The following is a 56,472-nucleotide window of genomic DNA, read 5'->3' on the forward strand; positions in this document are numbered from 1 at the left end:
GATGAGTGGATCGACCACAAAGCTATCTGTACTTAGCGCGCACAAACCTGCCTCAAACACCCCTGCGTCCTCACCATCTGCACTCAAAAACTCCTGTAAATAGGGCTTAAACACCTTTTCAATGAGCTCTAAACTCTCTTTACCTCCATTCCCACAACTCAAAGCGACATGTTGCATGCGCACCTCCTCTCTTGATTTTTTAGATATTCCACCTGCCCATAAGCGATCGCTCCATCTCCAAAGGGCAATTTTTTGGGGAAAAAGACCCCCTTCCCCAAAAGCCTATGAATTTCCTCACACAAAAGCGCGTTGGCAAACACCCCACCCCCCACAAGCAAGGGCGCGTGGTGGCGCGTGTGCAACTCTAAAGCCAAGTGGGCTAAGGCGTTATGGAATTTGCGCGCGCTTAGAGCTTCTTGTCCTTTTAAAATATCTGTTTGTAACTCTGTAAGCAGAGCGTGATAGCTGATATGATCGTGCTTTAATTCGAGTGGATAGCGCGCATTACTCTCTAGCGAGCGCGCCAAACTCTCTAATTGCACAGCACTTTGGGCTTCATAAGTGTTAAGCCCCCCCACTCCACAAAAACACGCCAACGCATCAAAAAGCCGTCCTAGCGAGGTGGTTAATCGGGTTTGTAGATGCGCATCTAACATTTGATTAATAATTTTTGGGTGTGGCATAGGGACACGCTCTAAAAGGGCTTGCAAATTGTGCGCACGCGCTAGGGCATAGGCGCAATAAGAACTATCCTTAAGGGCTTTGGGGGTGGCTAAAATCTCAAAGGGTTCTAAGCTATAGATTCTGCGCACATCCCAAAAACCCTTATAGCATGCCTCATAAACTTCACAGCCCCATAAGCACCCCTGCAAACCCAACCCAAAGCCATCAGCAATCCAGCTAATCACCCTCTGCCCTGCTTTAGGGGGGTGTGTGAGCGTGTATTCCCCTAAGAGAGCGTGAAAATGCGCCTCATGGTGTTGCACTTGGCTAAGTTGCACGCCCCACTCTAAGGCTTTTTCTTCTCCTAGTTGGCTAGAGATATAGCCTGGGTGCAGGTCAATAGCGCAGGCTTGGGGCGTACCTCTTAGATGGTGGTAGAAGTTTAGAGCGTGTTGGTAGTGCTCAATATGCTCCACACTCTCCAGAGCGCCCATTTCCGGGCTTATAAGACTAAAATCTTGGGCAAAACATACAGAAGCCTTGCTTTGTGCCCCAAAACCACAGAGTAAAGCCGTGTCTGCGTTAGGCAGACTCAAAGGGGCTAACCCCCGCCCCAAGCGCACCACCCCAACACGCCCCCCACTTACACGCACGACACTATCTTCTATAGGGTGGACAATCGCGCGGGCATGATCTAAAATGCCCTCTAGGGCGAGTGTGCGCACCTGCTCTAAAGTATGGAAAATGGGCGCGCCCTTATAGTTCGCACTGGTGAAAATGAGAGGGCGATCTAGGGCTTGCAAAAGCAAATGGTGTAAGGGTGTGTAGGGCAAACACAACCCCAAAGTGTCTAAGTTTGGGGCAATGAGGGGATTTAGGGGGGCTTTAGCGCGTGCAATTAAAATAGGCGCGCTGCTGGCTTGTAGGATTTGTTCCTCTAGGGGGTTGAGATAAACTAGATCGCGCGCCATGTCCAAATCGCGCGCCATCACACTTAAAGGCTTAAAGGGGCGTGTTTTGATCTCTCTTATGCGCTGTATGACTTTAGAATCGCACGCATCGCCTACCAGCGCAAACCCTCCGATTCCCTTGATCGCCACCACACCCCCTGCGCGCAAAACTTCTATGCAGGCTTGTAGGGGGGCGGTGGTGTTGATCCCTGTGGGGGTATGGAAACTTAGCTTAATAGCACACTTGGGGCAGGAGAGCCCTTGAGCAAAGAAACGCCGACTCTGTGGGTCGTGGTAATCGCGCACGCATTCTGGACACATCTCAAAGGCACGCATGGAAGTATGCGCGCGATCAAAGGGGAGATTTTCTAGCATGCTAAAGCGCGGGCCACAATGCGCGCAGGTGGTGAAGGCATAGCCATAAAAACGGCTAGTTGGATCATAAGTATCCTGCAAACACGGCACACAAGTGGCCTTGTCTAGGGGTAGGGGGTCTGTGCTGTGGGGTGCGCTTAGACTAGGTTGGATAGCAAAAGGGGGCGCGTTTATATCTATATCTTGGGTGGTGAGTTCTAAAATTTGGGCTTGTGGGGGGAGTTTGGCGTGCAGTTGGGCTAAAAAGGCGGATTCTAGGGATTTTTCTAGGACAATTTCCACCGCTCCGCCCACATTGCGCACAAACCCGCGCGCGCCCAGCTGCGTAGCGATTTGATACACAAGGGGTCTAAAACCCACCCCCTGCACCTGCCCACGCACCCAAATTTGGCGCATTAATAAAGTTGCATGGTCGCGCAGTGCAAACTTCCATGTTGGCGGATCAAAAAGGAACAATCCACACCCACGACCTCTATTTGGGTATGTTTTTCTAGAGTTTTTAAAATATGGGCATCTAGGGGATCGTCATAGGTTGGTACAAAGAGTACGCGTTGCCCCCCGCTATTGGCAAACAAAAAGTTGGCGTAAGTGGCGGGCAGGCGTTGGTTTTGGTAGTATTTGGGACTGGGCAGAGGTAAGGGGATGAGTTTATAGTTTTTGTTCTCCAGAGTTCTAAAACTCTGCAGAGTTTGCTCCATTTCTTTAAGAGGCTCATAGTGGGGATCGTAGGGGTCAGTGCAGGTTACATAGGCGATGCTCTCTTTGTCTAAAAAGCGTGCAAGAGTGTCAATATGCCCATCTGTGTCATCTCCAACTAAGGGCGGGGTGTCGATCCATAAAATGCGTGAAAGGCTGAGTTCTTGTTTGATCCTAGCGATGGATTTTTCTGGATCTGGGTTGCGATTAGAGTTGAGCAAGCTATAGCGGTTGGCTAAAAGTGTACCTGCACCATCTCCTTCTAAACTCCCCCCCTCTAAAACCACATCTACAAAGCGCAAGGGGTGGCGCAAAAGCCCCTTTTGGGCGAGTTTCATGCTAATGGCGTTGTCTAGCTTGCTTTGATATTTATTCCCCCATGCGTTAAAGACAAAGCTTAAGTAAAAATGCACCCCGGCAGTCTCCACGCATAAAGGTCCAAAATCGCGCGCCCAAGTGTCATTAGTGTCTAGTAGCACCACCTCAACATTATTGAGGCGAGTCAATTTGTCCAGTCCCCCGCTATCGCTGGTGTGCACACAGACTAAAACGCGCTGGTAGCCCGCTAAGGTGTTGATGATCTGTGTAAAACACTCTCGCGCCTCGTGCAAATACGCGCCCCAGTCGCTGGAGGCATGCGGAAATGCCATTAAAATCGCGCTCTGCTCTTCCCATTCTGCTTTAAATCGTGCCATTTTCACCCTTGTAGTATAATGGGGCGCATTATACACTAAAGATAAGAGATGCTTTTAAGTATTGAAAGTAGTTGTGATGATAGTTCGCTCGCTCTCACGCGCCTAGAGGACGCTAAGTTACTCTGGCATGCCAAGATTTCTCAAGAGATAGAGCATAGCGCGCATGGGGGTGTCGTGCCTGAGTTGGCCTCACGCTTGCACGCCCAAAACCTACCCCTCTTGCTCCAAAGAGCTAAAGAGTTTTTAGCCCAAGAGAATCCAAACCCCTTTGCTCGGCTTAAGGCTATCGCTCTTACCACGCGCCCGGGGCTGGCTATTACCCTTTTAGAGGGCTTGATGATGGGCAAGGCTCTAGCACTCAGTCTAAATCTGCCTCTTATTAGCATAGATCATCTCAAAGGGCATCTTTACTCTCTTTTTATCAATCAAGCTACCCCGCGCTTTCCTCTCAGTGTGTTGCTGGTTTCTGGGGGGCATACTCTTATCATAGAAGCGCGCGCGCCAACAGACATGCGCATTATTGCCCAAAGCTTGGACGATAGCTTAGGAGAGAGTTTTGATAAAGTGGCGCGCATGCTAGGCTTGGGCTATCCGGGCGGTCCTGTGGTAGAAAAGTTGGCGCGTTTATGCCCTGCAGGCGAAGAATATCCCTTCCCCCTACCTCTCAAGCAAAAAAGCGCGCTGGCTTTTAGTTTTTCAGGGCTAAAAAACGCCGTGCGTTTGGCCGTGTCCAAAGAACAGCCCTTGAGCCAAACAATGCAGGCGCGTATCTGTGCGGGATTTCAAAAGATCGCTTGCACGCATTTACTGCACAAACTGCGCGCCTATTTGCAAAATACCTCGATACGCCATTTAGGTTTGGTGGGGGGAGTGAGCGCGAATGTCTATATCCGCACACAATTGAAAAATTTATGCGCAGAATTTGGTATAGAACTGCTTTTAGCTCCCCTAGAGTTTTGCGCGGACAATGCAGCAATGATTGGGCGTGCTGGGGTTGTGAGTTACCATAATGCAGAGTTTAGTAATCTCCATACTTTGGATATTAACGCTCAAACTGAGATTATCCGTACTTAAAATTTTTTTCATTATACTTTCATAGCTGTAAAGGCTGTAAAGGCTGTAAAGGCTGTAAAGGCTGTAAAGGCTGTAAAGGCTGTAAAGGCTGTAAAGGCTGTAAAGGCTGTAAAATACACACACATTGGAGTTGCATGAGGATAACTTTGCAAGTGCGTGCCTTTTTTTATATGTTCGTCTTGATGGGTGCGTTTGTGTTTTCCATTTTTATACTGATCAAGCGGGATTATTCTCACCTAACAGAACTGCAAGGCCGTGCAGTTGCAAAAAGTATCAACGCTTCTATCATTAACACAATTGTGCAAGCTATCACTGTAGGAACAACTGAAGCTATTCACAAAGCCATTGATGATAGTAACAAGCTCCCGGGGGTTAAAATGAAATTCTACCCAAGCAAGGGAGATATTCAGCTCTTTGGACTCAATGAGTCGTTCACTACAGACCCTGATATTGTGAAATATTTTGACAACCCTAGCACTCCACAAGAAGTAAGCGTGAGAGATGGCAAAGATGGGGAACAGCATGTACGCGTCTTGCAACCTTTAGTAGGAGATAAGAGTTGTGTTGCTTGCCACACTAATAACAAGGTGGGGGATATGATTGGAGTGATGCAAGTTAAGCTCTCCTTAGGAGAGATTCATCGCAACGCAGACACGCTGAGCACTAAAACCCTCACTTGGATGTTAGCCATTTCTACAGGTATCATCATCCTCATCGCATCCGTGGTGCACATAGATGTCATTCGTCCTTTAAATAATTTGAAAGACACGGCGCAAGACTTAGTCTCTTCCAAAGAAGCCGATCTCACTAAAACACTTACCATTCGATCTAAAGATGAAATCGGAGTCGCATGTGGTCTTATCAATCAATTTATCGCCAAAATTGGGGCAATTGTCAAAATTGGTAAGAGTATTGTGGAGGAAAATAACCAAATAGGTACAGCCCTTAAGAGCTCCACCATTACCCTTAATGAGGCAGCTGATCGAGAGCTCAAATCAGTAGAAAATCTTAAAGACATCAACCATCAAGTAAGCGAAAATTTGCAGTTAGCCAAAGGGAATTTGGGAGATACCATTGAAAACTTAGATCAAACCGGAGTGATCTTGGGGGCGTTTGTAGGCAAAATCCAAAATTCAGTGGATATGATTTTAGCCTCTGCACAAAACCAACAAGAGATCGCCACTGAATCCGGCACTTTAATCAGCCACGCCAATGAAATTAAGGGCGTGCTCACCATTATTGGCGACATTGCCAATCAAACGAACTTACTTGCCTTGAACGCCGCCATAGAGGCCGCGCGCGCGGGCGAACATGGGCGCGGGTTTGCGGTGGTCGCTGATGAAGTGCGCAACTTGGCGAGCAAAACACAAAAATCCTTAGGGGATATTACCGCGATGGTGAATATGGTTACTCAGAGTATTGAGAGCATGGGGACGCGCATTCAAAGCGTAGCCACTCAGTCGCAAGAAGTCTCTGAGAAAACTTCATTATTGATCAAAGATGCGCAAAACGCCACACAAAACCTCAACAACACCAAAAATAAATCTCAAGAAACCCGCGATCAGACTGATATTGTCGTAGCCAAAATGGAAGAGCTCAACCAAATTACCTTAGACTTCCTCAATATCTTTAATGAAGTCAGAGGAGTACGCGAGCAGTTAGAGGCGCATAGCTTAAAGCTAGTAACTAAAAATCAGGAATTGGAAAGTGAGTTTGGAAAATTCAAAGTCTAGGGCGTATTGGAGTATAATAAGCCCAAAAAAGGGATTTTCATGGAAGTGGATATTGTGGTCGTGGGAGGAGGGCACGCGGGCTTAGAGGCCGCTCTTGTGGGGGCAAAGATGGGGGCGCGTGTGCACATGCTCACCCTCTTAGTGGACAACATCGCGCTAGCTAGTTGCAATCCGGCCATTGGAGGGCTGGGCAAGGGACACTTAGTTAAAGAAATAGACGCGTTGGGGGGGGTTATGGGGTTTTTGAGCGATAAAAGCGCGTTGCAATGTAGAATCTTAAACGCTTCTAAAGGGCCTGCTGTGCGGGGCACGCGCGCCCAAATTGACATGGACACTTACCGCATAGAGGCGCGCAATCTTGCCTTACAAACTCCTAATTTGAGCATTTCTCAAGAAATGGCAGACACGCTTTTATTAGAGGGGGGGGCTGTAGTGGGGGTACAAACTAATATTGGCAAAAAATACTACGCCAAGAAAGTTATTTTGACCACCGGCACTTTTTTACAAGGTTTGGTTCACATTGGCACGCACCAAAGTCAGAATGGGCGTTTTGGAGAGAGTGCCTCTGTGAAACTCTCTAAGCATTTAAGCGCGTTGGGGCTGGAAGTAGGCAGACTTAAGACGGGCACTTGTCCTAGATTGGCGGGCTCTAGCATTGATTTTAGTGCTTTAGAGCCCCATTATGGCGACCCTATACCGCCTCAATTTAGCCATGGAACCCACAATTTTAACCCCATCCAACTTCCCTGTTATCTCACCTATACCAACCCCAACACCCATGCCATTATAGAAGCTAATTTAGACAAAGCCCCCATGTTTAGCGGGCAGATTGAAAGCGTGGGCCCACGCTATTGCCCTAGCATTGAGGACAAGATTTGCCGTTTCAAAGACAAAGAACGCCACCAGCTTTTTTTAGAGCCCCAAACCCGCTCTGCTAGCGAATACTATGTCAATGGCTTGAGCACTTCTCTGCCCTTTGAAATTCAAGAACAGGTGATTTGCTCCATCAAGGGACTAGAAAACGCGCAGATCACGCGCTATGGCTACGCCATTGAGTACGACTTTATCCAACCCACAGAATTACACCACACTTTAGAGACCAAAAAAATCCCTAATCTCTATTTAGCCGGACAAATCAATGGCACGACCGGCTATGAAGAGGCGGCCGCTCAAGGGTTGATGGCAGGCATTAATGCCGTGTGTGCGCTCAGAGGCCAAAAAAGCTTCATTCTCGCGCGCAATGAAGCCTATATTGGGGTGATGATTGACGATCTGGTGTGCAAGGGCACGCAAGAGCCCTACCGCATGTTCACCGCGCGCGCAGAATACCGCTTGTTGTTGCGCGAGGACAACGCACGCTTAAGACTGGGCGCGCACGCGCACGCTTTGGGCTTAATGAGCGCGTCAGAGTATCAAGAGCTCCAAAGTCAGCAAGATCAAATTAGTCAAGCCATGCACACTCTCCAGCACACCACGATCACACCTAATAAGCAGACTTTAGCGCAACTCCATGCCCTCAACCTTGCCCCTATCCACGATAAATGCAATGGAGTCTTTTTGGCCGGGCGCGATGATTTTAGCTTAGAAAACTTGCGCGCCTTTTTTGCATGTTTGCAGGACTTGGATAGCGTGGCGTTAGAGCAAGTTAAGATCGCCTGCAAATACCATAGCTATATTGAAAAGCAGAGCGAATCGATTGCCAAAATGCAGAGCATGTGGGGGGTTAAAATCCCTCCCGATTTTAACTTTGAACATATCCGCGGACTAGGTTTAGAAGCCATTGAAAAGCTTAGCAAACACCGCCCTCAAACCTTGCTGGAGGCTTCTTATATTAGCGGAATCACCCCGGCTAATCTGGAGGTGTTGCAACTTTATTTACATCTGCATGCAAAGGCAAAGGGGGTGCTCCCATGAATGTTGTAGAGCTCACCCAAAAACTCCTCACTTACCCAACCATCACCCCCAAAGAAGAGGGGATTTTTGAGTGTGTCTGCACCTTTTTGGGCGATTTTAAAATGCTACGCGCCGATTGCTATGGGGTGAGTAATGTCTTTTTTTACAAACGCTTTGGCGATCCTACCCTTGAACCCCTGCATTTTTGCTTTGGGGGACATATTGATGTCGTACCTGCTGGAAAAGGTTGGAAACATGATCCCTTTGGGGGCGTGATAAAGGATAATATGTTATATGGGCGGGGCGCACAAGATATGAAGGGGGGCGTGGGGGCGTTTTTAAGCGCGTTGCGTGCAGTTTGCGACCAGTTGACAGATAACCCCCCTCCACTGTTGCTCTCAGTTTTGCTCACCAGTGATGAGGAGGGCGAAGCGCGCTTTGGAACTAAATACATGTTAGAAGTTTTGCAAGAAAAAAACCTTTTGCCTCATTATGCTCTTGTGGCTGAACCCACATGTATGCAGGCATTAGGAGATAGTGTTAAGATTGGGAGGCGTGGCTCTATTGGAGGGAAGATCATCGTGCAGGGCATTCCCGGGCATGTCGCCTATCCTAAAACCTGTCTTAACCCTATTAATCTTATTGCCGATAAGCTTAATCTCATCGCGGATGCGCATTTGGATAAGGCTAGTGCCTATTTTGAGCCTTCTAGGCTGGTGATCACCTCCTTAAAGAGCGTGTCAGAAGCTAGCAACATGACCCCTCAAACCCTAGAAATCTGCTTTAATGTGCGCCATTCCCCCCAAGTTGCCCTAGAGGATGTGGCCCATTTTTTAGATGTGGTTTTAGAGAAAGTCCCCTGCAATATCGCTCTCAAACAAAATTCTCTCCCCTTTTTAAGCGCGCAAGATAGCCCCTTAGTGGCGCATATTCAAAGCGCGATCGCCCAAATTTTAAAGCGCACCCCTTGCTTAAACACGCAGGGAGGCACGAGCGATGCGCGTTTTTTTGCCGCTTGCGGGGTGGAGGTGGTGGAATTTGGCTTGCTCAATAGCCATATCCATTCCCTAGATGAATGCGTCTGCTTGCAGGATTTGCAACAATTACAAGGGGTCTTTGTGGCGTTATTACAACTCATCATTAAGGAAGCCTATGGCAAATAAACATGTAGTTTTTAGTTCAGATAAAATTGGAGAGGGAGATTTGGGTGCGCAAGTTCTAGTGGGCTTTTTGAAGAGTCTAGCAGAAGTGCCTACAGACTTGCTCCCCAAACAAGTGATTTTTTTAAATCGAGGAGTGCTCTTGAGCACACACAACCCCCACCTAGAAAACCCCCAAGCCTTGCAGGCTTTAGAAAATTTGCAAAAACTAGGGGTAGAAATTCTTTCTTGTCAAACTTGCGTAGAACATTTTGAGGGCAGAATCGCGCTGGGGCGTCTTACCAACGCCCGTGAGGCACTACAATCTCTATTGGGCAGTCAAGATACGCTGATCTTTTGAGCTATTGATCTGAATCGCTCTTAGGGTAGCAGAAGCGATACCCCCTACGGCGCACGGTTTCCACCGTGGAAATCCCTAAAGGTTTGTCCATTTTTTGGCGAATCTGATTGATCGCCACTTCGATCACATTGGGCGTTACCAGTTCTGGTTCTTCCCAAATCGCATCTAGCAACTGCTCTTTAGAGACGATTTGATCACGATGACGGGCTAGGTGGGTGAGTACTTCAAAGGGTTTGCCCTTCACCTCAATTTCTTTACCCTTGTAGATGATCTTCTCTTCATCAGGGTTGATGACTAAGTCCTCAATCTCTATGATGCTAGAGCCCCAAAAGCGCAAACGCGCCTCAATCCTAGCGGCCAGCACGCCAAAATCAAAGGGCTTGACAATAAAGTCATCCACGCCCTCTTTAAAGGCTTTAATCTCTTGCTCACTAGAAGCCTTATTGGTAAGCATAATACTCACAATGGTAGGATGTTTAGATTTAGCATAGGGGATGAGATTTAACCCACTCCCATCACTGAGCTCTAGACCGACTAAGATGAGATCGTAGTTGCGGATACTGATATAGTACTCCCCATCCTCCAAATTCTCAGCCGTGTCTACCTGGAAACCTTTTTCGCCCAAATAAACACTGATTTGTTTGCTCAAGTGAGCATCGTGTTCCACTAATAAAATGCGCATCACAATCCTTTGTCGTCAAACTTAAAGAATTATAACATATTTTGCACAATCAGATTTCGATGTACAACAGCTTAAATAACATATAGAAACACGGGAATTGGCTAAAATACATGATCGATTCGCAGGAGTTTTTAAATGCATTACTGGACACAGGAGAGTGTCCAATTAGCTGACCAGCTAGACTATTTGGATCGACTTTTTAAAATTTACCCCATTTCGTCCAATACGAGGCACTCGCTAGTTCCCCGTGTGCTTGAGGAAATTAGCTATGCTTATGCTAACTTGAATCCGAGCAGTTATTGCAAATTTTATTGCAACAAGAAATTTTTCCTCTCAAAAATTCTTGTGCCATTTATTTAAAGCGGGACCTCTCAGCACTTGGTCGTAACCTTAAAATGATCGCGAGGTGATGGCAAAACTCTTAAGAGAATATCAAAATCAAATCGGTTTAATCTACATCGATCCACCCTATAACACATGTCAAAACTTTACTTACTCTGAAGAACGCACCGCCACTATCAGTAAAAGTGTCCATGATCATTTAGTCTATTGCAATCATTTATCCCTAGAAGGTTATTTAGAATTTATGCATGAAAGACTTTTCTTAATCTGGCAACTACTAAGTTCACAAGGCTCCTTATATGTACACACAGATATAAAAACTGGACCTTATTTGCGCCTGCTTTGGATAAAGACTTTGGCAGAGATAATTTTTTAAATGAGATAAGTCGAGTCAAATCTAACCTCAAAAATTTCAAGTGTAAAGCTTATGGTAATGTGAAATACATCATCTACTTTTACGCTAAAAAGAGAGGATGCAATATTTTTAACCACATTAAAGAGCCTATAAAAACATTACCTGCAAGATTTAATAAGGTGGACACGCAAGACAGACATTATACTACCATTCCCTGCTATGCCCCTGGAGAAACAAAAAATGGGGCTACGGGGAATTATGGCGAGGCAAACTCCCTCCAAAAGGGTAGCATTGGCGCGTCTCCCAAATGTATTAGAGGAGTTAGATCGGCAAGGACTTATTGAATGGTCAAAAAATAACAATCCGCGCATTAAAAAATACGCTCAAGACTATCAAGGCAATAAAATCCAAAATATTTGGTCTTATTTCAAAGATTCCCAACGGCCTATCTATCCCACGCAAAAAATACAGACATGCTAGATATGATTGTGTGGCAATATTCTTTAAAAGTTCCATTGTCATGGACTGCTTTTGTGGTTCAGACGGTTTTCTACAGGCAGGCTTAACTAATGGTCGCCAAGTAATTGGTATCGATGCCTCAAAGGTGGCAATTAAGTTAGCTCTAAATACTATTGATGAATCTTACTAAAAACACGCCTACCAACGATAGCCTAAGGAGGCAGAAAAAATACGCAGTTGGCCAATATCATTAGATTGGTAATAACTTCTGCGGTTACTCTTAAAGGTAAAAGTCCCTCCCCAACCAATATCAAACCCTCTAAAATTATATTTTGCTCCAAAGGCGATCGTGTAGCCATTAGAGTCGGGAATACCGATGGCATCCTGAGGGCTAGGGGCTTGATCGTAACTCAATGCGCCCATTAGGCGTAAGTTTCTGCCCATGTAAGTTGTGCCAATTCTAAAAGTGTTGGTATCCCTCCAACCTGCTCCCATGTTCATCACACTATTAAAATCCGCGAGCCCTACCATCTTTTTAAGCGTAGAGGAGCTCAAAAACTGCACGGTGCCTCCGATGCCTTGATAGCTGGCATTAGCAAAGTCTGGAGTTACTAAGAATTTATTTCCTTGAGACCAAAAGGTGCGTTCATACACACCCTCTACGCGTAAATGGTGTTTGAAAAACTCATGGGCATAGGCGATATTAATCACTTGGGGCAAAGAAACATTAATATTCAAACTACCCTTAGTGAGCACATTGCCTAGGCTAGGCCCTAGCTTGGTTAAAGCAGTCAAGCTACCCTTCATGTTAAAAGTCGCGCTACTATTATAAACTATGGAAAACATGCCGCTATTAAAAACGCGCATGCTTGCAGCAATCTTATAACCCCCGCTCCACGCGCTCCCGTTACTCTGTTGTACTACCTGAGAAGTGCCATAGAGATCAGAGATGGCCTCTTGCAACCCACTATTTTTCATCACCATTTTAAGTTGGTTATAGAAAACCTGACATTGTGGCGAGTTTTGATCCATGTCAGCCTTGCAGTTAGCAGCTGCGGTGTCGCCAATGCTGGCAAGTTGTGCGCGCATGCTTGAGGGCACTTGTTGGCTAAAAACACTATTGGGCAAACCCAAAATTTGATCTCCAGTAAGCACAGAAGCTCCGTGCAAAGGGACATAAACGGTGTTATTAAAACTCCCTGTTGCATACAATCCTCGCGCGCTCACTCCTACAGAAAAGCGGTTATTCAGTGTGTAGCTCATGCTAGGGGCAAGCTCCACCATCATAATAAATACATTTCGCAAAAACTCTCCGCCCAAGCCATTCCATTTCATGCCCAGTCCAGAGGGAGCGGTAAAACTTCCTCCAAAAGTGAAGCCATTGTGCGTACGGGTCTTATAAAAAAACTTAGGGAGCACAAAATTAGTTGTGCCTGTCCAACCACGCACCACCTGATTGTTTGGAAAAGAGGCCACCGTGGTAACTTTTTGGTTGGTAAGATTTTGCAGATTTTGGACAAGATTCATCACCGTCTTTAATCCACCAGTAATTAGAGTTTTGCCTATGTCTGAGGCCAAGCTTCCCAAACCCAAAGCTTGGACAATGGCAAGCATATTTTCTTTGGATTTGTCAATTTTGAGGCTTGTGATGGAATAGAGACCTTGATTGGTACTAGGTACCATAAATTGAAAAGCGGGGATATTGATAACCGTGCTAGTAACTTCAAACTCGCTTTGATTCTCACCCCAATCGTTGTTAAAACCCATATTAGCAGGGTTATAGTAGCTCGCATCTGCCCCACGCGCCCCAGCAATATAAGCAGAACCTAGAGCGGTGCCATTTAAACTTTGTTCAGAAACTTTAAATCCATTAGCTCCTACAGCTATAGGCAGACAAGCGTAAAAAAATTTGAGCCAAAGACGCATCGTTCAAGGGTGGTATTGCTCGATCACCACCGCAATATTTGCACTCATATTTTGAAACAAAATTTTACCCGGTTTGCGTTCGTAATAAATTACCTGCCCATTTTGCACAAAGCGTTGAATAAGATCTCCATTGGGCTCAATGCGCTTGCCAACCCCTTTAAAAATATCGCGCCCTAAGACAATATCATCAAAAAGGTTAGCGTAACTTACACTACCAAACATATCTTTAGCGGCTGTCCATTTAGGGCTACAAGTACCAGAAAAACAAAGATAAGCTTTTTTAATAGTGATAGTGCCTATCTTCTTACTCAATTTATATAAGGTAAGCTGGACATTGCCTTCTAGGTCATGCCCAATGGTCCCATAATCATAAAAGCGGAAAACGGGAGTATAAATGTAAATGAGCTTGAATTGCTCTAAGGCCTTTTTACGCGCTTCTGCTTCTTGAGCTTTGCGTTGTTGCTCTTGTTCTTGCTTAGAAAGTTTTTTAGGTTTAGAAACCTTTTCGTGCTTAGAAACCTTTTTAGGCTTGGGTGCTTTATGTCCACAAGCAACAAAAAAGAGCCCCAAAATTAGGGCTATGAAGAAAGTTTTAGAAAAAATAGCCATACCCTAGCGTTGCGCAAAAACACTTATAGCGATCTAGCCCCGCCCTGCATTGAACACGCTATACCAAATGCGGCCATCTAATTTAAGCTCCATGCTTACCTGACATAAACCATCTTTATAGATCGTTTCTGTGATTTCCGCATTGCGAATCAAGGCATTTACTTTGGTTTTAATCACAGAGTTTTGCAAAATCATGTCCTTCACCGTGTCAGTGGCGTTCACTCTGATTCCATACATTTTCTCGCCCAACTGGCGGTAGCCATCCACAATAGCCGCGCGTTTAGCTAAGGCCAGAGCTTGGGAGGGTGAGATAGTGGACTCGGGTGCAACCCCCATGCCTACTGCGCTCAACTCAATGACATTGGTAGGAGTGAGAATAGGAGTATTGGGCACCATTGCTGGAGTAGCCGCACTATTAGAGATTCCACTCTGCGCTGAGTTATCAAAGCGGGGTTCTGGGGTGGGTGTAGCAGGGGCAGGTGCCACAGGAGCAGAATTGGTCATCCCCCTAGGTGAAAAACCTTGTGGCATAGGAGGGCGACTGGTGCTATTAAAAGTGGTAGGAGGGTAAATAGGGGCCTGCAAACCTGTAGCAGAGGGAGGAATAAGTTGCGCCGTTCCCGCTCGCTTAAATCCGCACCCAGCTATCACAAACACTAGGCTCATACATAGCAGGGGGGCAAAACGCCAAGTCTGACCCACACGCACCTTTTGCTTCATCTCTCACCTTTATTTAAATGATTTGATCTTCTATTATAACATAAAAACATCATGAAAACTTGATTGACCATGATTTGGATCGCGTGTAGGGCCTATTTTTTGGCCAAATTTTTTAACACCCATGTGCTGTAAGTTCCCCAAAAAATATACAGCAATGTGAAAACTCCTAGTAGTCCCTGATACCACAGCAAAGGAAGTACGGATAAAAAATCTACACTCCCCTTAGTAAATCCAAGTAGAATGAGCATTTGCGCCCCATAGGGAATCAGCCCTTGAAAGATACAAGAAAAAATGTCCAAGATCACCGCGCTCTCACGCCGGTCTACACTAAATTTTACGCTAATTCTCTTGGTGATCTCGCCTACAATCACAATGGCCACCGTGTTGTTTGCTACAGCTAAATCTACCACACTCACCAAACCTGCAATCCCAATTTTCGCGCTTTTAGGCCCCACGATGAGTTTTTCAATCTTGGAGATAACCCATGCTACCCCCCCCTCACGCGTTACCATAAAAGCAATCCCTCCGGTCAATAAGGAGAGCAAAAAAATCTCCTGCATACCCGAAAAGCCGTTATAAATTTCCTTGCCAAAACCTAACAGCGTGAAATGACCATAATACAGCCCAATCGCTCCAGAGAGTAAAATCCCCACAAAGAGGACCAAAAACACATTTAATCCTAACAAAGCCAAGAGCAATACAAATAGGTAGGGCAAAGTTTTAACAAACTGAAAATCATGGGCATGTAGTGGCACGACACTTTCTGGTCGCCCATAGATCAAGAGCAACACAATTGTAATCACACTTGCGGGCAAGGCAATGTAGAGGTTGATTTTAAACTTATCTTTCATGGCTACATCTTGGGTGCGTGTGCTAGCAATCGTGGTGTCCGAGATAATAGAAAGATTATCTCCAAACATTGCCCCCCCCATCACGGCAGCCAGAGCTAGTGCCATAGAAAGCCCGCTTTGTTCAGCCAAACCTACGGCAATGGGCCCTAGAGCAACAATTGCGCCCACGCTTGTACCAATCGCTGTGGAAATGAAAGAAGCGATCACAAACAAGCCTGCCGCTAGATATTCCTCAGGAATGTAGGTCAACCCTAAATTCACCGTGGAATCCACTCCTCCCATACTTTTGCTCACAACCGCAAAGGCTCCGGCTAAAAGATAGATTACGCACATGGTCATGATATTTTTATCCCCACAACCAGCCAAAAAATCATCAAACTTTTGATTGAGATCGCTTTTAAAAAGTAAAAATGCGCTAGCCACTCCCACGCTAGCAGCCACTGGCCCGGGGAGTTGGTAAAAACCCATTTTTACCCCGACTAACTCTAAGTAAATCCCCGTGCCTAAATAAACAATGATAAAAACAAAGAAAGGAACAAGCCCTAATGCGCTAGGCTGGGCGTGGTAAGTCTCCTGCTTAAACTTCTGCATGTGTGTCCTTTGTGTGCGGAATGGGTATGAGAAAAAAGGCTACCCACACACATCAGATCGCTAAGATGTAGGGAAAAACGCCTAGCTCTCTGTGTCGCAACAAAAGACCCCATGAAAAACCCTTTTTAAATCTCAAACTCTGACTTAATACTAGCAAGCGCATTTTTAAAAAGTCAAGGTTTTGCATTATAGCACAAAACTATATGAAGAAAACAATAGTGTACATTGCCAAAAAGCAGATGAGAGAAAAGACATCGCCATTAGCTGGCGATTTTAGTGGATACCTAAGAAAATCTTACCAAGATACAGATTTATTGCTACCCAGTTTAGAAATAGGGAATTCCCGACTCCACACTTCTAAACCATTTTTAATGCTCGCTAAAGAGAGAATAAAAATATAGTCAATGCGTTGTTTGCTAGAACTAACTCGCGCATTTCTTTGAATAACTTTCCCACTTAAAGAGAGATCGGGTGCGCGCAAAGTACCCTTTTCTTGAGTAGTTTCTTGATTAAATTCCTCATTGTTACGCAACTGGCGCGCTCTATTGATCATTGCATCCTCACTACCTCCACTCCCAGCAATTGCCTTTGTAACATAAAACTTGCCATGTACCTGATCTTTGAGAGTCTGGAGAACTAACTGACTGAGCTGTTGCGTATCAAAATGTTGCATGGTGTCATTCAATATGTCTGAAACTGCGATCACCTTAGGGCCTTTGATATTTTGAACATCTGGGCTCTGCAACATGGAGGCTACGGCGGTTTTTGCAGCTGCTTCGATGTCGTGATAATCCAGGCCTGTTGTTGCGTATTTAGCCTGATCTTGGGGAGCGATATAGCTTACACTATTGCCCCCACATCCTGCCAATACCAAAGCACCCACCACACAGGTAGCCCAAATTTTTTTATTTGTGATTTGACAAATCGCCATCTTCTTTCGCCTTTTGTTTGATTTGTTCTTTGTGATCTTCTTGAGTTAGAGGTTTGCGCTTTTGAACAATAGTGGAAGTCTCCAACGCCTGAGCGTCCATCTGCACTAAAACATAGGCTCTTTCTTGCGCTATCCACTCAGCTTTTAACTGCGTCCCTTGAAGCTCCACACTTGCCTGCAAAGGGTCTTTTTTATGTTTTAGAAGTATAAAATCCGCTAACTTGGAGCGCGCCTGCGTGGTCGCAAGGCTTAAGGCATCCTCACTAGATCCCTCTAAAATCTCAGCCATGCCACAAGCTAAAATGGCATCTTGATGGACAACCACAGGGCTATCACACTGAGCAACCCATTTAGGAGCGCCACCAGCACAGCCCCAAAGACACAGCCCTAAAACCCCCCATACCTTTTTGAGCATTATTTCTTAGGTTTCAATCCTAATTCAGCGCGGATTTTATAAACAATATCTTGATCTAGGCCGACCAAAACCCACACTTTATCCTTGCCCACCCAGCGAGCGACTTGTTTTGAGGCAGTGAGTACGCGATCCACTTTTTCGCCAATACTAACGCTACTGCTCTTATTCAAAGAGCCACCCTCCCTAGAGGTTTGCGCTTGCACATCTTTAGTTAATTCTGTCTTAAGGTTAGCAGCCAAATTAGCTCTTGCTTGGGTTGCAGCCTGCTCAGTAGCATAGCTTACATCGCCATTCAAAATATCATCTTCGCCTCTCCCCAAAAATAACGAACTATATTCCTTACTGCCCATCTTGACTTTGCCAAGATCGCCATTAACCCAATCAGGCGCACCCTTAGTCTGAGCGAGATATTCCTTATTCTCCTTGCTCACACCCGATTTAGGTTCGCCACACCCAACAACAACCAAAGCTGTCGCGATACCACCCGCCACCAAAGCCCATTTAAGTTTTTGAGAAACCATCTTAACTCCTTATTAAAGATTAAAGTCTAGCATGTCTGATTAAATCTAGCTCTTAAACCTACACTCTAAAAGGGTTCTCTACCACCTTTTTACGATCCACTACATAGGGAATCAAAGCCATGTGTCGCGCGCGTTTGATGGCCACTTCTACCCGCTCTTGCCACTTTTTACTATTACCAGTCAAACGCCTAGGCATGATCTTGTAGCGTTCAGAGAGAGAGTAGCGGAGAAGCTCGAGGTCTTTATAGTCAATAAAGTCGATCTTTGCCTCCGTGTACTTACAATAGCGTTTAGAGTATCTTTTTTTTTCCATAATCATCCTTTCTTAAAATGGCATGTCATCATTGATGTTAATCTCAGGAATCGACTCAGGTTCTCTCTTGGGCGAGGAGCTATAATTACCTCCACTAAAAGCAGGTTTTCGATCCCAAGCCTCTCCCCCCTGACTCTCGCGTTTAGAATCTAGCATCACAAGGTTTTCTACCACAATCGTATGCTTGCTCTTTTTGTTACCTTGTTGATCGCTCCAAGTCTCGAATTTTAAACGCCCCTCAATAAGCACCTTCGAACCTTTGTGTAGGTATTGACTAGCGATCTCTGCAGTGCGCCCCCACAACTCTAAGTCAACAAAACAAGTCTCCTCGCCCCTACTCCCATCTTGGCGTTTAAAAACATGGTTTGTTGCAATCCCTGTTTTGCCTAAGGGGCTTCCGCTGGGCAGGTGGCGCAACTCTACATCGCGCGTAAAATGCCCTACTAGGGTAATCTTATTGTACATCGCTCTTAAGGGATTCCACCGCCTTGTTACTCTCAGATGTCTGTTCTTTGAGGCGTTGTTTTGTCTCTGTGCCGGGTTTCTTCAAGGCGCGATCGACTAAAGTCTGCCAAGCTTTTTGCTCTTTTTTACTTTCATATTTGAGAATAATGAATCGGAGTACATCCTCATTAATGCGATATAACCTCTCTAATTCTAGGACTGCGTGTGCTTGGGCTTTAAAATAGATCACAAAGTAATAACCCCGTTTTTGCTTCTTAATTTCATAGGCAAGCTGACGGATTCCCATATCCAAAGTGGCTTCTATAACTCCACCTTGTTTATTAATCACTTCCTGATAAAAAGCTATTTTTTCCTTAATCTCCTCCTCTACCATCGTAGATTTGAGGATGAACATCGTCTCGTAATGTTTCAAAAAATCTCCTTTTGGCTAACGCCCTTCTGCAATACAAAAGAGCAAGGTTTAAGCTGGTCATTCTAGTCAATATAATCTTGTATTTTTATTAAAAAACGCCACCCTGCTTCTGTATCGCCCCGCATACTTTGCACATACCAATCTCTGAGTGCTTCAAAGATAATAATAGGAGCTTTGAGCCGAGTACAGCGTTGGCGTAATTGCGCGGATACAGCAGGCGGAGGGTTAAAACCCAAGATTTCCCTAGCCTGTACACTTCCATGCATTTTTAAGTGCATGGCAAATAGTGTGAGTTGGTAAAAATAACGCCCCACAACACGCACCAATTCCACACCATCTAAACCCTCCTGCTGTAAACGATTTAAGATCGCCAAACTATCCCCCTTGCGCTCGAATAGAGCTTCAAAAAGCTTCTCTATCTCCACAGCCCCTCCTCCATGCATATTTTCTTGCACATCTGCCATCGTTATAGGCCGTCCTAGAAGGGCCAATTTTTCAAGCTCTTGATAGGCTATTCCTACATCGTTATATTCAAGCAAGAGAAACAATGTTTGCGAATCTACAATTACTTTAAGTGCCTGGGCTCTTTTTTGTAATAATTCTAAAAACTCAGAGGATTTAGGGGGAAAAAAGCGCACCTCTACAAGCGTTTCTGTCAGTTTAGGGTGCTTGAGCTGTGCGCTAAATTGCTTACATTCTTGGATATAGGTATTTTTGTTGAGGGGGTAGAAACCGATAATGAGCGCGCTCTTAGAGCAAGTGGCTACAGCCTCTAACAACGCTGTAATTTCTTTATTTCCAAGTTTTTTATCCAATTTTAGTAAAACCACGCTCCCCTCTCCAAAGAGCGAATCTTGACTCAAAACCTCCAACACGGCTTTAAAATCATAATCGTTGAAATAATAGCGGTATTGCTCTGCTTGAGCATAGCGTCTTAAAATCTCATTTGTATAGTGATCGATATAGAAAGGCTCGCCATAGAGCAATGCCACGCGTGGGGTAGCACGCTCCAAATAACTTAAAAACTCTTGGTGATACAACTCACGCCTTAGGGGCGATCATGTTAGCAGGATTGACGAATTTATCAAAATCCTCTGGACTCACTAATCCCAACTCTTGAGCGGATTCTTTGAGACTAATATGCTTTTTATGGGCGTTTTTAGCCACTTTGGCGGCATTTTCATAACCAATATGGGGATTGAGCGCGGTTACAAGCATTAAAGAGTGGTGCAGATAGTGATCGATCTTTTCTTTATTAGGCGTGATTCCCACCGCGCAATGGGTGTTAAAGCTCTCCATGCCATCAGCCAGTAAAGTCAGACTTTGCAAGAAATTATAGATGATTACGGGTTTAAAGACATTGAGTTCAAAATTGCCCTGAGAGGCGGCAAAGCCAATCGCTGCATCATTGCCCATCACTTGCACGGCGACCATCGTCAACGCTTCGCACTGGGTGGGATTGACTTTGCCCGGCATTATGGAGCTCCCCGGTTCATTCTCAGGGATATTAATCTCGCCCAAACCACAGCGCGGACCACTGGCTAGCCAGCGGATGTCATTAGCAATCTTCATCAAATTAGCCGCTAAACCTTTAAGCGCGCCATGCGCAAAGGTGAGGCCGTCATGGCTGGTGAGCGCATGGAATTTATTAGGCGCGCTTTTGAAGGTGTAGCCGGTGAGCTGGCTAAGTTCTGTGGCGACCTTTTCTGAGAGTTGGGGATGTGCGTTTAGCCCTGTGCCCACTGCCGTGCCCCCGATGGCTAGCTCGCTTAGATATTCCAAACTCTGTAAAATCTGTGCTTTAGAGTGCTCCAGCATGCTCACATACCCGCTAAATTCCTGCCCCAGAGTGAGAGGGGTCGCATCTTGTAAATGGGTGCGCCCGATTTTAATAATGTCTTTAAATTCTTGGCTTTTGGCTTGCAAAGTGGCGTGCAGTTTGTCTAGCGCGGGCAAAAGGGTTTTATGCAATTCTAGCACGCTCACAATGTGCATAGCTGTGGGGAAAGTGTCATTAGAGCTTTGGGACATATTTACATGGTCATTGGGGTGGATGAGCTTTTTTTCTCTAAAATTCCCACCTAAAATCTCGGTGGCGCGATTGGCAATGACTTCATTCACATTCATATTAGTCTGTGTCCCGCTCCCAGTTTGCCAAATGGCTAGGGGGAACATGTCAGCTAATTTGCCTGCGATCACCTCATCGCAGGCTTGCACGATGGCTTGGGATTTTTGCGCGTCCAATTTGCCCAACTGCGCATTTACCACCGCAACAGAGCGCTTTAATTTGGCAAAGGCTCTAATGAGCGCGGGGGGCATTTTTTCTGTGCCAATTTTAAAGTTTTCAAAGCTCCTTTGGGTTTGCGCGCCCCAATACTTACTATCCTCTACCTTGACTTCGCCCATAGTGTCATGTTCAATGCGATACATCCTCTTCCTTCCTATATAGAGATAGAAAATTTTAACACGCCAAACTTTAATTTCCACAAATCACACACAGACACGAGCTAACATGCGACACATTTTAAATTAAGGAGTATTTAATGCGGATATTAGGCGCAATGGCATTGGCATGTGGCTTGTTGGTGGGGAGCTTGCAGGCTTGGGATATGCAAATTAAGGCTAAGGAAGTCAAAGTAGTCTTAAAGTCTGATCAAAAACCTGTGAGCGGGAATAATCATTTTAGCTTAACCCCCACTTTAGCTGGTAAGCCTCTTAAGGGTGCGCAGGTCAAACTCAAGTTTAGTATGCCTGAGATGCCCGGCATGCCTGCCATGCATGAAAATGCCCAAGTGAAAGAAAAAGATGGATTGTATGATGTGAAAGTGAATTTGCCTATGGGGGGCACTTGGCAAGTAAAGCTAGAGCTTAAAACCAAAGAAGGTAAAACTTACAAAGGCAAGGGTAGCCTAGATTTATGAGGCTAAGAGTCTTAGTTTGGGGAGCTTTTTTGTTGTTGGAGGGGCTTTTTGGATCGCATCAAGCAACGCGCTTGGAGACCATCACTCCCTCTACTCAAAATCTGAATATCAAAGATATTTACAAAAAGTTTTTAGGCAAAAACTCCCAAATTGAGGGCTTAGAGGCGCAAATAGCCAGTCTTAAGGCACAGGCTAAAGCTGTGGCGCGTTGGGATAACCCAATTTTGTATGTGGGCTATAACAATGCAGATGTGAACAATTTTTTCATCTTAGATTCTAGCTTTATGCAAAGTATTAGCGTGGGCTTGAGTCAAAAGTTTGATATTAATGCCAAACGACACACTCAAAAACAAATTGTGGATTTGGAACGCCAAAAGAAGCTTTTGGAACTCCAAAAACTCAAACAAAATATCGCTATTGGTGTACTGACTAATGCGATCAATGTTTATAGAAACACTCAAAAACTCGCCTTGATCAAGCAAACTCTGAGCAACTTAGACAATATCCTTTACAACGCTCAAAATGCAAGCAATCCGGATTTAGTAACGATCTCCAAGATCGAAGTACTCAAATCTCAATTAGAAATCAAACAAAATGAGCTTGAGGATGCCCTAGAGGACAACAAGATCAACATTAGTGAGCTTACTTTTAGTCAAAGCGACCTACTTTCTCTTGCACCTAAAAACATGGCTTTGGACAGCGCACAGGAATTGCAAAAAATCATGGCTAGCAATTATGATCTCAAAATCGCCCGTTTGCAAGACGGCCAAGCGCGCAAAAACATCGTTTTAGCTAAAAAAAGTTTTTTAGAAGATATTAATGTAACTGCTAATTACCTCTTCCGCTCGCGTATCTTTAATATGTTTACCATTGGTGTAGCCATCCCTCTGCCTATTTATGGCAAACAAAATAACACTTTGCAACAACGCAAACAAGAGCATTTAGTAGCAATGAACAATATTGAAAACACAGCTAACCAAATCCGCCATAAAGCTAAAAAGCTTTTAAAAAAAATGGCGCAACTAGAAAAGAATTTGACGAGCATAGAACACATTTTAAACGCTAGTGGGCGTGTTATGCAGATTTATGAACAGAACTTGATCTCGGGTGGGGATTACAATAGCTATTACAACGCCTTTAATGATGTGATTAATGGGCGACTCTCCAAGATTGACGCTTTGAGCGATCTTAATGTTACTTATTTAGCCTTAGAAAATCTGAAGGGACTTGAATGAAATCTTTAAGCCTATGCTTGGCGTTGCTAGGTGTGCTGTGGGGAGCGTCTGATACTATCAAAGTTACCCTCAAAGAGAGCGCGCCTTTTAGGCAATATTACGCCTCTTTGCAAGCAGACGAACAAAAGAGCTACAGCTACACCTTACGCTTTGATGGTTTTGTAGAAAAACTCTATGCCGATCAAACTTACAAACCTATCAAGGCCGGTGAACGGCTCTTTAGTATTTATTCTCCCTCTTTAGTAGGGGTACAAAGTGAGCTTCTCTCGGCTCTGCACTTCAATAGGCAAGTAGAGGAAATTAAGGAAAAATTGCGCCTTTTAGGGGTAGGGCAGTTAGAGATCGCGCGTCTAATCAAAGAGGGCAAGATCATTAATAGCATGCTGATGCGATCGCGCTTCAATGGCATTATCTTTACCAAGAATATCCAAGAGGGGGGATTTATTAAGGGAGGCACAGAGGTTTATAGAATTATTGATCTAAGCTCCCTATATGCTATTGCCAAGATTAATCAAGAGGATTTAGATTTTGTGCGTCATTTGGCAAAAGCTAGTATCTCTATTGAGGGCGTGCCGGGTGTTTTTTCTTTAGATTTTTCTAACATTAATCCCCTTGTCAATGACAAGGATAAAATGCTAGAAGCTCGCTTTATACTTAAAAATCCTCAAGGGGTTTTTTTTCCTAACATGTTTGCCCGCATCACGATCTATCAAAGGGCTAGAAAAATGCTAGTTTTGCCCAAAGAAGCGGTGTTGGTTAAAAACGATAAAACCATTGTGTTTAAAAAAGAGGACGGGGATTTTGAAATTACTGAAATTCATGCCAAACGCAATAGCGATGGGAGCTATGAAATCTTGGAGGGTTTAAAAGAGGGCGATGAGGTCGCTAAAAACGCCCTCTTTATTCTCGATGCCGATGCGATCAATAATGGGGATGAGTGATGATTAATGCGCTGATCTCTCTTAGTCTTAAAAATAGGCTAGTGGTGGTTTTGGTGGTGTTTTTATTATTCCTTATCTCCCTTTGGGCGATGAAAAACACCCGCCTAGACGCTCTGCCCGATCTCTCCCCCACGCAGGTGGTCGTGCAGGTAAGTTACCCTAATCAAAGCCCCCAAGTGGTGCAAGAACAAGCGGTCTACCCCTTAGTGTCTAATTTAATGGGCATTGCCGATGTAGAGACGGTGCGCGGGATTGCTAGCTATGAAACCGGCTTGATTTATATCATTTTTAAAGACGGCGTAGATTTGTATTTTGCACGGGATCGCGTCTCAGAGCAAATGGCACGGGTCAAATTGCCTCCTGAGGCTAAGGTAGAAATGGGGAGTGATTCGACCTCCATTGGCTGGGCTTATCAATACGCGCTCAAAAGTAAAACCAAGAATCTAGCCGAGCTAAAAACCCTACAGGATTTTTATTACCGCTACGCGTTGTTAGGGGTAGATGGTGTGAGTGAGGTCGCTAGTGTGGGCGGGTTTGAGAAAAACTATGAGGTTACCATCAATAACGATGCGCTAGTCAAATACGATTTGAGTATTCAAGATGTGGTTAACGCAATCAAAAAATCCAACAAAGATACGGGAGGAGGGATTATCTTAGAAAACGGATTTGAAAAAATCATCCACGCGCAAGGTTATACCAAGAGTCTAAAAGATTTGGGAGAGATCGTACTTAAAACCCCCAATCTCACCCCCATTAAGCTAAAAGACATTGCTACGATCAATTTTACACCAAAGCCTAGACGATCTGTAGCTAATCTCAATGGCACGGATGAAGTAGTGGGCGGAATTGTGATGGTGCGCTACCATGCTGATACTTATAGCATTTTAGAGCGTATCAAAGAAAAAATTGCCCGCTTGCAAGAAAGCAACCCGGATGTGCAGATTGTGCCTGTCTATGATCGTAGTGAGCTCATTAAAAAGGGGGTGGATAACCTCATTCACACCTTGATAGAGGAGAGCGTGATCGTCTTGGTGGTGATTGCGTTATTCTTACTGCACTTAAGAAGTGCGCTAGTGGTGATAATCACTTTGCCCTTATGTGTGTGTTTGAGTTTCTTGCTCATGCATTTTTTCAACATTGAGGCGAGTATTATGAGCTTAGGGGGGATTGCCATTGCCATTGGGGCGATGGTGGACGCGGCTATTGTGATGGTGGAGAACGCGCATAAGCACTTAGGGCATGTCAATATGCAAAATGACAAAGAACGCCAAGAGGCCATCATTACCGGCGTAAAACAAGTAGGACCGGCTATTTTCTTTGCCCTCATGATTATTGTCGTGTCTTTCTTGCCCATCTTTGATCTAAGCGGGCAGGAAAAGCGACTTTTTTCCCCTCTAGCCTATACAAAAACCTTTGCAATGCTTGTAGGGGCTCTACTCTCTATTAGCATTGTACCCATTTTGATGATCTTTTTTATCAAAGGCAAGATTGTAGAGGAATCTAAAAACCCTATCAACGCCTTTTTTATCAAAGTTTATGGCGTGTGTTTGCTCTTTGTCCTGCGTTTTAGGTATGTGTTTTTAGTCCTAAGTGTGCTAGGTTTGGGCGGGCTATATTTCGTCTATAAAAAACTCAACTGGGAGTTTATCCCAGCTATTAATGAGGGCGTGGTGATGTACATGCCTGTAACCACCAATGCAGTAGGCATTGACACGGCTAAAAAATACTTAGAAGAAACCAATAGGCGCATTAAAAGTCTCCCAGAGGTCAAGCAGGTTTTTGGCAAGGCGGGGCGGGCTAATAGCAGTACAGATAGCGCAGCTCTCTCTATGCTAGAAACCTATATTGAACTCAAACCTAAATCTGAATGGCCTGAACAGATCACCTATGAACAACTCAGAAATAAATTAGAACGCACCCTACAACTCAAAGGCTTGGTCAATTCGTGGACTTACCCCATTCGTGGGCGTATTGATATGCTCTTGACTGGGATTCGTACCCCCTTAGGGATTAAACTCTATGGCAAGGATTCTAATCTATTGCAAGATTTAGCTATCCAGATGGAGCAAACACTAAAAACCCTCCCCCAATCTCTCTCAGTGTTTGCCGAAAAATCTAACAATGGCTACTATCTCAATGTGGATTTGCGCGCGGAAAAATTAGCCCAGTATGGGATCACTAAAGAAGCTATCTTAGACATGATTAGCTATGGCGTGGGTGGGGCGAGTATTTCTACCCTTATTGATGGCGTGGAGAGCTACCCTATCTCTGTGCGGCTTAAAGATGTGCAACGCGACAATATTGAGAGTTTGGATAATCTGTACATTAAAACTCCTTATAGTTTCGTGCCTCTGCGCACCTTTGCAAAGATTTATTATGAAAACGCCCCAGCTGTGCTCAAAAGCGAAAAGGGTCTGAATGTGCATTTTATTTATATCGTGCCTAAAAGCGGAGTGAGCTCAGAAACCTACCGCCAAGCCGCTTTGAAGGTTTTAGAAAAGATAAAACTACCTAGCGGGTATTATTATGAATTTTCAGGGGAGAGTCAGTACTTAGATGAGGCTTTTGCAACTCTTAAATACATCGTGCCTATGAGCATTTTCATCATCTTTTTACTGATTGTCTTTGCGCTCAAAAACACCACAAACGCCCTTTTGTGTTTTTTTAGTCTGCCTTTTGCCTTTTTAGGGGGGTTGTTTTTTATGAAGTTGCTGGGTTTGAATTTGAGTATCGCTGCTTTAGTAGGTTTTTTAGCCCTTTTAGGTGTCGCCTCTGAAACGGCGATTGTGATGATTATCTACCTAGAGGATGCCTATCAAAACTTCTTAAAGCAAGCCACACACACCAGCACCAAACTCAAAGAGGCGATCATGCACGGAGCAGTGCAACGCGTGCGTCCCAAATTGATGACCTTTTTTAGTATCTTAGTTTCTCTTGTACCCATTATGTACTCACATGGCGTAGGCTCTGAGATCATGCACGCCATTGCCGCGCCCATGTTAGGGGGAATGATCACTAGCGTGGTGCTCACTCTCTTTATCATTCCTACTGCGTATTTTGTAATCAAAAATGTAACCCTAAAATCTTTGACCTAGAAGGAAAGCCTAAAAAACACCTCGCATTAAGTTTTTCATGTTAACCTCGCTAAAAAGTAAAGGATAGGTTGACATGGCTGTTACTTGTGTTTCTTGTGGATTTACCAATCCTAACGAGGATTTGCTATTTTGTTTAGAGTGTGGCGCGTTGGGGGGGGGGGGTGAGTATCAAAACTCCCAAAGTCTAAAAGCAGTCCAAGCAAAAATCCAAACTTTTCTTAAAGAAAGTCAAAAAGCTAAGGTAGGTGTGCGAGTGCGCGCCCCACTTGAGGATTTGCAGGGGATGTTTGAGGAGGCAGTGCAAACGCGCAACTTCTTACAGGTTTTAAAAGGCTATATGGGGGGAAATGCCACACATATTCAAGGTTTTATAGAGCAACTTGAAAAATTCTTACAAAGAGATGCAGAATTTCAAATCGCTTTTGTGGGCACGATCAAGGCGGGCAAATCCACGCTCATCAATGCGATGCTTCAAAAAGATTACGCCAGTGTGGATGTCAATCCTGAAACCGCAGTGCTCACCAAATTCAAATACGGCGCAAATCCGCTTGCTACCATTAGTTTTTATACAGCCAAAGAATGGGCGCAAATCTTGGGGAGCGCAAAGCACAGCGCGGGTAATTTTTTTAAAGAATACGAGAAATCTCAAGCCGAACAGGAAAAATCTCAATGGTTAAACAAGCCCAGCATTAGCGAACCTTTAAGCAAGGAATGTTTAGCCAAATACACCTCTTCTAGGTCGAGCGCGCATTATTTTGTCAAAGAGGTGTCTATCCAGTTTCCCGAGTTTCCCTATGAAAAAAATATTGTTTTTGTAGACACTCCGGGTTTAAATGATGCAATCGCTTACCGCTCCAATGTTACGCGCAACTACATCCAACGCGCCAATGTGGTTCTAATGTGCGTGGAATGTAAAAATTTGCAGGGAGTGGAGTTAGACACCATTTTTAGAATTTTTGATAACACCTACGGACACCCAGAGAAAGTCTACACTTTGGGCACACATTATGACATTCTTAACAATCCCAAAAAAGATTGGGAAAAAATCAAGGGCAAATGGATGGAGTACTTGAGTTTAGATCATGGAGGAAGGGGGAAAACGGGCTATAGCTCTAAGTTAGCCCAACAAAATATCATCCATGTTTCTGGGCATTTGTCCTTACTCTGTAGTCTTTTTGAACAAAAAACTTTGGGTGCAGAGGAGGAAAGGCAACTTAAACGGCTGTGCTATGGGTTTTTTGAAGATGACAAGATCGCAACCCATCTTAAAGAGTTGCAGAAAATCTCTAATGTAGAGGCGATCCATCAAAGGATTAAAGAAGACATTTTAAATAGTGTGCAACAAGAGATTATCAAAGATGCCACTAGGAATTATGCCTTAATCCAACAAGAGATCAAAGATTATTTTGAACACAACGCCCAGAGTTTGCACGAGGATTATACTAGCGCGCGGGGCGACACGGCTAAAATCAGTGCCAAGATTGAACAGGACAGACAAAAACTAGAAAGCTTAAAAAACTCTAAGTTGGAGTTTGAGGACTTGATCGCTGGTTTTAATCAGGAATCTAAGAGCGTCCTCGATGATCTAGATGCGCAGATTGAAAAAATCATTCAAGAAAGCGGGGTGTGAGATGGGATTTTTGAGCAGTCTTTGGAGTGGGGTTAAGAGTGTTGCTAGCGCAGTTGGGGGTGCTGTTGTAAGTGCTGGAAAAGCTATTGTCAATGGTGTAAAGAGTCTTTTTGGTTTTGGTGAGAAAACCGCTAGAGAAGTGGGGCAAATGGCCTCTTATTCTGCTAGTAGCGCAACAGCGCAAGAAACCCTTGATCTCAATAAAGTTTTAGCTGAGTTTAAAGCAAAGGCCAGAGAAATGTCCATTGAGCCACAGGAAGCCTTGAGGCAGGAATGCGTCGCCGTCTTTGATCGCTTGGTAGAGGAGATAGAAAAAATGGGGGCATATTGCAACTTGCAATCTTTGCGCCAAAATATACGCAACCATCAAAGGTCTATTTTTGGGCGCATTAAGGGCTTCCATGAAAAACTTTACACCAAGATCAGCCTAGATAATCCCAAATGCCAAGAGGTTTGTATGCTCGACTCCGGGCAAGAAAAGGAACGCAGAATGAATCAGCTCATCAACCAAGCCATCCAAGATTCTTTGAGAGACTTTAAAAAAGAGATCAAGGGCAAGGTGCAAGAAGCGATCTCTAGCGTGAAAGAGAAACTAGAGGATCGCCTAGAAAAAGAAAACATGCTCCTCAAGCAAAGCTATGAAAGACTAAAAGATATTCAAGAGGTGGCAGGCGATGTTGCCCAAAAAGAACAGCAACAATTAGACCTAGCTTTCCAGCTCTTTAGTGCCACCTATGCTAGCCAACAGCTCCAAATCCATCAAAAATCCTCTAAGGTTTAAACACGAGGTCTTGTACATCACATGGAGCAAGAGGAAATCCGCAAACAACTAGAGGGTATATTATCAGATTGGTGCGAAAAAAATCTACCTCCTTTGATCGCTTGAGTTTGGAGGTTATGCGCAAACACTGCGCACTTTTTGATCGCCTGTTAGCAGGTGTAGATAAGAGCGATAGCTTGCATAAGGATATTTATCACCATCAAGTTTCAATCTTTAAACATATCCGCTCTTTTCATCAAAGGCTTCGCTCACAAATAAGCCTAGCTAATCCAGAGTGCTTAAACATTTGTGCCCTTAATCCCGGGACTGAAAAAACAGAAAGAATGGAAAAGCTTCTCTCTTTGGTACTCAAAGACTCCCTCAAGGAGTTTCAAGAAAAAGTGCACAAGTCTATCCTAGATATGCAAAGAACATTAAAAAATCGCCTAGCAAGAGAGGAGGGTCTCATTGCGCAAAAACTCAAGCATATCCCAAACATCAAAGCGAATTTAAAAAGCCATGAGAAAAAACAATTTGAGTTAACTTTCAGGCTATTTGTTACTTCCTATGGCGCATGGATTCTTCAGAAAAAACCCCCAAAAAAGGTCATCAATGTACCACTTCATCTTGAATAGCGCAAAGACAGACTTCTATCACTATAAAAGCAAGACCTACGAAAGACTAGGGCTAAAAACTCCCGATGATGTACAAGAACAGCAATTATTAGAGATTGCTCAACGATACCAAAAAAACCTAAGAAAAATTGAGGCGTGTGTGCAACAATATTTAGAATCTCAACTCAAAAATTATACAAGCTTGCGTTTTGAAACCCTCAAAGACGCGGACATCACGCTGAATTTAGATTTTGAGGTTTTCATCAGTAGGGATACAAATATCAAAATCACGCATCTGTATCCTGTCTTTAAAGGGGTTTTCAAAAGGTTTGTAGTTTATAAAGTTAAAAAACTCCTAGAAAAAATACAGAGCAAGCTTTTAATGCGTAAAATCAAAACCAACCACCTTTGGCTTCAACGCGCCAGCACCCTATCTTTCCAAGAGTTTCTCTATTTCCAAGCTTTAAAAACTTTCCAATCCCCCTAAGCCTGCAACTCTTGTAAGCTTACGGGGGGATTGTGGCTGAATTTGGAATATTCGAGCAAACTTAGTAGCACTTTTTCGACTGCCTTTAGGGTGGTAAAATAAGAGATTTTGTTTTTGAGCACCTGCATGCGGATGATTTTAGAGTCCTCATTGAGTCGGTCGCTGGTGTTAATGGCCATGTCAATCTGCTGGTTTAGCATAAAGTCCGAGATATTAGGCCGCCCCTCAGAGATTTTAAGCACTTGCACGCTTTCTAGCCCCTCAGTTTGCAGGGCTTTATGTGTGCCCGTAGTGGCGTAGAGCTTAAAGCCAAGGCTGGCAAACGCGCGCATTAAGGGCATGGCACGCTGTTTGTCGCTGTCTTTCAAGGACACAAAGATATGCCCGCTGTGCTTAATGGGGTTGTTGCACGCTAATTGGGATTTATAAAAGGCTTCAGCGAGTGTGCGCCCCACACCTGCCACCTCCCCCGTGCTCTTCATCTCAGGTCCTAAGACCAAATCCGCCCCATAAAGTTTATTAAAGGGGAACACGCTCTCTTTGACAAAAACATAATTTAAAGGCTTGGCTACAAATAACCCTCCGCCTTTATTCTCTAGACCCTTAAAGCTCTCTAAACTCTGCCCCACCATCACGCTAATTGCCATTGCTGCAAGGTCTAGCCCTAGTGCTTTAGAGACAAAGGGCACGGTGCGCGAACAACGAGGGTTGATCTCTAAGACATAGAGTTTTTGATCTTTATAGGCAAATTGGATATTCACTAGCCCCAACACCTGCAAGCCTAGCGCGATTTTTTGAGTTTGGCTATAAACCTCCTCTAACACCTGTGGGCTTAGGCTTGGGGGGATAAAACAAGTGCTATCGCCTGAGTGGATACCGGCGGGCTCAATGTGCTCTAACACAGAGCACACAAACACGCTTTTTAAATCGCAAATGGCATCCACATCCAACTCTAAAGCGTCCTCTAAAAAGCTATCCATTAAAAGACTGGTTTCAAAATTATAACCTTCTATGTAATCTAAGCATTCTTGTTTACTGCGTAAAATACGCATTTTAGCCCCCCCTAGCACAAAACTAGGGCGCAAGATTAAGGGCAACTCGAGTTGGTCTAAACACTCTAGGGCTTGGGTCTTGGAGTTAGCGCATAACCCTTTGGGGTAGGCGATGTTTAGATTGTCTAAGAGTTTGTGGCATAAGTCGCGTTCTTCGGCGATCTCAATGTTTTTAAAGGCTGTGCCTAGCAGGGGGATATTGAGGGCTTCTAAATCTTTGGCAATTTTTAGGGGTGTTTGCCCCCCAAAGCCCACCACCACGCCTAATAAATGCTCTCTTTCGCGCGCCACAATCTCAAGCACATGCTCTAAGGTGATGGGCTCAAAGTAAAGCGTGTCGCTGGTGTCGTGATCCGTGCTAATGGTCTCGGGGTTATTGTTGATAATAATAGGGCTTAAGCCCAGCTTTTTAAGCGCTAGGCTGGCGTGTGTCAAGGCGTAGTCAAACTCCATCCCCACCCCGATTTTATTCGCGCTTGAGCCAATGAGTATGACTTTTTGGCGTGTGGATTTGGAGGCGGCGTTGTGGGTGGGGAAAAAGGGGGCATAGGTGCTATATAGATAGGGCGTGGGGCTTTTAAACTCATTCGCGCTCAAATCCACTTGATACATCTTAGGGTGCAAGTCTAAAGCCTCTCTAGCTTGGCGCACTTCTAGCTCGTGCGTGCCTAAAAAGCTAGCAATGAGCGCATCGCTTAAACCCATGCTTTTAAGTTTAAATAAGGCTTGTTTGTCGCTAAGTAGGGCTTGTTTGTCTGCCTCTTTAAGCTCTAATAAGGCTTGCACGATTTCAGCTATCTCGTTTAAAAAGTAGGGGTCAATATAGCTTAGGGCATGCACCTCATCCACGCTTAAACCATCGCTAAAGGCGTGCATGGCATAAAGCAGGCGTTTAGGGTTGGGGCGGCGTAGCTCCTTTTTAAGAAACTCTAGCTCTAGGGGTTGTTCTAAAAAGGCGCGCAAATTTTTTAAGAGATAATCACTCTCTAAAGCTTTCATCAAGCTCTCTTTAAAACTGCCCCCAATGCCCATCACCTCCCCTATGCTTTTCATCGAAGTGCCTAAAGTGCTATCCACTTGGGGAAATTTCTCAAAGTCAAAATGGGGGATTTTGGTGATGATGTAATCTAGCGTGGGCTCAAAGCAGGTTGTGCTCTGCGTGATGTCATTTTGAATCTCTTCTAGCGTGTGCCCTAGAGCTAAAAGCGTGGCGACTTTAGCGATGGGAAACAAGGTTGCCTTGCTGGCTAGGGCCGAGCTTCTACTAACCCTAGGGTTCATTTCAATCACCAATAAACGCCGATCTTTGATGGCAAATTGCACATTCGCCCCCCCCGTATCCACGCCCACCGCCCGCAAAACCGCAAAGCTAGCATCGCGCATGCGTTGGTATTCTTTATCTGTCAAGGTCAAAGCGGGGGCAATGGTGATGCTATCGCCTGTGTGGATTCCCATAGGATCGACATTTTCAATACAGCACACAATCACGCAATTATCCTTGCAATCGCGCACCACCTCCATTTCAAACTCTTTACAGCCTAATAAACTCTCTTCAATGAGAATTTCGCTAATGGGCGAAGCTTCTAGGGCGAATTTGGCCAGGTCTCTAAACTCCTCAATGTTAAAGGCGACACTACTGCCCTCCCCGCCCAAAGTAAAACTAGAGCGGATGATACAAGGAAAACCCACCTCTTTAACCACACTGAGTGCCTCCTCCTCGCTGTAGGCATACCCCCCTTTGGGCAAATCTAGCCCAATGCCTAGCATGCACTCCTTAAAGGCGCGCCGATCCTCTGCTTTTAAAATGCTCTCAATCTTAGCCCCTAAGAGTTTGACATTTTTAAGCGCCCCCTCAAAATGCCCCTGCTGGTGCAACTCCACCATGATATTGAGCGCAGTTTGCCCCCCCATGGTGGGTAAGATCGCCTCTATGCCCTCTTTTTCTACGATTTTAAGCACATTTTGTATGTTAATGGGCTCAATGTAGGTTTTATAAGCTAAGGCTTTATCCGTGTTGATGGTAATAGGGTTAGAATTTAACAACACCACCTCATAGCCCAAATTTTTAAGCGTTTTAAGGGCAATGCTAGAGGAGTAGTCAAACTCGCACGCCTGCCCTATGACAATAGGACCCGATCCGATGAGTAAAATTTTCTTAAAGTTTTGCATAGGAGGGATTATAGCAGAAGTTGGGGCTTAGGACGTAGGCTAGCTTAAGCCCCCTAAAGAATTTATTTTTTATACCAAGTAGGGAGTTTGGCTAGGCTAGAGCAATTTTCAAACATCATAATCATAGATTTCACGCTTGATATCTTCCAACTATCCAAAAATTGGTTAAAACTTTGGCAATCCTCAAACATCCAGTTCATACTCTCTACTTTTGACACATCCCAATTTTCCAATGGCTGGTTAAAGCTGGTGCAACCATCGAACATGGAATACATATTGGTAACGCTAGAAACATCCCAAGCATTTAAAGGTTGGTTAAAACTTTGGCAACTGCTAAACATACAGCGCATATTTCTCACACGCGATACATCCCAATCATTTAATGATTGGTTGAAACTCTCGCAATTCTCAAACATCAATTCCATATCCTCAACACTAGAAACATCCCAACTTGAAATATCATGGTTAAAGTGGATGGCTCGATAAAACATGCCTTTCATGTTGGTTACATGGGAGGTATCCCAAGTTTCTAAGCCTTCAAAGTTCCGCCGATTAAAGGATTTCAGGGTTTCTTCATCATCACTTGGGTCAAAATCCTCTTTATCCTTTTCATGCACATGCGAAAACACATAGCTTAAATCTGTAATCTTGCTAATGTCAATCCCGCCCAAATGCACGCTCTCATCGGCAACTAATTTTTTAAGCTCTTCTTTGCTCTGGGGGAAGTGTTTTTTAGTCATCTGGGCATAGTTTTCAAGAGCAGTCATCATGTCCCCTAGTTGCTCTAAGAGGCGTTTGTCTAATTGCTCTTGTTTTTGGTAGGCTTTGAAGTTATCCAGTGCCTTTTCTAGCTCCAAGACACTCCCTTCTAGGTTTTCTAAATCCTCACAAGCACCAGCAACATACTTATTGCTAACTAACACAAACGCATCCAAAGGTTTGTCTATTTTGGCTCTAACACACCTAAATAAGATTAAAATCTCTTCTAATGCCAAATCATCCTCTAAATTGGCATAGTGTTGATCGAGGGTTTGGATTAGGTGCGTGAGCGCATCTCTAAGCGCGCTAAACTTGGTGTGCAATTCGTAGACTTCCTGCTTAAGCTCTAATCCGCTCTCCAAAGAGCTTAACACCCCCTTACCCAAACGGCATGCTCTTTTAACGCTTTTGATCTCTTGTTCCAATTTTTCTAAGACTTGTTGCATGGCAATTCTCCAGAATTAGACTTGAATCAAATATTTTTACTGCAAGATAGCCAACCACATGGAAAACCCAGCAATCTGTGTTAGAATGCTTGGACAATACATTAGAAGGATAGATATGTACAAACGCGCTTTAGTATTGGCTTCTTTGGCTGTGGGGCTGGCTTGGGGGCAGGATTTTGCTAAGTTGAGCGATGAGGAGTTGCTCAAAATCGCGGGCACTCTGCCGGCTAGTCAGGCCTTGAATTATCGCATGGAAGTGGTGAAACGCTTGAGATCACTTGATGAGGAGCACCAAAAGGAGTTTAAAAAGGCTTTTGGCCAGAGCGCGCGGGCGAATTTGAGCAAAATGAGCTGGAAAGAGTTTTCTCACATGCGCGAGCAAGTGCGCCACAATCTAGCCAAGGCTAAAAAGAAACACAGCCTTAAAGAGCTTGAGGCGATGGGCTTGAATATTGACATTTGCAAGGGCAAAGAACGCCGTGTTTGGTGCGCCCCTACGACCTCTCACTAGATCGCAACTGCTTAGGTGAAAGCTAGCAAAGCTGGAGGGACACAAAAACACAAACAGAGGTAAAAACAACTTTTCATGGTGATGGCGTGTGGGGTTGGTACACATTTAACAAGTTACCACCACCCAAGTCCTTTAAGTTTTAGTCTGGATACCAACGGGGGCGTCTAGCTAGGCTATCACAGCCAGAAAACATTTGACCCATATCTCTCGCATTTACACTAGAGACATCCCAACTATCTAAAGGCTGGTTGAAGCTAGAGCAATCCCTAAACATACAACCCATGTTTTCCACGCTAGAAGTGTCCCAGTCGTCCAAGGGCTGGTTAAAACGCTTACAGCCATCAAACATGCAAAACATATCTTTGACACTAGAAACATCCCAATCATCTAAGGGCTGATCAAAGTATTCGCAATGCTGAAACATCCCATACATGCTCTCCACACTGGACACATCCCATTCATCTAAAGGTTGGTCGAAGTTTTGGCAATTTTCAAACATGTTCTTCATACTTTTGACATTAGATACATCCCAATCATTTAAAGGCTGGTCGAAACGAGCATCTTCACAATAGCCCATTTTAAACATCGCCTCCATAGTCTCTACACTAGAGACATCCCAGTTGTCTAAGGACTGGTTAAAGCTATGGCAACCTTCAAACATGCCTTTCATGTTTTTAACATTAGATACATCCCAGCTGTTTAAAGGTTGATTAAAGTTTTCACAACCATCAAACATGTTTTCCATTTTTTCCACGCTAGAAACATCCCAGTTATTTAAAGATTGGTTGAAACTACGGCACACCCAAAACATAAAAGACATATCCTCCACATTGGATACATCCCAGTTATTCAAGGGTTGGTTGAAACTCGTGCAACGAACGAACATATTATTCATATATTTCACACGGGACACATCCCAATTATTTAAAGGCTGGTTAAAATTTCCACAGCCACTAAACATGGCATCCATTTCTTGCACCCTAGACACATCCCAGCTATTCAGGGGCTGATTAAAGCTCGTGCAACCCATGAACATAGCACCTGTTCTAAACGCATTGGACAACTTCCAGCCCTGCAAAGCCCCATTAAAATTTTCACAATAAGCAAACATCCCGTGCATATTCTGCACCCTAGAGACATCCCAGTCATTTAAAGGCTGGTTGAAGTTTTGGCAACGCACAAACAAGAAAGTCATGTGCTCGACCCTAGACACATCCCAACTATTCAAGGGCTGGTTGAAGTTTTCACACAACCTAAACATCGCCTCCATGTTCTCTACTTGAGACACATCCCAACTAGAAATGTCATGGTTAAAATGGATAGCTTTGTAAAACATGGCTTTCATGTTGCTAACATGGGAAGTGTCCCAGCTTTCTAAGCCTTCAAAGTTTTGGCGGGTGAAGGGTTTGACTTCATCGTCTTTGTACCCCCCCCCCCTCCCCCCCCCAGTGGCGTGCGAAAACACAAAACCTAAATCCGTGATTTGGCTAATGTCGATCTCGCCTAAGTGGATACTCTCATCGGCGACTAATTTTTTCAACTCCTCCTTGCTTTGGGGGCAATATTTTTTAGTCATCTTAGGCGTGGCTTTAAGGCTGGTGGGGGTGTTTAGGGCGGGGTGTTCTTTTAGGGTAACTAGGACACCCTCCACATCCAAGACACTTTGTTCTAGGCTCGCTAGAGAGTCTAAGACTTCCTTAGCGGTGCTGGCTTGCTCTAGGCTGGCTAAGGGCGTGTTGATCCTAGCTCTAACGCGTTTAAGCAAGATTAACATTTCTTCTAAGGCTGTATCGTCCTCTAGGCTAGCGTAATGCTCATCTAGGGCTTTGCTGACATGTGTGAGTGCCTCTACTAACGCACTAAATTTAGCGTGTAATTCTTGGGTTTCCTGCTGAACCTCTAAGCCCTCTTCTAACACACTCTTGCCCAAACGGCACGCGCGTTTGGCACTCTTGATCTCTTGCTCTAATTTTTCTAAGACTTCTTGCATGGCGATCTCCTAATCAAAATAGAATAGAAGATGATTCTAACACAAAACTAAGTTTCAGGGTAAATACACGCGCGGGAGGCGTTTGGTGAGCATGGTGATAGCTTCATAATTGATGATACCCAAGATTTTGGCAATGTCCCCCGCCCCCATAGCCCCGCTTGCAGGCTCGCCCAAGAGAATCACCTCATCGCCCTCTTGTGCCTTTATATCGCCCACATCAATAAAGCACTGATCCATGCACACCCCCCCAATCACAGGCACTTTTTGCCCATGCAAGAGTCCCCAAGCCTTGTTACCCAAAATTTTAGAAAAACCATCCCCATAGCCTAAGGGCAAAACCCCTACGCGGGTGTTTTTCATGCAATAGTAATCCTCCCCATAGCCTACCAATCTCCCGGCAGGAATGTCTTTTAAACTCACAATCTGGGCTTTGAGGGTGAGGACATGGCGCAGGGACAACCCCTTTTTCTCTAGGACATCTTGGGTGTAAATAGAGGGGTGCAGTCCATAGAGAGCCAAGCCCACGCGGACTAAATTCATGCCATAGCTGGGCATGCTCAGTGCGCACGCGCTATTGGCCATGTGTTGGTATTTAAACTCTAATCCCATGCCTTTAAGTTGATCGACAAATTCTACAAAGCGCGTGGCTTGCTCGTGGGCGTAATTTTTATAGAGCGCGTCCGCGTTGCTATGGTGGGTGAAAACGCCTTCTAGCTCTAGCCCTTTAAGTTGGGAAATCTTGGCGATTGCAAGCGCGCTTTCTTGGGTAGGGAAAAAGCCCAAGCGACTCATGCCCGTATCCACTTTGATATGCACCTTGAGCTTGCGCCCTAGTTTAAGCGCGACCTTAGAGAAATAGAGTGCTTGCTTTTCACAAAAGAGGGTTTGGGTGATATTGGCTTGTATGAGTCCTTGTGCCATGTGATTGGGAGTGAAACCTAAAATTAAAATAGGCACTTGGGCAAAGCGTGCGCGCAGTTCTAGGGCTTCATCATAAGTGGCTACCCCCAGATACCCCGCTCCCTGTTCTAAAAAAACACGGCTAGTCTCTAGCGCACCACACCCATAAGCATTCGCTTTTACCACCGCCATGATGCTCATCTCAGTCCCCAACAATGTGCGCATGACTTGGAAATTATGCGCTAGGGCTTGGGCGTTAATCTCTACATAGCTAGCACGATTTGGTTGCATAACAGGCCTGTGTTTGTAGGGCAAAATAAGATTTTGTTTCGGCTACAACCACCTTATGAAGCAAAAGAAGCGCAATCAAATTAGGGATAGCCATTAACGCATTAGCAATATCAGAGAAATTCCACACAAATTCTAATTTAGTAAGTGCACCCACAAAAATACCTCCCAAATAAAGAAAGCGATAGACAACAATGTAGCTTGCACCAAAGGTAAATTCTATACTTCGTTCGCCATAATAGGCCCAGCCTACAATGGTGGAATAAGCAAAAAAAATCGTTGAAGCAAAAACTATCCAGCCTCCGTTAGGATAAAAATAGCGCACGCTCTCATAGGTCAACAAGCTAGCGTCATGGAATTGATAATGCACAGGTGCCATGAGCACTAACAAAGCTGTAGAAGTGCAAACCACTAAAGTAATGATGAGAGGTTGTAACATGGTGATTAAAGCCTGCTTGACTGGATGCGCGCTCTTGGAAGCGGCTGCCACGATGGCTGCACTGCCCATGCCTGCCTCATTAGAAAAGAGTCCTTTAGAAACTCCAATCTGAATAATGGCAAGCAAACTCGCTCCACCAGCCACACCACCTAAGATAGGCTGAGGGTGAAAGGCTTGCAAAACAATGAGCTTTAACGCATCTAAAGCTGCGCTAGGATGGGTAAGCACAATATAAAGAGTGGTAAGCACATACAAAAGCACCATGAAAGGCGCGAAGTAATCGCTAAATTTGCTAATAGATTTGATTCCCCCCATTAAAATCAAGGCCGTAATGGCCGTGATGATAAGACCAGAAAGCCAAGTGGGCATAGAGGCATGGTGCAATAGGATCGAGGACACTGCATTAGCCTGAGTCATACTCCCAATTCCAAAGGAAGCGACTAAGGTAAAAAAGGCAAAAACAAAGGCTAACTTAGGCATGTGTAGGCCATTTTTGATGTAGTACATTGGCCCGCCCTTATAACCAAATTTGCCCACCTCGCGATATTTGAGCGAGAGCACCCCCTCTGCATACTTAGTGGCCATTCCCACCAAACCTGTAACCCACATCCAAAAAATACTCCCCGGCCCACCTGACACAATAGCAACAGACACTCCAATAATACTTCCAATCCCCACGGTTGCACCAATAGAAAGCATCAAACTTGAGAATTGTGAAATATCGCCCTTAGAATGCTTATCACGGGTACAGAGGATTCTGAAGGCATGGAAAGTTTTACTAAACTGGATACCGCGCAATAAAAAGGTATAAAAAAGCCCCGTACCCACGAGCAAGATTAGCAAGGGCACTCCCCATACCCATGTCTTTAAGATTTCTAGGAATGTGTTAAGAAATATCATTCTCTAAAAAAAGCTGAAAACAACATCACATCTACACTTTTCTCATTAGCACCCTGCGCGATCAGATCCGCGATGATTTTTCCTATAGCAGGACCAAAGGTGATTCCAAGCCAGCCTAATCCTGTAGCGTGCACTAAGTTTTTATAACGAGAATCATAGCCCAAATAAGGAATATCATTGGGAGTTAAAGGTCTAAAACCACTCCATTCTTGGACATTTTGCATCTCAAAGGGGCGTGTAAAGGTAGTAAAATTTTTCTTGATATTGTCAATTTGGGCACGCACAATTCCGGGATCATTAGTATTAAGCTCTAATTTAGAAGTGATGCGCACGGTGTTTCTACGGGGAGTCATCGCCAAGAAAATATCTGCAAAAAGAGAAGAGGTTTTAGGCTTGAGCTCTTCGGGCATCTCAAAGGTCAAACTATACCCTTTTGCTCCCATCATTAAAAAATCATTGCGGGTTTTTTTGAGCAGATAAGGGCTAGCCCCTGTAGCCAAAATGATCGTTTGTGCTTCAATTTTTCCATGACTGGTGATCACCCCATTGATCTTTTGTGCGCCAAATTCAAAGTCGCGCGCTTCTTCATTGTAATGAATCTCTACCCCTTCATTTTTGAGATAGTTTTGCAAACTCTCCATCACTTCTCTAGCATCAACATGGGCGTTTTCTTTCAAAAGGACACTGCCACAGATGTTTTCTTCACGCGCTACGGGCATATAGTCCAGTGTAGCGCGAGGGTCAAAAATTTCATAGGTGTTCGAATCGTAATGTGCGCAGGCTTTGATCTTCTTTTCAAAATTTTCCTGCAAGGTATAAATCATCAATAGCCCATCTTCTTTAAACCAAAAATCCATGCCCCGATCTAACATTTCATGGTAGACCTCTAGGCTCATCCATCCATACCGCTCAAATAGGGCTAGCGTGCGCTTGAGAGATTTCTTATTCGCACTTCTAACAAATTTCCACAACCATTTATAGAGTTGAGGGTTGAGTCCCCAATGGATATTTAAAGGGGCTTGCCCTTTGAGCATAAGTTTTAAAGTGTCGCACACCACGCCCGGGCTAGAAAGAGGGGCTTTTTTAAAGGCAGAAACTAGCCCGGCATTACCAAAAGAAGTCCCATTGCTTCCATCTGTCTGTTCGATGAGAGTAACTTCACGCCCGGCGTGGTGCAAAGCATAGGCACAACTCAAACCTACAATTCCTCCCCCAATGATCACAACATCTTTTTGCATGTTTAAACCTGCGCGATTGCTTCGATTTCTACAAGCCCATCTTTGGGAAGTTTGGCCACTTGAAAAGTCGCGCGCGCAGGGTAGGGCTCTTTGAAATAATTCCCATAAATTTCATTCACAACTGCGAAATCTTCTAAGTTTTTAAGCAAAATGATGGTTTTGACCACTGCACTAAAATCTAGTCCCGCTTCTTTAAGAATGGCGCGCATGTTTTCCATCGCTTGCGTGGTTTGCTCCTTGATCCCTCCGGTAAATTCTCCACTCTTGGGATCGATACCTAATTGTCCGGAAATAAAAACAAAACCACTGCTTTTAATAGCTTGGGAATAAGGGCCGATCGCTTTTGGGGCGTGATTCGTATTGACTTGTTGTTTTGATTGCATGATTACTCCTTTTTAAAAGTGGGGCATTATGCCCCATGCAAGCTGTGCTAAGGCTGATATTACTTGACTTCCATGTGCACAGGCTTGGCAACATTGCTTTTAATCTCTTCTACTTTGGCATCTGCTTGCTCTTTAGTGTTATAAGGTCCAATAAGATAGCGTTTTTGACCATTGCTGAGATCTTGGACTTGATGAGGGTATTTCATAAAAGCTTCCATGAATTTGAGATTAGGAACTTTGCTAAACACCCCAACTTGCAAGTAAAAGCCTTTGGGTAGCGTGCTTATAGGTTTGGTTTCGGGCTTGCCCACCTTTTCAGGTTTCACATGATCGATGGGTGTTTCTTGTTTTTTTGGAGAAGATGGAGGTGGAGTTTTTACTTCTGTTTTGGCGATTTTTGGGGTTTCTTTGGGTGGTTCGATCGCTTTTTTGGGCACTGGCTTTATCTCAGTCTTGTGAGGAGGTTTTATCGGATGCTTTTCTATAGTTTTATGCGCAACTTTTTCGTGTTTCTCATGTCTCTCTTTCTCATGTTTGGCTTTTTCATGTCCATGCGAAGCTCGTCTTTCATGGCTAGAATTTCTCACCTCTTTTTGTTCTGTCTTTTTGGTGGCAACTTTTTCATGGGAAGTTTCCATTTTTGGGACAAGTGGAGCAGGTGGAGGTGAGGACTTATCCAAAGGGCTAGCTGGGAGCATGACGGGTGCTTCGGGTATTTTTTGGGCCTGTTTAGCCTGAATATCCTTCACAATTTGATCAAATTTGTCCTCTTCTTTTTTTGGCGATGAATCCAAAGTGAGATTTTCAAAATTACTTTGATTAAAGGTATTAGGGTTAGTCTTTTGCAAACTTAAATCATTGGCTATAGGAGGGCTTTTAGAGGGCTCACGAGTACTTTTGTAAAACACCACTAACACCACGCCCAGTATGATGAGGCTAATAGCCACCCCTAGCAGGATTTTCTTAAGCTTAGAACCCTTTTCATGCTCTTCTATCGCTTCATTAAATTGTCTTCTATTGATATTGAGGTCTTGATTAGATTCTGAATTGTCCATAAGTGTCCTTTAAAATACTACATATGCCGCGCCCAGCTTGCCCCTCTTTCCTTAGCAAAAACATTATAGGGTAACACCAGAATATTAAACTGAGGGGGGAGATCGCTATTAGGAAAAGTCTTCCATTCATTGGGCAAACCTTGCGCTAGTTTCATAGAAAGGGTTTTGGCTAAACGATAACCCTCGCTAAGTTCGGTATGCCCCTTGTGCACATAAAGATGCAAGTGTCCGGGAGTACTCGTCTCATAAGCGGTAAAATTAATAAAACCCTCTTCTCTTAAGAGTAGTTGGGCCTTATGATAGAAACGATCTGGAGTACGCCCGTTGTAATCAAAAACAATATTCTCTACCTTGTTATTAGGCAGGATGAGATTATGTGCAAGAGTGATTTCTTTGCGCCAATGCTTTTGAATGAGCATAGAAGTTAGAGTAGCATCGACCCGCTCAAATTTATCATAATAGCAACGGCCTAAGTGGGTAACGCGCTCTCCAAGACCAGATTGCTTTAGATAGTAATGACTCGTTTGCATTTTAATGAGCTGTAAATCCATCTCTACCATGGGCTTCCTTTAAAAAATTGCGTTTTCATAGACCTGAAACCCTCGTGTCAAGGCCTCAATCTCCTCTTTAATGGAGCTGTGATCCCCACTGAGGTTTTGCAGAACTTCAGCAATCTTATCTGCAATGAAAGTAAACTCTGTTGTGGTCATGCCTCGACTTGTGAGTGCAGACGACCCCAAGCGAATACCGCTAGTGATAAAGGGACTTCTTGTCTCATTGGGAATAGTGTTTTTATTCACAATGATACCAACCTTTCCCAAAGCCTCTTCGGCTTCTTTTCCGCTAAAATGTTTAAAACGCATAAGCAACAAGTGGTTATCACTCCCTCCACTAACTAAATCAAATCCATGTCTTAAAAGCCCCTTGACTAAAACTTGCGCGTTAGCCTTAACTTGTTTGGCATAGGTTTTCCAAGTAGGTTTGAGATTTTCTAAAAAGCCCACCGCCTTAGCTGCAATCACATGCATCAAAGGTCCTCCTTGAGTGCCCGGGAAAAGGGCCTTATCAATCTTTTTGGCTAATTCTTCATCATTGCTAAGAATCAAACCTCCTCTAGGACCTCTAAGAGTTTTATGTGTGGTGCTACTGACCACATGGCAGTGAGGGAATGGGTGGGAGTGTTCGCCCGCTACAACTAGCCCGGCAATGTGAGCCACATCGCCCATCAACAATGCACCCACAGAGTCAGCAATCTCTCTAAAGCGTCTAAAATCGATTTCTCTAGGATAGGCTGAAAACCCACAAACTAATAATTTAGGGCGCACAATTTGAGCGATCTTAAACACTTCCTCATAATCAATCCAACCCTCTTGATTAACCCCATAGTGAAAACCTTGAAAATGCTGGCCAGTAACGCTCACCTTAGAAGCGTGAGTCAAATGCCCCCCACTACTAAGCTCCATACTCAAAATCTTATCATAAGGTTTTAGCAAAGCGTGGTAGATTGCCATATTAGCTTGACTGCCTGAATGGGGTTGCACATTGGCAAATTGGCAATCAAACAACGCCTTAGCGCGTTCAATAGCTAATTTTTCCACCTGATCTACTACTTCACAGCCTCCATAATAACGCTTAAAAGGATACCCCTCTGCGTACTTATTGGTCAGCACACTCCCCATTGCTTCCATCACACTCTCAAAAGTGTAATTTTCACTCGCGATCATTTCTAAATGTTCGCTTTGGCGCGTTAACTCGGCTTTAACTAGATGAAAAATTTCCGGATCGCTCTGCTCCAAATGAAAAACTTTAGACATGCTTGTCCTTACTTTCGGGTTTCATCGCAGGGAATAAAATCACATCTTTGATGGTTTTGGAATTGGTGAACAACATCACGAGGCGATCGATGCCAATCCCCTCTCCAGCTGTAGGAGGCATGCCATGCCCCAATGCCCACACATAGTCGCTATCCATAAATTGCGCCTCTTCATCCCCACTCTCTTTTGCCCTAACCTGCTCTTCAAAGCGTTGGTATTGATCTAGGGGATCGTTGAGCTCGCTAAACCCATTGGCGATCTCTTTACCCGCGATGAAGAGCTCGAAGCGATCGGCAATGTTGGGGTCTGTGTCGTTACGGCGCGCTAGAGGACTAATCTCAATGGGATATTCTGTGATGAAAGTAGGGTTGATTAGCTTGGATTCCACGCACAAATCAAAGGCTTCAGCGAGCAATTTGCCATGCGTGATCAAGCCTTCCAGCTTAACGCCCTGCTTTTCTAAAAAAGTTTGTAAGAGGGCACTATTCTCTACTACGCTATTTTCTAACCCTCCAATCTCTACAAGAGCCTGTTTAAAACCTAGCACTCTCACCGCGTTAAAATCAATCGTATGTTCTTGATAGGTGATCTGTGTAGGTAAATTTAACGCTTGCAATAATTCTTCAAAGAGCTCTTGAGTGAGCGCGATCAAGTCTTCATAGGTCTTATACGCCCAATAAAATTCTAACATCGTAAACTCGGGGTTATGAGAGTGATCCATGCCCTCATTTCTAAAATTACGATTGATTTCAAAGACGGCTTCAAAACCTCCCACTACCAAGCGTTTTAAATACAATTCGGGGGCGATGCGCAAATAGCGTTCTACCTCTAGGGCGTTGTGGTAGGTGATAAAGGGGCGTGCATTAGCTCCTCCGGCAATGGGGTGCATCATTGGGGTTTCCACCTCTAAAAAGCCCTTTTTCTCAAAAAAATGGCGGATGATCGCCACAATTTGGCTACGGGTTTTAAAAACCTCTTTAACTTCCGGGTTGGCGATCAAGTCTACATAGCGTTGGCGGTAGCGCAATTCAATATCGCTTAGACCATGAAACTTTTCAGGCAAAGGCACAATTGCCTTAGTCAGTATCTTATAAGAAGTGGCATGTAGACTAAGCTCGTTGGTCTTAGTAACAAAGGGATAACCCTCCATATTCACGATGTCGCCCACTTCTACGCATTTTTTAAAGCTATCAAAGGCCTCTTTACCCAAGTCATTTTGAGACAGATATACCTGCACGAGCGCGCTCTGATCTTCAATTTTTAAAAAGCAAGCCTTACCCATCAGACGGATAAAGCGTACGCGTCCCACCAAAGTATGCATGCTAGTGGGGTCTTTTTGCCCCTCTGTGAGCACACTAAAGGTTTGCAAAAACTCCGCATTGCTTAGGGTGCGTTTGACTTGGTTGTCATAAGGGTTTTGCGCTAGTGAGCGCAATAAATCGGCCTTTTGTATGCGTTGTTGGATATAAGGATTACTGAACATGGAGACTCATTTAGTTAGATAGGGAATTACTTTGACTTTTTTGTTTGGCTTCACTGGCTCTATTTTGAATGGTTTCGCCAAGTTTTTGTACCTCAGGCTGGCGCATCACATAGGCTGCCACTTCTTGCATGCTAGGATAAAGTTGACTATGAGTGCGCAAATAAGTGTCCATAGGTTTCATAAAGCTAAAGTGAGAAACACCATAGAGTAAAAAGGCGAAGACAAGATACATTTTTGTACAGGCAAAGAAAAAGCCCAAAACCTTGTCAATTGCCCCTAAATTACTCAGCCCAACCGCTTTACTCACGATTACGCCTCCAATTAAAAAAGCGATCCAAACACCAGCTAAGATAAGCGTAAAACCAATGAGGCTTTCTATGGACGCATTATGGAAATTGTGCACATGAGCAGAAAACAACACTCCTGCATCGCCAGCAAACCTAGAACCCAGCCACACCCCGCACACAATGCCCAAAATGCCTGCAACCTCATCAATCAAGCCATTATAAAAACCACGAATACCCACAACAAGAACAATAGCGACTAAGGCTACATCAATATAATCCATCATACATTCCAAGTGAATTTAAGACAATCTATCCTAGAATTATAAACTCTGTAAGCTTAATTTTACATCCATTCTAAGGAGTGCTGTTGCCTTCGCTAGGGCTTAAAGTTCATACACGGGACTGGCTTGTATCCCGTGTTCATTGGGGGTTAGCTCTAATTTTTCTTACCCCTCTTTATGTGGGTTCACTTCTTACAAAACACCCTTTATTGCTTGTGGCTACAGAAAGTTTACTAGCTCCTTTGAGCATATTGGTTTATTTGCGCGTAAAAAAACGCAAAGCATTTGGATTTGGATTCTTGGTAGGTTTGGGGATGTTTTATTGGTCTGCTTTAAGCTTTCGCTACAGCGATTATAGCTTTCTTGTCCCTCTGATGATCGCTCTAGTCGCCCTTTGTTATGGCGGGGTTTTTTACCTGCTCTGTTGGCATTCTTCCCCTATTTATCGTGTGCTTAGTCTTTGGTTGGCTAGCTACATCCACCCCTTTGGCTTTGATTGGTTTGTCCCTGAGTCCTTTTTTGCCTATTCTGTTTTTAAAGTAGATAAACTCAGTTTTCTATGTATTGCAAGTGCTATAGCTCTTTTAAGCTCCCAAGCTGAGGGAGAGCGATTCCTATTTTTAAAATCCCATACGCATTTTTATACAAAATTTTTAGCCTCTTTCCTGCTGGCTTTAAGCATGGATTGGCAACCTAAAGGCATCCCCTCTATTTTACCCCCTATGCAAGTGGTAACTACCCATATTGCTCAAGATGTGAAATGGCAACAAGCCCATTTAGATACCATCGTAGCGCAAAATTTTCAAACGATCCAAAAAGCCATTGTAGCGCATAAAAGTATTGTTATCTTGCCCGAAACCGCCTTTCCCTTTGTGCTCAATACAAGTGAGGTGCTCTCTGATTTGCTCACTCTGAGCAACAAAATCACTATCATTACCGGCGCGCTCTATAAAAAGGGCAATCTTATCTACAATTCCACCTACATTTTCCACAACAACGCCTACGACTACGCCCACAAGGTGATCTTAGCCCCCTTTGGAGAAACCATGCCCCTTCCAAAATTTCTAGCCAACTATCTTGATTCTATTTTCTTTGGTCCTAGTGCTTTTCAGTTAGGGAGTGGGGAAACTTTTAGAGATTTTAACATTGCCGGTCTCAATTTTAGACCTTTGGTGTGCTATGAGGGCACTTCAGCACAGGCATACCCATATAGCCCACAGATTTTTATCGTTATTAGTAATAATGGCTGGTTTGTGCCCAGTATTGAACCCTTTTTACAAAGAATGCTTTTAAAGTATTATGCGCGGCGTTTTCACAAGATCATTATCCATAGCACCAATCTTTCCCCCTCCTATATCTTAACACCCACTCTCTTGGGCGATCAAAACAAGGATTTTTGATGTTAGAAGCCACGCATTTAGGTCATCGTTTTGAACACTGGCTCTATCAAGACATCCATTTGCAAGCAAAGGCTGGCGAATCCATCGCGCTATTAGGAGTGAGCGGGAGTGGAAAATCCAGCCTTTTAAACCATCTCTCAACCATGTTACCACCCTTAGAAGGACATGTGCGCTTATTAGATCACCCCAATATCTACGCCTTACCTCTTAAAACTCTCTTAGATATTCGTCGCCACCATGTGGGAATTATTTTTCAAGCACATTATCTCTTTAAGGGCTTTAACGCCCTAGAAAATCTTCAAGTGGCTTCAATCTTAAGCCAACAACCCATCCAAGAGGATTTATTAGAGAGACTAGGTATAGCCCATGTGCTCTCTCAAAGCGTGGGGGAGCTCAGCGGAGGACAACAGCAACGCCTTTCCATTGCGCGCATTCTCACCAAGAAACCCAAGATCATCTTTGCAGATGAGCCTACAGGAAACTTAGATAGCACTACAGCTTTAGGGGTTATGCAGGCCATGCAAAACTATATCCAGCACCATCAAGGCGCGTTGATTCTAGCTACTCACGATGAGAAAATGGCGCGTCATTGCACGCGCACCTACCTCTTAGAAAACCAACGCTTACGCCTAGTGTAGTCTAAAATCATAGCTCAATGATGTTATCATATAGCTACGATCTTGAGTTGAGGGGGCAAATTTTTGATTAGGCGCGTCAAAATAAGCCACCTTATAGCCTCTATGCATAGAAATTTAATAACCATTGATGCGCAACATCAAATGCAAATGCCTCCAATCATATTTGCAGTAAGACACAAGCTTTGCGCATACGCTCTAGGGCCTGTGGTGATCTTGCCCAAGAGAAACCAAGAAAAATTTTTAAACTTGCCCCCTATGAGAGCATGGGCAGTGAGGGCGTTGGCATTATAGAGGTTAGTGTAAGCGTCTTCATAGGGAGTGTCATCTGTGGTGTCAAAGGACACAGGCGATCCATTCCACCCAAGTTGTGCATTGGCGTTACCAAAATTCTTATAAACACCCCAACCAAAGTAATAATCATGGATATAAAAGCGTTGGCGCACCAATAGAGTTGCGGTATTTTTGCCTACCAAATTGCCCCGATAGTAGGTTTTTGCTAGAGTGGTGCTATAAATGGGAAACCACGCAAAGACATCTGTTTGTATTTTCCATTTACCCGGACTAAAGATCGCATTAGTCTGCAAACCGGGCGCGTTGAAATTTTTAGGATAAAACCACAAAAATGGCATGATAGTAAAGTGCTTAGAGTTCCAAGCTAGACTGAGAGCATGCATGCCATAATTAGTGCGCCTGCCATCGGGAAACTCATAACTCACAGGCGCGTAAAAATCCCGAATAAATTGGATATTAGCCAACCCACGCCCATAAGTGCTAAACCACACAAGCTTAAGATGTTTAAATTGGACAAACGCTTCAAATCCCTGATTAAAGCCTCTTAAAAATAAAGCTTCTTTACTCGCATAACGCCCCAGTTTAATGCCAAAAATATCTTTATAGCTATAATCCAAATAGGCGTTATAAAGAATGTAGTTTTTAGCATGCACGCTATCCTCATAGCGCGAGTGTCTCCAAGGCGCGTTCATCAAATACCCCTCCCAACGCCCCATATAATACCAGTTGGCCGGTTGGAATTCTAAATTATCTCCACTCTGATCGACAAGTGTCTTTGTCGAGTCGTAAGCCAAGCCACCCAACTCGCCCCCAATGCCTGCTTTCAAGCGTTGAGTGTCTATAGACTTGGGCAACAAATCCATATCTATTTGCAACGCTCCAATAGCTGTAACATAACTGCCCGTGGGGTAAAGCCCCTTATCAGAATTAATAGGGGAATTATTAAAACCTATGCGTGAAAACGATCCCATTTGTCCGCTTATTTGGTAATCTAGAGCGCAAAGAAGCAAAGGGACAAGAAGCAAAAAGGATCTCAACATAACTTAATATTGCAAAGGGAGTGAGAGATGAAGTAGCAGGGGCATCGCCCCTAGAAAACCTTGCGCGCTACACAAAGACAATAGAAGCTAGGATCGAAGCATCGCCCTTTCTAATAGCCACTCTATGGATGCTAGTATAACCCCCATTGCGCGTTGCATATTTAGGGGCTAATTCGGTTACAAGCTTATGAGTGGCGTGCTTATCTTGCAGATAAGAGAACACATAGCGATGTGCATTAGAATCGCCTTTTCTAGCCATGCTCACAAGTTTTTCAATATAAGATTGCAGTTCCTTTGCCTTAAAAATCCCTGTTTGAATCTTCTCATGCGTGATCAAAGAGATGGCAAGATTTTTGAGTAGGGCTTTTCTGTGTGCACTGGTGCGTCCCAATTTTCTGAAACGATTCTGGTGTCGCATTAACTCTCCTGATTTTTAATTTTATCTAACTTGGCTTGCAAGGATGTTCTAAATTCTGCTGAAATCTCAGAACCTACAGGATAACCTAAGCCTTCTAATTTCTCAGCGATCTCATCATAGGACTTCTTGCCAAGATTTTTAATATTTTTGAGCTCATAAGTGTCCATAAGCACTAACTCACCGACATATTTAAGCCCAATTTTATCCAAACAATTAAAACACCTAGCACTTAAATTCAACCCCTCAATTTCCATCACAAGGTCTCTCTCTAGACCTTCTTCTAAATGAGCACTACTTTTGCAATCAGCAATATTGGCGTTAAAGATATGCATCTGAGCATTCATAGTCTTAATGGCATCTTGAAAGGCACGCTGAGGGTCTACCTGCCCATCACTCTCAATTTCAAAAATAAGTTTTTCGAAATTAGGGTTGCCATCTACAAGCATGTTTTCAATGTTGTATACCACCTTTTTAATGGGTGTGAAATAGGCATCTAGGGGGATATAATCGCTAGAAATGTAGCCCCGTATACTCTCAGAAGGCACATATCCCATACCCTTTTGCACAATGAGAGAAAACTCAAGGTGAGCATCCTCATTAATAGTGGCCAAGTAGGCATCATGGTCGATCACGCTAATCTCTTCATTCTCTAAATCGCGCCCGCTTAATTTGGCAGGTCCTTTAAAGGAATAGTGTACCACCACTTGATCGTTTTGGGCGTTGTCTAGGTGTTTGCCAATCAGACGGATATTTTTCAAATTAGCAATAAACAAGGTCATGTCCTCAGAAACCCCGCGCAAAGAGTCAAACTCGTGGTTAGCTCCCTCCACTTTAATTCCAATGGGTGCGTAGCCCACAGAGCTCAAAAGCAAGAACCTTCTTAGAGGGTGCGCTAGAGTGATAGCATAACCTGCTTCAAAGGCAGAGACACACACTTTAATATGTCTGTCGTTAATTTTCTCCACATTAATATCTGTAGGCACTTGTGGAGCTATTTTGATCACTTTCATGCAACTTCCCTATTATTTGGAATAGAGTTCGACAATCAATCTCTCTTCAAGAGGTAAGCTCACCTCATCTCTCTCAGGATAACGGGTGAAAATCCCAAACTTCTTATCTCTGTCTACATCGATCCATGGTACGATCCCCACTTGATTAGTAAGCTCTACAGCGCGCGTAATTTGGGGATTTTCCTTGCTTTTTTCGCGCACTTCGATTTTTTGCCCGCTTTTAATGAAAGCAGAAGGAATATCCATACGCTTGCCATCCACTAAAATATGTCCATGCGTTACTAGCTGGCGCGCAAAACTTCTAGTGGTTGCAAAACCCATGCGATAAACCACATTGTCTAGGCGACGCTCCAGCAGGCGCACCAAATTTTCCCCCGTATTGCCTTCCATGCGGTTGGCTTCTCTAAAGATCGAGCGGAATTGTTTTTCAGAAATACCATACATGGCCTTGGCTTTTTGCTTTTCACGCAGTTGTAAGCCATAGTCTGAAATTTTACCTCGTCTTTGCCCATGTTGACCCGGACCATAGGCGCGTTTGTCTAACGCGCTCTTGCCACTCAAACGGCGTTCGCCCTTGAGGAATAAAGAAATCCCAAAACGGCGTTCTAACTTTTCAACAGCACCTCTATATCTTGCCATGTGCGCTCCTTACACTCTTCTTCTCTTGGGTGGGCGGCAACCATTATGGGCTAGGGGCGTGATGTCCTTAATCCAAAGCACTTTGATGCCTTCAATGCTCCCTACACTCTTAATAGCGGTTTCGCGCCCACTTCCTGGACCCTGCACCTTAATACCCACTTCTTTAATGCCATGTTCTTTAGCCTTGTTCATTGCACTCTCTACGGCCTGTTGAGCAGCATAGGGAGTGGACTTTTTAGACCCTCTAAAGCCTAAGCCTCCTGCAGTTGCCCAACAGATGACATTACCCATTTCATCTGTAATGGTAATATTGGTATTATTGAAAGAGGCGGCAATATAGACGACACCCCGAGCAATATTCTTTTTGACAACTTTCTTCTTAATGCTGGTTCGCTTTGCCATACACTCTCCTTACTTGCTACCCACGGTTTTCTTTTTGCCCTTGCGGGTACGGGCATTGTTCTTAGTGGTCTGTCCGCGCACCGGTAAGCCCTTGCGGTGGCGAATCCCTCGATAACTCCCCAAATCCATGAGGGCTTTAATGTCCATTTGCACTTTTTTGCGCAAATCCCCCTCTACTACATAATTGGCTTGGATTTCCTTTGTGATACTAGAAATCTCGTCTTCGCTCAATTCGTGGACTCGTTTGTCTAAGGAGATGCCCACTTTGTGTAAAATATTTCTAGAGCTTTTTAAGCCCACCCCATAGATATAGGTTAAAGCATATTCTACGCGCTTTTTTTTGGGTAAATCTACCCCTGCAATCCTTGCCATGCCTATCCTTGTCTTTGTTTATGTTTAGGAGTGGTGCAAATTACACGAATCACACCCCGTCTTTTAATTACCTTGCATTTGTCGCACATTTTTTTTACAGAGGGTCTAACCTTCATCCTATCTCCTTCAATCTTACTTGAGCAAAACCCTTATTCTAGCCATCTTTGGTTAGAACTAACTTAATCACTTGTAGCGGAAAGTGATGCGTCCCTTATCCAGACTATAGGGGGTGAGCTCTAAGCGTACCCGATCGCCTAAGGCAATGCGGATATAGTGCATGCGCATTTTTCCAGAAATACGACACAACACTACATGTTTATTTTCTAACTCCACTTTAAAGGTGGCGTTGGGCAAACATTCAATAACCTTCCCATCCACCTCTATGACATCATCTTTGCCCATCAAACCTCCGTTAAAATTCTGGCTTTTTTGCCCACCATCGCAATGGTATGCTCATAATGGCTGGTGCGTAACCCATCTACAGACACCACACTCCATTTATCCTCTAAAATTTTTGGCACACCCTGTTTTTGGCAGATCATCGGCTCTATACAAAAAACCATGCCTTCTTTGATTTTAGGTCCAGATTTGGCCTTAGCCCCGGGGGTCAAATAGTTAGGAATTTGAGGCTCTTCATGGGGACTTTTGCCAATCCCATGCCCGCAAAAATCTAGCAGGGGTACAAAACCCCTTTTTCTAATAGAATTCTCTAAAATCTGACTGAGTTCCTTAAAATGCATGCCCACCTCCAGTGCGTCAATGGCTTCATGCAAACTCTCTTGAGCACAAGCGATCAAGCTCTCATCTTGCGAGCTGATTTTGCCCACGCCCAAAGTGATCGCCCCATCACCAAAAAAACCCTGCGCTTGCGCGCCCAAATCCAAGCCCACAATATCTCCCTCTTGTAGGCGGTAGTTTGTAGGAATGCCATGAATAGCCACTTCATTTAAAGAGGTACAAAGCGCGTTGGGGAATCCATAGAGTCCCTTAAAGGCAGGCTTAGCGCGCAGTTTGTAAATGTGCTCCTCAGCCAAAGCGTCTAGCTCGAGCAAACTCATGTCCACTTGGATTCTTTCGCGCAAGAGTGCTAAAGTCTGCCCTACCACAGCCCCCGCACGGCGTAGGGCTTCAATCTCTTTAGTATTACGGATGGCAATCGCCATTAAAAGCCTATCGCGCTCAAGGTTTTATACTTGCTCATATAAATCTGCGCTTCGATTTTTTTCATGGTATCAATGGCAACTTGTACCACGATGAGCACCGCCGTACCTCCAAAGTAAAAGGGCACGCCCATCGCCTTGACCAAAATCCAAGGTAGAGTAGAAATAATGGCCAGATACAAAGACCCCCAAAAAGTCAGACGGCTCGCCACAGTATTTAAAAAGCTCGAAGTTCCCTCACCCGGTCTTAAGCCTGCAATAAACCCGCCATTACGCTTGAGATTATCCGCAATATCCTTGGCGTTAAAAACAATGGAGGAATAAAAATAAGCAAAAAAGATAATGAGCAAGAACATGAGGATGTTATAGGCATAGCCATGTGGGTTTAAGAAGTCTGCAATCGCCTGTAAAATCTTATTAGAAGAGGCTTGCAAGATCGTAGAAGGAAAAACCAAAAGCGCAGAGGCAAAAATAGGAGGAATCACTCCGCTTAAGTTAAGCTTAATGGGGATGTAATTCATGATGCGCTTATTTTGATTTTGCATCATCACCTTACGGGCGTAAGAGATAGGGATGCGGCGCTCTGCCAGTTCAACATAGATGATCGCAAAAATGGTCGCTAGGATGATTGCCACAATCCCAATCAAGACTAAAATATTGATCACGCCCGTATTCACAAGGTTAAAAGTCCCCGCAATGGCAGAGGGAATGCCTGAAACAATGCCTGCAAAGATGATAAGACTAATCCCATTGCCCACACCTCTTTGAGTGATCTGTTCACCAATCCACATGAGCAACATCGTGCCAGTGAGCATAGAAAATGTAGAGATAATCAAAAAGGTTTGCATGGAGACCATGATCGCCCCATTAGGTCCATGTCCAATAGAGCGCAACCCAAAGGAGACGCTGAGGGCTTGGATGATGGTAATGCCAATGGTGGCATAACGCACAATTTGCATGTATTTTTGCATGCCATCGCGCTCTTTTTTCATCTTAGCGAGGTTGGGAAAGGTGGCACTTAAAAGCTCCATAATGATCGAGGCGGTGATATAGGGCATGATCCCCAAAGAGATAATGCTCAGACGCGAGACCGCGTTCCCACTAAACATGTTGAAAAGCCCTAAAGCGTTGCTAGAATTGCTGTCAAAAAAAGACTTAATGGCGGCTAAATCCACTCCCGGAATGGGGACATAGGCCAACACCCGATAGAGAAATAAATACCCCAGAGTGATGAAAATCTTAGTCGCGATGGCTTTTGTCATTTTTGCCCGCTGGTGCGAATTCTCTCATCTTGAACCCTAGAGACCAACTCTTTAGCCCCAGCTCCAATAAGCTTCACTTTTTCAATATAGGAGGGGAAGGGGTGCACCTTTTTAATGAGCTCCAAGCTCAAGGTCTCTAGCTCAAAAATTTCTTTATGTTTGGCAACATTGATCGCGTAGACCAAGCCCTTTGTACGGCTTTTAAAGCCTACTTTGGGCAAACGGCGTTGCAGGGGTTGTTGCCCCCCCTCAAACCCGCGTTTTTGTTTATAACCTGTGCGCGCAGTCTGTCCCTTACCTCCCCTTGTGGAGGTTTTGCCCATGCCAGAACCCTGCCCGCGTCCTACGCGCTTGGTGTGCTTGACACTACCACAAGCGGGGCGTACATTATTTAGTGCCATAAAAACTCCTATCCTTTGATTTTAGAGAGCGCATCAAAGGTGGCGCGCACCACATTATAAGGGTTGTTAGAGCCTAGTGACTTAGTCAAAATGTCCTTAATGCCGGCTAGCTCAATCATGGGGCGTGTAGAACCCCCAGCAATAACACCTGTTCCTTCAGAGGCGGGTTTGAGCAAAATACGGCTGGCGTTGTACTTGCATTCGATGTCATGGGCGATGGTCGTACCCTTAATTTTAACCTCAATGATGTTTTTAAACGCGTCATCAATGGCTTTTTTGATCGCATCGGGGACTTCTTTGGCTTTACCTAGTCCAAAGCCCACAAGCCCATTTTTATTGCCAATCACCACCAAAGCGTTAAAGCGGAAGCGTCGCCCGCCCTTGACCACTTTAGTAACGCGTCCAATATTGACTACAACTTCTGAAAACTCTTCTTTATTGATTTCCATACCCATCCTTAGAGCGCGATATTTTGCTCGCGCAAGGTTTGCGCAAATGCGGCCACCACTCCGTGGTATAAATAACCATTGCGATCGTACACCACTTTTTCAATGCCCTTTTGTTTAAGGCTCTCTGCAAAAATTACCGCT

At 44.3% G+C, this 56,472-nt stretch carries 59 protein-coding genes and 1 pseudogene (2 of these 60 running past the window's edge); 19 read left to right on the forward strand and 41 right to left on the reverse strand.

The features are described 5' to 3' along the window. The 3 genes in view from hypE to C6H00_RS07145 are tightly spaced (each overlapping or abutting the next) and all read right to left on the reverse strand, a layout consistent with a single transcriptional unit that may run on beyond the window. A protein-coding gene (gene hypE / locus C6H00_RS07135) for a hydrogenase expression/formation protein HypE (protein ID WP_104750295.1) crosses the window boundary here: on the reverse strand, positions 1–177 show its beginning. 813 nt of this gene lie to the left of the window's left edge; only the first 177 of its 990 coding nucleotides appear in the window; its start codon is at positions 175–177; the stop codon falls past the left edge of the window. Further along, on the reverse strand, positions 159–2,384 hold the full coding sequence (gene hypF, locus C6H00_RS07140) for a carbamoyltransferase HypF (RefSeq protein WP_104750296.1): 2,226 nt from the start codon (positions 2,382–2,384) through the stop codon (positions 159–161). Before hypF ends, hypE begins: the two co-directional genes overlap by 19 nt. Further along, the gene (locus C6H00_RS07145) at positions 2,384–3,379 is read right to left on the reverse strand and encodes an agmatine deiminase family protein (RefSeq protein ID WP_104750297.1); all 996 of its coding nucleotides are present in this window, start codon (positions 3,377–3,379) and stop codon (positions 2,384–2,386) included. Before C6H00_RS07145 ends, hypF begins: the two co-directional genes overlap by 1 nt. Positions 3,380–3,427: 48 nt before the next feature. Between C6H00_RS07145 and tsaD the strand changes: the two genes are divergently transcribed. The 5 genes from tsaD to C6H00_RS07175 all read left to right on the forward strand — a co-directional run bounded on the left by tsaD (position 3,428) and on the right by C6H00_RS07175 (position 9,579). Further along, positions 3,428–4,453 (forward strand): tRNA (adenosine(37)-N6)-threonylcarbamoyltransferase complex transferase subunit TsaD, encoded by a 1,026-nt coding sequence (gene tsaD / locus C6H00_RS07150; RefSeq protein WP_104750298.1) that lies wholly within the window; start codon positions 3,428–3,430, stop codon positions 4,451–4,453. Between the two features lie 134 nt (positions 4,454–4,587). Then, complete coding sequence (locus C6H00_RS07160; RefSeq protein WP_104750299.1) at positions 4,588–6,186, forward strand: methyl-accepting chemotaxis protein; 1,599 nt, start codon at positions 4,588–4,590, stop codon at positions 6,184–6,186. 33 nt (positions 6,187–6,219) lie between these two features. Next, on the forward strand, positions 6,220–8,100 hold the full coding sequence (mnmG, locus tag C6H00_RS07165) for a tRNA uridine-5-carboxymethylaminomethyl(34) synthesis enzyme MnmG (RefSeq protein WP_199769217.1): 1,881 nt from the start codon (positions 6,220–6,222) through the stop codon (positions 8,098–8,100). Further along, positions 8,097–9,242, forward strand: a complete 1,146-nt coding sequence (dapE, locus tag C6H00_RS07170; protein ID WP_104750301.1) for a succinyl-diaminopimelate desuccinylase — start codon at positions 8,097–8,099, stop codon at positions 9,240–9,242. The genes mnmG and dapE overlap by 4 nt, the downstream gene beginning before the upstream one ends. Continuing rightward, positions 9,232–9,579: a hypothetical protein gene (locus C6H00_RS07175; protein ID WP_104750302.1), complete on the forward strand. Its 348-nt coding sequence runs from the start codon at positions 9,232–9,234 to the stop codon at positions 9,577–9,579. The genes dapE and C6H00_RS07175 overlap by 11 nt, the downstream gene beginning before the upstream one ends. Position 9,580: 1 nt before the next feature. On the opposite strand, the gene hsrA is transcribed toward C6H00_RS07175, so the two are convergent. Beyond that, positions 9,581–10,261, reverse strand: coding sequence for a homeostatic response regulator transcription factor HsrA (gene hsrA, locus C6H00_RS07180; RefSeq protein ID WP_104750303.1), 681 nt, complete (start codon positions 10,259–10,261; stop codon positions 9,581–9,583). A 135-nt stretch (positions 10,262–10,396) separates the two neighbouring features. Here hsrA and C6H00_RS09165 point away from each other — a divergent pair, with 135 nt between their 5' ends. The 3 genes from C6H00_RS09165 to C6H00_RS08585 all read left to right on the forward strand — a co-directional run bounded on the left by C6H00_RS09165 (position 10,397) and on the right by C6H00_RS08585 (position 11,438). Next, a complete protein-coding gene (locus C6H00_RS09165) occupies positions 10,397–10,621 on the forward strand; it encodes a hypothetical protein (RefSeq protein WP_104750304.1) in 225 nt (74 codons plus the stop codon). 49 nt (positions 10,622–10,670) lie between these two features. After that, on the forward strand, positions 10,671–10,979 hold the full coding sequence (locus tag C6H00_RS09170) for a DNA methyltransferase (protein ID WP_104750305.1): 309 nt from the start codon (positions 10,671–10,673) through the stop codon (positions 10,977–10,979). Positions 10,980–11,249: 270 nt separating this feature from the next. Next, on the forward strand, positions 11,250–11,438 hold the full coding sequence (locus C6H00_RS08585; protein WP_158655757.1) for a hypothetical protein: 189 nt from the start codon (positions 11,250–11,252) through the stop codon (positions 11,436–11,438). A gap of 177 nt (positions 11,439–11,615) precedes the next feature. Here C6H00_RS08585 and C6H00_RS07205 read toward each other — a convergent pair whose 3' ends face one another. The 12 genes from C6H00_RS07205 to fumC all read right to left on the reverse strand — a co-directional run bounded on the left by C6H00_RS07205 (position 11,616) and on the right by fumC (position 21,601). Beyond that, entirely contained in the window at positions 11,616–13,343 is a 1,728-nt protein-coding gene (locus C6H00_RS07205) for an OmpP1/FadL family transporter (RefSeq protein WP_104750308.1), read from the reverse strand. A 3-nt stretch (positions 13,344–13,346) separates the two neighbouring features. Next, a complete protein-coding gene (locus C6H00_RS07210; protein ID WP_104750309.1) occupies positions 13,347–13,952 on the reverse strand; it encodes an HP0838 family lipoprotein in 606 nt (201 codons plus the stop codon). Positions 13,953–13,985: 33 nt separating this feature from the next. Beyond that, complete coding sequence (locus tag C6H00_RS07215) at positions 13,986–14,618, reverse strand: LPP20 family lipoprotein (RefSeq protein ID WP_104750398.1); 633 nt, start codon at positions 14,616–14,618, stop codon at positions 13,986–13,988. Positions 14,619–14,764: 146 nt separating this feature from the next. Further along, entirely contained in the window at positions 14,765–16,114 is a 1,350-nt protein-coding gene (locus tag C6H00_RS07220; RefSeq protein ID WP_104750310.1) for a Na+/H+ antiporter NhaC family protein, read from the reverse strand. Between the two features lie 295 nt (positions 16,115–16,409). Then, on the reverse strand, positions 16,410–17,045 hold the full coding sequence (lpoB, locus tag C6H00_RS07225) for a penicillin-binding protein activator LpoB (RefSeq protein ID WP_104750311.1): 636 nt from the start codon (positions 17,043–17,045) through the stop codon (positions 16,410–16,412). Further along, the gene (locus tag C6H00_RS07230; protein WP_104750312.1) at positions 17,020–17,460 is read right to left on the reverse strand and encodes a hypothetical protein; all 441 of its coding nucleotides are present in this window, start codon (positions 17,458–17,460) and stop codon (positions 17,020–17,022) included. Before C6H00_RS07230 ends, lpoB begins: the two co-directional genes overlap by 26 nt. Continuing rightward, a complete protein-coding gene (locus C6H00_RS07235; protein ID WP_104750313.1) occupies positions 17,460–17,981 on the reverse strand; it encodes an LPP20 family lipoprotein in 522 nt (173 codons plus the stop codon). Before C6H00_RS07235 ends, C6H00_RS07230 begins: the two co-directional genes overlap by 1 nt. Before the next feature lie 58 nt (positions 17,982–18,039). After that, a complete protein-coding gene (gene rpsR / locus C6H00_RS07240) occupies positions 18,040–18,294 on the reverse strand; it encodes a 30S ribosomal protein S18 (protein WP_104750314.1) in 255 nt (84 codons plus the stop codon). Positions 18,295–18,306: 12 nt separating this feature from the next. Next, a complete protein-coding gene (gene ssb, locus C6H00_RS07245; protein WP_104750315.1) occupies positions 18,307–18,759 on the reverse strand; it encodes a single-stranded DNA-binding protein in 453 nt (150 codons plus the stop codon). Further along, positions 18,749–19,171 (reverse strand): 30S ribosomal protein S6, encoded by a 423-nt coding sequence (gene rpsF, locus C6H00_RS07250; RefSeq protein ID WP_104750316.1) that lies wholly within the window; start codon positions 19,169–19,171, stop codon positions 18,749–18,751. Before rpsF ends, ssb begins: the two co-directional genes overlap by 11 nt. Positions 19,172–19,233: 62 nt before the next feature. After that, on the reverse strand, positions 19,234–20,211 hold the full coding sequence (gene holA, locus C6H00_RS07255; protein WP_233704476.1) for a DNA polymerase III subunit delta: 978 nt from the start codon (positions 20,209–20,211) through the stop codon (positions 19,234–19,236). A gap of 1 nt (position 20,212) precedes the next feature. Continuing rightward, positions 20,213–21,601 (reverse strand): class II fumarate hydratase, encoded by a 1,389-nt coding sequence (fumC, locus tag C6H00_RS07260; protein WP_104750317.1) that lies wholly within the window; start codon positions 21,599–21,601, stop codon positions 20,213–20,215. 113 nt (positions 21,602–21,714) lie between these two features. Here fumC and C6H00_RS07265 point away from each other — a divergent pair, with 113 nt between their 5' ends. From C6H00_RS07265 to C6H00_RS07300, 8 genes are all read left to right on the forward strand, one after another. Further along, the gene (locus C6H00_RS07265; protein WP_158655758.1) at positions 21,715–22,092 is read left to right on the forward strand and encodes a FixH family protein; all 378 of its coding nucleotides are present in this window, start codon (positions 21,715–21,717) and stop codon (positions 22,090–22,092) included. Continuing rightward, the gene (gene crdB / locus C6H00_RS07270) at positions 22,089–23,327 is read left to right on the forward strand and encodes a copper resistance outer membrane protein CrdB (RefSeq protein WP_104750318.1); all 1,239 of its coding nucleotides are present in this window, start codon (positions 22,089–22,091) and stop codon (positions 23,325–23,327) included. The genes C6H00_RS07265 and crdB overlap by 4 nt, the downstream gene beginning before the upstream one ends. Beyond that, entirely contained in the window at positions 23,324–24,268 is a 945-nt protein-coding gene (locus tag C6H00_RS07275; RefSeq protein WP_104750319.1) for an efflux RND transporter periplasmic adaptor subunit, read from the forward strand. Before crdB ends, C6H00_RS07275 begins: the two co-directional genes overlap by 4 nt. After that, complete coding sequence (locus tag C6H00_RS07280; protein ID WP_104750320.1) at positions 24,268–27,363, forward strand: efflux RND transporter permease subunit; 3,096 nt, start codon at positions 24,268–24,270, stop codon at positions 27,361–27,363. The genes C6H00_RS07275 and C6H00_RS07280 overlap by 1 nt, the downstream gene beginning before the upstream one ends. 73 nt (positions 27,364–27,436) lie before the next feature. Next, a complete protein-coding gene (locus tag C6H00_RS07285; RefSeq protein ID WP_104750321.1) occupies positions 27,437–28,993 on the forward strand; it encodes a dynamin family protein in 1,557 nt (518 codons plus the stop codon). Position 28,994: 1 nt separating this feature from the next. Further along, positions 28,995–29,774, forward strand: coding sequence for a hypothetical protein (locus tag C6H00_RS07290; RefSeq protein ID WP_104750322.1), 780 nt, complete (start codon positions 28,995–28,997; stop codon positions 29,772–29,774). 71 nt (positions 29,775–29,845) lie between these two features. Then, on the forward strand, positions 29,846–30,388 hold the full coding sequence (locus tag C6H00_RS07295) for a hypothetical protein (RefSeq protein WP_233704477.1): 543 nt from the start codon (positions 29,846–29,848) through the stop codon (positions 30,386–30,388). Then, positions 30,366–30,854, forward strand: coding sequence for a hypothetical protein (locus C6H00_RS07300; RefSeq protein ID WP_104750324.1), 489 nt, complete (start codon positions 30,366–30,368; stop codon positions 30,852–30,854). Before C6H00_RS07295 ends, C6H00_RS07300 begins: the two co-directional genes overlap by 23 nt. Here C6H00_RS07300 and carB read toward each other — a convergent pair. Both carB and C6H00_RS07310 read right to left on the reverse strand, forming a co-directional pair. After that, the gene (gene carB, locus C6H00_RS07305; protein WP_407645545.1) at positions 30,851–34,084 is read right to left on the reverse strand and encodes a carbamoyl-phosphate synthase large subunit; all 3,234 of its coding nucleotides are present in this window, start codon (positions 34,082–34,084) and stop codon (positions 30,851–30,853) included. The genes C6H00_RS07300 and carB overlap by 4 nt on opposite strands. A 53-nt stretch (positions 34,085–34,137) precedes the next feature. Then, positions 34,138–35,280, reverse strand: a complete 1,143-nt coding sequence (locus C6H00_RS07310) for a BspA family leucine-rich repeat surface protein (protein WP_104750326.1) — start codon at positions 35,278–35,280, stop codon at positions 34,138–34,140. Positions 35,281–35,395: 115 nt separating this feature from the next. Between C6H00_RS07310 and C6H00_RS07315 the strand changes: the two genes are divergently transcribed. Further along, entirely contained in the window at positions 35,396–35,791 is a 396-nt protein-coding gene (locus C6H00_RS07315; RefSeq protein WP_104750327.1) for a DUF1104 domain-containing protein, read from the forward strand. Between the two features lie 139 nt (positions 35,792–35,930). Here the strand turns inward: C6H00_RS07315 and C6H00_RS07320 are convergent, their stop codons facing one another. The 10 genes from C6H00_RS07320 to C6H00_RS07365 are packed head-to-tail and all read right to left on the reverse strand — an operon-like array spanning position 35,931 to position 46,852. Further along, entirely contained in the window at positions 35,931–37,781 is a 1,851-nt protein-coding gene (locus C6H00_RS07320) for a BspA family leucine-rich repeat surface protein (protein ID WP_104750328.1), read from the reverse strand. Positions 37,782–37,835: 54 nt separating this feature from the next. Next, positions 37,836–38,972 carry an alanine racemase gene (gene alr, locus C6H00_RS07325; protein WP_104750329.1) on the reverse strand — a complete coding sequence of 379 codons (1,137 nt, stop codon included), beginning with the start codon at positions 38,970–38,972 and terminating at the stop codon, positions 37,836–37,838. After that, complete coding sequence (locus C6H00_RS07330) at positions 38,953–40,308, reverse strand: alanine/glycine:cation symporter family protein (protein WP_104750330.1); 1,356 nt, start codon at positions 40,306–40,308, stop codon at positions 38,953–38,955. Before C6H00_RS07330 ends, alr begins: the two co-directional genes overlap by 20 nt. After that, positions 40,305–41,546 (reverse strand): NAD(P)/FAD-dependent oxidoreductase, encoded by a 1,242-nt coding sequence (locus tag C6H00_RS07335; protein WP_104750331.1) that lies wholly within the window; start codon positions 41,544–41,546, stop codon positions 40,305–40,307. Before C6H00_RS07335 ends, C6H00_RS07330 begins: the two co-directional genes overlap by 4 nt. A 2-nt stretch (positions 41,547–41,548) precedes the next feature. Next, positions 41,549–41,929, reverse strand: coding sequence for a RidA family protein (locus C6H00_RS07340; RefSeq protein WP_104750332.1), 381 nt, complete (start codon positions 41,927–41,929; stop codon positions 41,549–41,551). A gap of 59 nt (positions 41,930–41,988) precedes the next feature. Then, complete coding sequence (locus tag C6H00_RS07345; RefSeq protein WP_104750333.1) at positions 41,989–42,984, reverse strand: SPOR domain-containing protein; 996 nt, start codon at positions 42,982–42,984, stop codon at positions 41,989–41,991. A gap of 17 nt (positions 42,985–43,001) precedes the next feature. Continuing rightward, on the reverse strand, positions 43,002–43,544 hold the full coding sequence (locus C6H00_RS07350; RefSeq protein WP_104750334.1) for a DUF1882 domain-containing protein: 543 nt from the start codon (positions 43,542–43,544) through the stop codon (positions 43,002–43,004). A gap of 9 nt (positions 43,545–43,553) precedes the next feature. Beyond that, positions 43,554–44,798 carry a serine hydroxymethyltransferase gene (locus C6H00_RS07355; protein WP_104750335.1) on the reverse strand — a complete coding sequence of 415 codons (1,245 nt, stop codon included), beginning with the start codon at positions 44,796–44,798 and terminating at the stop codon, positions 43,554–43,556. After that, on the reverse strand, positions 44,791–46,281 hold the full coding sequence (gene lysS, locus C6H00_RS07360; protein ID WP_104750336.1) for a lysine--tRNA ligase: 1,491 nt from the start codon (positions 46,279–46,281) through the stop codon (positions 44,791–44,793). Before lysS ends, C6H00_RS07355 begins: the two co-directional genes overlap by 8 nt. Positions 46,282–46,291: 10 nt before the next feature. Next, positions 46,292–46,852 carry a CvpA family protein gene (locus tag C6H00_RS07365; RefSeq protein WP_233704478.1) on the reverse strand — a complete coding sequence of 187 codons (561 nt, stop codon included), beginning with the start codon at positions 46,850–46,852 and terminating at the stop codon, positions 46,292–46,294. Between the two features lie 77 nt (positions 46,853–46,929). On the opposite strand from C6H00_RS07365, the gene C6H00_RS07370 reads away from it, so the two are divergent. Together C6H00_RS07370 and C6H00_RS07375 are read left to right on the forward strand one after the other, a co-directional pair. Continuing rightward, a complete protein-coding gene (locus C6H00_RS07370) occupies positions 46,930–48,249 on the forward strand; it encodes an apolipoprotein N-acyltransferase (RefSeq protein ID WP_324728696.1) in 1,320 nt (439 codons plus the stop codon). After that, on the forward strand, positions 48,249–48,887 hold the full coding sequence (locus C6H00_RS07375) for an ABC transporter ATP-binding protein (protein WP_104750339.1): 639 nt from the start codon (positions 48,249–48,251) through the stop codon (positions 48,885–48,887). Before C6H00_RS07370 ends, C6H00_RS07375 begins: the two co-directional genes overlap by 1 nt. Here C6H00_RS07375 and C6H00_RS07380 read toward each other — a convergent pair. The 13 genes and pseudogenes from C6H00_RS07380 to rplR form a co-directional block, all read right to left on the reverse strand. Then, a pseudogene (locus C6H00_RS07380) lies at positions 48,879–50,218 on the reverse strand (outer membrane family protein). The gene C6H00_RS07375 and the pseudogene C6H00_RS07380 overlap by 9 nt on opposite strands. A 67-nt stretch (positions 50,219–50,285) precedes the next feature. Further along, positions 50,286–50,636: a 50S ribosomal protein L17 gene (gene rplQ, locus C6H00_RS07385; RefSeq protein WP_104750340.1), complete on the reverse strand. Its 351-nt coding sequence runs from the start codon at positions 50,634–50,636 to the stop codon at positions 50,286–50,288. After that, the gene (locus C6H00_RS07390) at positions 50,636–51,646 is read right to left on the reverse strand and encodes a DNA-directed RNA polymerase subunit alpha (RefSeq protein WP_104750341.1); all 1,011 of its coding nucleotides are present in this window, start codon (positions 51,644–51,646) and stop codon (positions 50,636–50,638) included. The genes rplQ and C6H00_RS07390 overlap by 1 nt, the downstream gene beginning before the upstream one ends. Before the next feature lie 12 nt (positions 51,647–51,658). Beyond that, positions 51,659–52,285, reverse strand: a complete 627-nt coding sequence (gene rpsD / locus C6H00_RS07395; RefSeq protein ID WP_104750342.1) for a 30S ribosomal protein S4 — start codon at positions 52,283–52,285, stop codon at positions 51,659–51,661. Between the two features lie 9 nt (positions 52,286–52,294). After that, the gene (gene rpsK, locus C6H00_RS07400) at positions 52,295–52,687 is read right to left on the reverse strand and encodes a 30S ribosomal protein S11 (RefSeq protein ID WP_104750343.1); all 393 of its coding nucleotides are present in this window, start codon (positions 52,685–52,687) and stop codon (positions 52,295–52,297) included. 9 nt (positions 52,688–52,696) lie between these two features. Beyond that, entirely contained in the window at positions 52,697–53,059 is a 363-nt protein-coding gene (rpsM, locus tag C6H00_RS07405; RefSeq protein WP_104750344.1) for a 30S ribosomal protein S13, read from the reverse strand. A gap of 2 nt (positions 53,060–53,061) precedes the next feature. Then, positions 53,062–53,175 carry a 50S ribosomal protein L36 gene (gene rpmJ / locus C6H00_RS07410; RefSeq protein ID WP_013469758.1) on the reverse strand — a complete coding sequence of 38 codons (114 nt, stop codon included), beginning with the start codon at positions 53,173–53,175 and terminating at the stop codon, positions 53,062–53,064. 67 nt (positions 53,176–53,242) lie between these two features. Beyond that, positions 53,243–53,461 carry a translation initiation factor IF-1 gene (gene infA, locus C6H00_RS07415; protein ID WP_104750345.1) on the reverse strand — a complete coding sequence of 73 codons (219 nt, stop codon included), beginning with the start codon at positions 53,459–53,461 and terminating at the stop codon, positions 53,243–53,245. Beyond that, positions 53,461–54,222: a type I methionyl aminopeptidase gene (gene map / locus C6H00_RS07420; protein ID WP_104750346.1), complete on the reverse strand. Its 762-nt coding sequence runs from the start codon at positions 54,220–54,222 to the stop codon at positions 53,461–53,463. Before map ends, infA begins: the two co-directional genes overlap by 1 nt. Then, a complete protein-coding gene (gene secY, locus C6H00_RS07425; RefSeq protein ID WP_104750347.1) occupies positions 54,222–55,481 on the reverse strand; it encodes a preprotein translocase subunit SecY in 1,260 nt (419 codons plus the stop codon). The genes map and secY overlap by 1 nt, the downstream gene beginning before the upstream one ends. Beyond that, positions 55,478–55,882: a 50S ribosomal protein L15 gene (rplO, locus tag C6H00_RS07430; RefSeq protein ID WP_104750348.1), complete on the reverse strand. Its 405-nt coding sequence runs from the start codon at positions 55,880–55,882 to the stop codon at positions 55,478–55,480. Before rplO ends, secY begins: the two co-directional genes overlap by 4 nt. A gap of 8 nt (positions 55,883–55,890) precedes the next feature. Next, a complete protein-coding gene (gene rpsE, locus C6H00_RS07435; protein WP_104750349.1) occupies positions 55,891–56,331 on the reverse strand; it encodes a 30S ribosomal protein S5 in 441 nt (146 codons plus the stop codon). Positions 56,332–56,339: 8 nt separating this feature from the next. Then, positions 56,340–56,472, reverse strand: the end of a protein-coding gene (gene rplR, locus C6H00_RS07440) for a 50S ribosomal protein L18 (protein ID WP_104750350.1). The gene runs 224 nt beyond the window's last position; the window shows 133 of its 357 coding nt (coding positions 225–357); its start codon lies off the right edge, out of view; it ends in the stop codon at positions 56,340–56,342.

The sequence above is a fragment of the Helicobacter cynogastricus genome (genome assembly GCF_900197855.1).
GTDB lineage: Bacteria > Campylobacterota > Campylobacteria > Campylobacterales > Helicobacteraceae > Helicobacter > Helicobacter cynogastricus.

What these genes read in the sequence shown, in the direction of transcription:
- hypF (WP_104750296.1), bottom strand. Translation starts at nt 2,384, where the DNA reads ATGCGCCAAATTTGGGTGCGTGGGCAGGTGCAGGGGGTGGGTTTTAGA.
- C6H00_RS07145 (WP_104750297.1), bottom strand. Translation starts at nt 3,379, where the DNA reads ATGGCACGATTTAAAGCAGAATGGGAAGAGCAGAGCGCGATTTTAATG.
- tsaD (WP_104750298.1), top strand. Translation starts at nt 3,428, where the DNA reads ATGCTTTTAAGTATTGAAAGTAGTTGTGATGATAGTTCGCTCGCTCTC.
- C6H00_RS07160 (WP_104750299.1), top strand. Translation starts at nt 4,588, where the DNA reads ATGAGGATAACTTTGCAAGTGCGTGCCTTTTTTTATATGTTCGTCTTG.
- dapE (WP_104750301.1), top strand. Translation starts at nt 8,097, where the DNA reads ATGAATGTTGTAGAGCTCACCCAAAAACTCCTCACTTACCCAACCATC.
- C6H00_RS07175 (WP_104750302.1), top strand. Translation starts at nt 9,232, where the DNA reads ATGGCAAATAAACATGTAGTTTTTAGTTCAGATAAAATTGGAGAGGGA.
- hsrA (WP_104750303.1), bottom strand. Translation starts at nt 10,261, where the DNA reads ATGCGCATTTTATTAGTGGAACACGATGCTCACTTGAGCAAACAAATC.
- C6H00_RS09165 (WP_104750304.1), top strand. Translation starts at nt 10,397, where the DNA reads ATGCATTACTGGACACAGGAGAGTGTCCAATTAGCTGACCAGCTAGAC.
- C6H00_RS09170 (WP_104750305.1), top strand. Translation starts at nt 10,671, where the DNA reads ATGGCAAAACTCTTAAGAGAATATCAAAATCAAATCGGTTTAATCTAC.
- C6H00_RS07205 (WP_104750308.1), bottom strand. Translation starts at nt 13,343, where the DNA reads ATGCGTCTTTGGCTCAAATTTTTTTACGCTTGTCTGCCTATAGCTGTA.
- C6H00_RS07210 (WP_104750309.1), bottom strand. Translation starts at nt 13,952, where the DNA reads ATGGCTATTTTTTCTAAAACTTTCTTCATAGCCCTAATTTTGGGGCTC.
- C6H00_RS07215 (WP_104750398.1), bottom strand. Translation starts at nt 14,618, where the DNA reads ATGAGCCTAGTGTTTGTGATAGCTGGGTGCGGATTTAAGCGAGCGGGA.
- C6H00_RS07220 (WP_104750310.1), bottom strand. Translation starts at nt 16,114, where the DNA reads ATGCAGAAGTTTAAGCAGGAGACTTACCACGCCCAGCCTAGCGCATTA.
- lpoB (WP_104750311.1), bottom strand. Translation starts at nt 17,045, where the DNA reads ATGGCGATTTGTCAAATCACAAATAAAAAAATTTGGGCTACCTGTGTG.
- C6H00_RS07230 (WP_104750312.1), bottom strand. Translation starts at nt 17,460, where the DNA reads ATGCTCAAAAAGGTATGGGGGGTTTTAGGGCTGTGTCTTTGGGGCTGT.
- C6H00_RS07235 (WP_104750313.1), bottom strand. Translation starts at nt 17,981, where the DNA reads ATGGTTTCTCAAAAACTTAAATGGGCTTTGGTGGCGGGTGGTATCGCG.
- rpsR (WP_104750314.1), bottom strand. Translation starts at nt 18,294, where the DNA reads ATGGAAAAAAAAAGATACTCTAAACGCTATTGTAAGTACACGGAGGCA.
- ssb (WP_104750315.1), bottom strand. Translation starts at nt 18,759, where the DNA reads ATGTACAATAAGATTACCCTAGTAGGGCATTTTACGCGCGATGTAGAG.
- fumC (WP_104750317.1), bottom strand. Translation starts at nt 21,601, where the DNA reads ATGTATCGCATTGAACATGACACTATGGGCGAAGTCAAGGTAGAGGAT.
- C6H00_RS07265 (WP_158655758.1), top strand. Translation starts at nt 21,715, where the DNA reads ATGCGGATATTAGGCGCAATGGCATTGGCATGTGGCTTGTTGGTGGGG.
- crdB (WP_104750318.1), top strand. Translation starts at nt 22,089, where the DNA reads ATGAGGCTAAGAGTCTTAGTTTGGGGAGCTTTTTTGTTGTTGGAGGGG.
- C6H00_RS07275 (WP_104750319.1), top strand. Translation starts at nt 23,324, where the DNA reads ATGAAATCTTTAAGCCTATGCTTGGCGTTGCTAGGTGTGCTGTGGGGA.
- C6H00_RS07280 (WP_104750320.1), top strand. Translation starts at nt 24,268, where the DNA reads ATGATTAATGCGCTGATCTCTCTTAGTCTTAAAAATAGGCTAGTGGTG.
- C6H00_RS07285 (WP_104750321.1), top strand. Translation starts at nt 27,437, where the DNA reads ATGGCTGTTACTTGTGTTTCTTGTGGATTTACCAATCCTAACGAGGAT.
- C6H00_RS07290 (WP_104750322.1), top strand. Translation starts at nt 28,995, where the DNA reads ATGGGATTTTTGAGCAGTCTTTGGAGTGGGGTTAAGAGTGTTGCTAGC.
- C6H00_RS07300 (WP_104750324.1), top strand. Translation starts at nt 30,366, where the DNA reads ATGTACCACTTCATCTTGAATAGCGCAAAGACAGACTTCTATCACTAT.
- C6H00_RS07310 (WP_104750326.1), bottom strand. Translation starts at nt 35,280, where the DNA reads ATGCAACAAGTCTTAGAAAAATTGGAACAAGAGATCAAAAGCGTTAAA.
- C6H00_RS07315 (WP_104750327.1), top strand. Translation starts at nt 35,396, where the DNA reads ATGTACAAACGCGCTTTAGTATTGGCTTCTTTGGCTGTGGGGCTGGCT.
- C6H00_RS07320 (WP_104750328.1), bottom strand. Translation starts at nt 37,781, where the DNA reads ATGCAAGAAGTCTTAGAAAAATTAGAGCAAGAGATCAAGAGTGCCAAA.
- alr (WP_104750329.1), bottom strand. Translation starts at nt 38,972, where the DNA reads ATGCAACCAAATCGTGCTAGCTATGTAGAGATTAACGCCCAAGCCCTA.
- C6H00_RS07330 (WP_104750330.1), bottom strand. Translation starts at nt 40,308, where the DNA reads ATGATATTTCTTAACACATTCCTAGAAATCTTAAAGACATGGGTATGG.
- C6H00_RS07335 (WP_104750331.1), bottom strand. Translation starts at nt 41,546, where the DNA reads ATGCAAAAAGATGTTGTGATCATTGGGGGAGGAATTGTAGGTTTGAGT.
- C6H00_RS07340 (WP_104750332.1), bottom strand. Translation starts at nt 41,929, where the DNA reads ATGCAATCAAAACAACAAGTCAATACGAATCACGCCCCAAAAGCGATC.
- C6H00_RS07345 (WP_104750333.1), bottom strand. Translation starts at nt 42,984, where the DNA reads ATGGACAATTCAGAATCTAATCAAGACCTCAATATCAATAGAAGACAA.
- C6H00_RS07350 (WP_104750334.1), bottom strand. Translation starts at nt 43,544, where the DNA reads ATGGTAGAGATGGATTTACAGCTCATTAAAATGCAAACGAGTCATTAC.
- C6H00_RS07355 (WP_104750335.1), bottom strand. Translation starts at nt 44,798, where the DNA reads ATGTCTAAAGTTTTTCATTTGGAGCAGAGCGATCCGGAAATTTTTCAT.
- lysS (WP_104750336.1), bottom strand. Translation starts at nt 46,281, where the DNA reads ATGTTCAGTAATCCTTATATCCAACAACGCATACAAAAGGCCGATTTA.
- C6H00_RS07365 (WP_233704478.1), bottom strand. Translation starts at nt 46,852, where the DNA reads ATGATGGATTATATTGATGTAGCCTTAGTCGCTATTGTTCTTGTTGTG.
- C6H00_RS07375 (WP_104750339.1), top strand. Translation starts at nt 48,249, where the DNA reads ATGTTAGAAGCCACGCATTTAGGTCATCGTTTTGAACACTGGCTCTAT.
- rplQ (WP_104750340.1), bottom strand. Translation starts at nt 50,636, where the DNA reads ATGCGACACCAGAATCGTTTCAGAAAATTGGGACGCACCAGTGCACAC.
- C6H00_RS07390 (WP_104750341.1), bottom strand. Translation starts at nt 51,646, where the DNA reads ATGAAAGTGATCAAAATAGCTCCACAAGTGCCTACAGATATTAATGTG.
- rpsD (WP_104750342.1), bottom strand. Translation starts at nt 52,285, where the DNA reads ATGGCAAGATATAGAGGTGCTGTTGAAAAGTTAGAACGCCGTTTTGGG.
- rpsK (WP_104750343.1), bottom strand. Translation starts at nt 52,687, where the DNA reads ATGGCAAAGCGAACCAGCATTAAGAAGAAAGTTGTCAAAAAGAATATT.
- rpsM (WP_104750344.1), bottom strand. Translation starts at nt 53,059, where the DNA reads ATGGCAAGGATTGCAGGGGTAGATTTACCCAAAAAAAAGCGCGTAGAA.
- rpmJ (WP_013469758.1), bottom strand. Translation starts at nt 53,175, where the DNA reads ATGAAGGTTAGACCCTCTGTAAAAAAAATGTGCGACAAATGCAAGGTA.
- infA (WP_104750345.1), bottom strand. Translation starts at nt 53,461, where the DNA reads ATGGGCAAAGATGATGTCATAGAGGTGGATGGGAAGGTTATTGAATGT.
- map (WP_104750346.1), bottom strand. Translation starts at nt 54,222, where the DNA reads ATGGCGATTGCCATCCGTAATACTAAAGAGATTGAAGCCCTACGCCGT.
- secY (WP_104750347.1), bottom strand. Translation starts at nt 55,481, where the DNA reads ATGACAAAAGCCATCGCGACTAAGATTTTCATCACTCTGGGGTATTTA.
- rplO (WP_104750348.1), bottom strand. Translation starts at nt 55,882, where the DNA reads ATGGCACTAAATAATGTACGCCCCGCTTGTGGTAGTGTCAAGCACACC.
- rpsE (WP_104750349.1), bottom strand. Translation starts at nt 56,331, where the DNA reads ATGGAAATCAATAAAGAAGAGTTTTCAGAAGTTGTAGTCAATATTGGA.